General features: G+C 63.1%; 47 protein-coding genes (2 of these 47 only partly in view). 20 read left to right on the top strand and 27 right to left on the bottom strand.

Translation table 11 applies throughout. The annotated features are described in order from the left end of the window. Nucleotides 1-988, bottom strand: the 5' portion of a protein-coding gene (locus tag AC1DW2_RS04105) for a mechanosensitive ion channel family protein (protein WP_071916939.1). 329 nt of this gene lie to the left of the window's left edge; 988 of the gene's 1,317 nt are visible here — the first part of the coding sequence; the start codon lies at nt 986-988; its stop codon lies off the left edge, out of view. Between the two features lie 210 nt (nt 989-1,198). Between AC1DW2_RS04105 and AC1DW2_RS04100 the strand changes: the two genes are divergently transcribed. Continuing rightward, nucleotides 1,199-2,992: a potassium/proton antiporter gene (locus tag AC1DW2_RS04100; RefSeq protein ID WP_063980718.1), complete on the top strand. Its 1,794-nt coding sequence runs from the start codon at nt 1,199-1,201 to the stop codon at nt 2,990-2,992. A gap of 146 nt (nt 2,993-3,138) precedes the next feature. On the opposite strand, the gene modC is transcribed toward AC1DW2_RS04100, so the two are convergent. The 5 genes from modC to mepA form a co-directional block, all read right to left on the bottom strand. Beyond that, nucleotides 3,139-3,801 carry a molybdenum ABC transporter ATP-binding protein gene (modC, locus tag AC1DW2_RS04095; RefSeq protein ID WP_038934484.1) on the bottom strand — a complete coding sequence of 221 codons (663 nt, stop codon included), beginning with the start codon at nt 3,799-3,801 and terminating at the stop codon, nt 3,139-3,141. 2 nt (nt 3,802-3,803) lie between these two features. After that, nucleotides 3,804-4,499, bottom strand: coding sequence for a molybdate ABC transporter permease subunit (gene modB, locus AC1DW2_RS04090; protein ID WP_166075717.1), 696 nt, complete (start codon nt 4,497-4,499; stop codon nt 3,804-3,806). A gap of 13 nt (nt 4,500-4,512) precedes the next feature. After that, entirely contained in the window at nt 4,513-5,298 is a 786-nt protein-coding gene (gene modA / locus AC1DW2_RS04085; RefSeq protein ID WP_071916937.1) for a molybdate ABC transporter substrate-binding protein, read from the bottom strand. A gap of 193 nt (nt 5,299-5,491) precedes the next feature. Then, nucleotides 5,492-5,995 carry a hypothetical protein gene (locus AC1DW2_RS04080; RefSeq protein WP_441496861.1) on the bottom strand — a complete coding sequence of 168 codons (504 nt, stop codon included), beginning with the start codon at nt 5,993-5,995 and terminating at the stop codon, nt 5,492-5,494. A 340-nt stretch (nt 5,996-6,335) separates the two neighbouring features. Continuing rightward, on the bottom strand, nt 6,336-7,280 hold the full coding sequence (mepA, locus tag AC1DW2_RS04075) for a penicillin-insensitive murein endopeptidase (protein ID WP_441496862.1): 945 nt from the start codon (nt 7,278-7,280) through the stop codon (nt 6,336-6,338). A 468-nt stretch (nt 7,281-7,748) separates the two neighbouring features. On the opposite strand from mepA, the gene AC1DW2_RS04070 reads away from it, so the two are divergent. After that, the gene (locus AC1DW2_RS04070; RefSeq protein WP_477005290.1) at nt 7,749-9,914 is read left to right on the top strand and encodes a putative bifunctional diguanylate cyclase/phosphodiesterase; all 2,166 of its coding nucleotides are present in this window, start codon (nt 7,749-7,751) and stop codon (nt 9,912-9,914) included. A 200-nt stretch (nt 9,915-10,114) separates the two neighbouring features. On the opposite strand, the gene AC1DW2_RS04065 is transcribed toward AC1DW2_RS04070, so the two are convergent. The 4 genes from AC1DW2_RS04065 to AC1DW2_RS04050 all read right to left on the bottom strand — a co-directional run bounded on the left by AC1DW2_RS04065 (nt 10,115) and on the right by AC1DW2_RS04050 (nt 15,468). Continuing rightward, nucleotides 10,115-11,269 (bottom strand): acyl-CoA dehydrogenase family protein, encoded by a 1,155-nt coding sequence (locus tag AC1DW2_RS04065; RefSeq protein ID WP_441496864.1) that lies wholly within the window; start codon nt 11,267-11,269, stop codon nt 10,115-10,117. A gap of 11 nt (nt 11,270-11,280) precedes the next feature. Then, nucleotides 11,281-12,501, bottom strand: a complete 1,221-nt coding sequence (locus AC1DW2_RS04060; RefSeq protein WP_441496865.1) for an MFS transporter — start codon at nt 12,499-12,501, stop codon at nt 11,281-11,283. Between the two features lie 159 nt (nt 12,502-12,660). Further along, on the bottom strand, nt 12,661-13,770 hold the full coding sequence (locus tag AC1DW2_RS04055) for a winged helix-turn-helix domain-containing protein (RefSeq protein WP_441496866.1): 1,110 nt from the start codon (nt 13,768-13,770) through the stop codon (nt 12,661-12,663). Nucleotides 13,771-13,881: 111 nt separating this feature from the next. Next, nucleotides 13,882-15,468: a winged helix-turn-helix domain-containing tetratricopeptide repeat protein gene (locus AC1DW2_RS04050; protein ID WP_441496867.1), complete on the bottom strand. Its 1,587-nt coding sequence runs from the start codon at nt 15,466-15,468 to the stop codon at nt 13,882-13,884. Nucleotides 15,469-15,621: 153 nt separating this feature from the next. Between AC1DW2_RS04050 and AC1DW2_RS04045 the strand changes: the two genes are divergently transcribed. Genes AC1DW2_RS04045 through AC1DW2_RS04035 form a run of 3 tightly spaced genes read left to right on the top strand, consistent with a single transcriptional unit; the run spans nt 15,622 to nt 18,601 of the window. After that, the gene (locus tag AC1DW2_RS04045; RefSeq protein ID WP_477005289.1) at nt 15,622-16,539 is read left to right on the top strand and encodes a DUF1127 domain-containing protein; all 918 of its coding nucleotides are present in this window, start codon (nt 15,622-15,624) and stop codon (nt 16,537-16,539) included. A gap of 46 nt (nt 16,540-16,585) precedes the next feature. Next, nucleotides 16,586-17,560: a Bug family tripartite tricarboxylate transporter substrate binding protein gene (locus AC1DW2_RS04040; RefSeq protein WP_441496869.1), complete on the top strand. Its 975-nt coding sequence runs from the start codon at nt 16,586-16,588 to the stop codon at nt 17,558-17,560. Nucleotides 17,561-17,584: 24 nt separating this feature from the next. Then, complete coding sequence (locus tag AC1DW2_RS04035; protein WP_441496870.1) at nt 17,585-18,601, top strand: methyltransferase; 1,017 nt, start codon at nt 17,585-17,587, stop codon at nt 18,599-18,601. A gap of 59 nt (nt 18,602-18,660) precedes the next feature. On the opposite strand, the gene AC1DW2_RS04030 is transcribed toward AC1DW2_RS04035, so the two are convergent. Both AC1DW2_RS04030 and AC1DW2_RS04025 read right to left on the bottom strand, forming a co-directional pair. After that, nucleotides 18,661-18,951 (bottom strand): hypothetical protein, encoded by a 291-nt coding sequence (locus AC1DW2_RS04030; protein ID WP_477005288.1) that lies wholly within the window; start codon nt 18,949-18,951, stop codon nt 18,661-18,663. An 84-nt stretch (nt 18,952-19,035) separates the two neighbouring features. Next, complete coding sequence (locus AC1DW2_RS04025; RefSeq protein WP_014498566.1) at nt 19,036-19,245, bottom strand: hypothetical protein; 210 nt, start codon at nt 19,243-19,245, stop codon at nt 19,036-19,038. Nucleotides 19,246-19,544: 299 nt separating this feature from the next. On the opposite strand from AC1DW2_RS04025, the gene AC1DW2_RS04020 reads away from it, so the two are divergent. Then, a complete protein-coding gene (locus tag AC1DW2_RS04020) occupies nt 19,545-19,961 on the top strand; it encodes an SRPBCC family protein (protein ID WP_166076030.1) in 417 nt (138 codons plus the stop codon). 189 nt (nt 19,962-20,150) lie between these two features. Here the strand turns inward: AC1DW2_RS04020 and AC1DW2_RS04015 are convergent, their stop codons facing one another. After that, nucleotides 20,151-21,524 carry a 4Fe-4S dicluster domain-containing protein gene (locus AC1DW2_RS04015; protein WP_477005287.1) on the bottom strand — a complete coding sequence of 458 codons (1,374 nt, stop codon included), beginning with the start codon at nt 21,522-21,524 and terminating at the stop codon, nt 20,151-20,153. Nucleotides 21,525-21,954: 430 nt separating this feature from the next. Between AC1DW2_RS04015 and AC1DW2_RS04010 the strand changes: the two genes are divergently transcribed. The 5 genes from AC1DW2_RS04010 (at nt 21,955) to AC1DW2_RS03990 (ending at nt 29,623) form a co-directional block, all read left to right on the top strand. Beyond that, a complete protein-coding gene (locus AC1DW2_RS04010; RefSeq protein WP_477005286.1) occupies nt 21,955-23,586 on the top strand; it encodes a glycoside hydrolase family 17 protein in 1,632 nt (543 codons plus the stop codon). 407 nt (nt 23,587-23,993) lie between these two features. Continuing rightward, the gene (locus AC1DW2_RS04005; RefSeq protein WP_477005285.1) at nt 23,994-26,207 is read left to right on the top strand and encodes an nSTAND1 domain-containing NTPase; all 2,214 of its coding nucleotides are present in this window, start codon (nt 23,994-23,996) and stop codon (nt 26,205-26,207) included. A gap of 408 nt (nt 26,208-26,615) precedes the next feature. Beyond that, nucleotides 26,616-27,506, top strand: a complete 891-nt coding sequence (locus AC1DW2_RS04000; protein ID WP_441496874.1) for a hypothetical protein — start codon at nt 26,616-26,618, stop codon at nt 27,504-27,506. A 276-nt stretch (nt 27,507-27,782) separates the two neighbouring features. Then, nucleotides 27,783-28,628: a hypothetical protein gene (locus tag AC1DW2_RS03995; RefSeq protein ID WP_441496875.1), complete on the top strand. Its 846-nt coding sequence runs from the start codon at nt 27,783-27,785 to the stop codon at nt 28,626-28,628. A gap of 494 nt (nt 28,629-29,122) precedes the next feature. Continuing rightward, nucleotides 29,123-29,623 carry a hypothetical protein gene (locus AC1DW2_RS03990; RefSeq protein WP_441499249.1) on the top strand — a complete coding sequence of 167 codons (501 nt, stop codon included), beginning with the start codon at nt 29,123-29,125 and terminating at the stop codon, nt 29,621-29,623. A 175-nt stretch (nt 29,624-29,798) separates the two neighbouring features. Here the strand turns inward: AC1DW2_RS03990 and AC1DW2_RS03985 are convergent, their stop codons facing one another. Further along, the gene (locus AC1DW2_RS03985) at nt 29,799-30,803 is read right to left on the bottom strand and encodes an ABC transporter substrate-binding protein (protein WP_477005284.1); all 1,005 of its coding nucleotides are present in this window, start codon (nt 30,801-30,803) and stop codon (nt 29,799-29,801) included. 337 nt (nt 30,804-31,140) lie between these two features. On the opposite strand from AC1DW2_RS03985, the gene AC1DW2_RS03980 reads away from it, so the two are divergent. After that, nucleotides 31,141-32,721, top strand: coding sequence for a winged helix-turn-helix domain-containing protein (locus AC1DW2_RS03980; RefSeq protein ID WP_477005283.1), 1,581 nt, complete (start codon nt 31,141-31,143; stop codon nt 32,719-32,721). Between the two features lie 406 nt (nt 32,722-33,127). On the opposite strand, the gene lepA is transcribed toward AC1DW2_RS03980, so the two are convergent. After that, nucleotides 33,128-34,939 (bottom strand): translation elongation factor 4, encoded by a 1,812-nt coding sequence (gene lepA / locus AC1DW2_RS03975; protein ID WP_071916919.1) that lies wholly within the window; start codon nt 34,937-34,939, stop codon nt 33,128-33,130. A 126-nt stretch (nt 34,940-35,065) separates the two neighbouring features. On the opposite strand from lepA, the gene AC1DW2_RS03970 reads away from it, so the two are divergent. After that, nucleotides 35,066-36,691, top strand: a complete 1,626-nt coding sequence (locus AC1DW2_RS03970) for a glycosyltransferase family 39 protein (protein ID WP_441499259.1) — start codon at nt 35,066-35,068, stop codon at nt 36,689-36,691. A gap of 151 nt (nt 36,692-36,842) precedes the next feature. Here the strand turns inward: AC1DW2_RS03970 and AC1DW2_RS03965 are convergent, their stop codons facing one another. From AC1DW2_RS03965 to AC1DW2_RS03945, 5 genes are all read right to left on the bottom strand, one after another. Further along, nucleotides 36,843-37,169: an HPr family phosphocarrier protein gene (locus AC1DW2_RS03965; protein WP_063980739.1), complete on the bottom strand. Its 327-nt coding sequence runs from the start codon at nt 37,167-37,169 to the stop codon at nt 36,843-36,845. Next, a complete protein-coding gene (locus AC1DW2_RS03960) occupies nt 37,166-37,567 on the bottom strand; it encodes a PTS sugar transporter subunit IIA (protein ID WP_007597752.1) in 402 nt (133 codons plus the stop codon). Before AC1DW2_RS03960 ends, AC1DW2_RS03965 begins: the two co-directional genes overlap by 4 nt. Nucleotides 37,568-37,700: 133 nt before the next feature. Then, nucleotides 37,701-38,225, bottom strand: coding sequence for an HPr kinase/phosphorylase (locus tag AC1DW2_RS03955; RefSeq protein ID WP_071916918.1), 525 nt, complete (start codon nt 38,223-38,225; stop codon nt 37,701-37,703). After that, nucleotides 38,222-40,024 (bottom strand): stimulus-sensing domain-containing protein, encoded by a 1,803-nt coding sequence (locus AC1DW2_RS03950; protein ID WP_166076171.1) that lies wholly within the window; start codon nt 40,022-40,024, stop codon nt 38,222-38,224. The genes AC1DW2_RS03955 and AC1DW2_RS03950 overlap by 4 nt, the downstream gene beginning before the upstream one ends. A 117-nt stretch (nt 40,025-40,141) precedes the next feature. Beyond that, nucleotides 40,142-40,843 (bottom strand): response regulator transcription factor, encoded by a 702-nt coding sequence (locus AC1DW2_RS03945; protein WP_477005282.1) that lies wholly within the window; start codon nt 40,841-40,843, stop codon nt 40,142-40,144. 241 nt (nt 40,844-41,084) lie between these two features. Here AC1DW2_RS03945 and AC1DW2_RS03940 point away from each other — a divergent pair, with 241 nt between their 5' ends. The 3 genes from AC1DW2_RS03940 to AC1DW2_RS03930 all read left to right on the top strand — a co-directional run bounded on the left by AC1DW2_RS03940 (nt 41,085) and on the right by AC1DW2_RS03930 (nt 46,389). After that, nucleotides 41,085-41,819, top strand: a complete 735-nt coding sequence (locus tag AC1DW2_RS03940; protein ID WP_477005281.1) for a HugZ family pyridoxamine 5'-phosphate oxidase — start codon at nt 41,085-41,087, stop codon at nt 41,817-41,819. Between the two features lie 78 nt (nt 41,820-41,897). Beyond that, nucleotides 41,898-44,489, top strand: coding sequence for a CHAT domain-containing tetratricopeptide repeat protein (locus tag AC1DW2_RS03935; RefSeq protein WP_477005280.1), 2,592 nt, complete (start codon nt 41,898-41,900; stop codon nt 44,487-44,489). A gap of 283 nt (nt 44,490-44,772) precedes the next feature. After that, complete coding sequence (locus AC1DW2_RS03930; RefSeq protein WP_166345764.1) at nt 44,773-46,389, top strand: phosphoenolpyruvate carboxykinase; 1,617 nt, start codon at nt 44,773-44,775, stop codon at nt 46,387-46,389. Between the two features lie 217 nt (nt 46,390-46,606). Here the strand turns inward: AC1DW2_RS03930 and AC1DW2_RS03925 are convergent, their stop codons facing one another. The 3 genes from AC1DW2_RS03925 to AC1DW2_RS03915 form a co-directional block, all read right to left on the bottom strand. Further along, nucleotides 46,607-47,422, bottom strand: coding sequence for an acyl-CoA thioesterase (locus AC1DW2_RS03925; protein WP_028151653.1), 816 nt, complete (start codon nt 47,420-47,422; stop codon nt 46,607-46,609). Nucleotides 47,423-47,426: 4 nt separating this feature from the next. Beyond that, nucleotides 47,427-47,795: a hypothetical protein gene (locus tag AC1DW2_RS03920; RefSeq protein WP_245328526.1), complete on the bottom strand. Its 369-nt coding sequence runs from the start codon at nt 47,793-47,795 to the stop codon at nt 47,427-47,429. Between the two features lie 70 nt (nt 47,796-47,865). After that, nucleotides 47,866-50,382: a glycogen/starch/alpha-glucan phosphorylase gene (locus tag AC1DW2_RS03915; RefSeq protein ID WP_477005279.1), complete on the bottom strand. Its 2,517-nt coding sequence runs from the start codon at nt 50,380-50,382 to the stop codon at nt 47,866-47,868. Between the two features lie 205 nt (nt 50,383-50,587). Here AC1DW2_RS03915 and AC1DW2_RS03910 point away from each other — a divergent pair, with 205 nt between their 5' ends. Continuing rightward, nucleotides 50,588-50,821: a hypothetical protein gene (locus AC1DW2_RS03910; protein ID WP_354113370.1), complete on the top strand. Its 234-nt coding sequence runs from the start codon at nt 50,588-50,590 to the stop codon at nt 50,819-50,821. 27 nt (nt 50,822-50,848) lie between these two features. Here AC1DW2_RS03910 and AC1DW2_RS03905 read toward each other — a convergent pair whose 3' ends face one another. From AC1DW2_RS03905 to AC1DW2_RS03895, 3 genes are all read right to left on the bottom strand, one after another. Next, nucleotides 50,849-51,415: a PAN domain-containing protein gene (locus AC1DW2_RS03905; protein WP_071916912.1), complete on the bottom strand. Its 567-nt coding sequence runs from the start codon at nt 51,413-51,415 to the stop codon at nt 50,849-50,851. Nucleotides 51,416-51,527: 112 nt separating this feature from the next. Further along, nucleotides 51,528-52,898 (bottom strand): glutamate--cysteine ligase, encoded by a 1,371-nt coding sequence (locus tag AC1DW2_RS03900; RefSeq protein WP_028159989.1) that lies wholly within the window; start codon nt 52,896-52,898, stop codon nt 51,528-51,530. Between the two features lie 101 nt (nt 52,899-52,999). Then, entirely contained in the window at nt 53,000-53,494 is a 495-nt protein-coding gene (locus AC1DW2_RS03895; RefSeq protein WP_014498535.1) for a MarR family winged helix-turn-helix transcriptional regulator, read from the bottom strand. 127 nt (nt 53,495-53,621) lie between these two features. Between AC1DW2_RS03895 and gstA the strand changes: the two genes are divergently transcribed. The 3 genes from gstA (at nt 53,622) to AC1DW2_RS03880 (ending at nt 55,209) form a co-directional block, all read left to right on the top strand. Continuing rightward, nucleotides 53,622-54,236, top strand: a complete 615-nt coding sequence (gstA, locus tag AC1DW2_RS03890) for a glutathione transferase GstA (protein ID WP_028151648.1) — start codon at nt 53,622-53,624, stop codon at nt 54,234-54,236. Nucleotides 54,237-54,248: 12 nt separating this feature from the next. Continuing rightward, nucleotides 54,249-54,701 (top strand): hypothetical protein, encoded by a 453-nt coding sequence (locus AC1DW2_RS03885; RefSeq protein ID WP_441497477.1) that lies wholly within the window; start codon nt 54,249-54,251, stop codon nt 54,699-54,701. A 199-nt stretch (nt 54,702-54,900) separates the two neighbouring features. After that, complete coding sequence (locus AC1DW2_RS03880; protein ID WP_063980751.1) at nt 54,901-55,209, top strand: hypothetical protein; 309 nt, start codon at nt 54,901-54,903, stop codon at nt 55,207-55,209. A 450-nt stretch (nt 55,210-55,659) separates the two neighbouring features. Here the strand turns inward: AC1DW2_RS03880 and AC1DW2_RS03875 are convergent, their stop codons facing one another. After that, on the bottom strand, nt 55,660-57,671 hold the 3' portion of the coding sequence (locus AC1DW2_RS03875) for an FAD-dependent oxidoreductase (RefSeq protein ID WP_441497475.1). 202 nt of this gene lie beyond the right edge of the window; only the last 2,012 of its 2,214 coding nucleotides appear in the window; the start codon falls outside the window, past its right edge — the gene reads right to left on this strand; it ends in the stop codon at nt 55,660-55,662.

The raw sequence follows: 57,671 nt of genomic DNA, 5'->3' as shown, positions 1-57,671 counted from the left end.
GCGTGTTCTTGTCGGTATAGGTCCAGTTGACGACCTTCTGCGTCACCAGGTCCTCGTTCGGCACCAGGAATTCGCGGCCATCGCCGGCGGCGACGGAAATATAGCGCGTCTTCATCGCGCTGATGCGCCCGGTATTGTCGCCGATGGTGACAAGGTCGCCCGGCTTCACCGACTTGTCCGCAAGCAGGATGATGCCCGAGATGAAGTTGGCGACGATCTTCTGTAGGCCGATACCGATGCCGACGCCGACCGCGCCGGAGAACACCGCGAGCGCCGAGAGATCGATACCGACCGCGCCGAGCGCGATGACGATTGCGATGGCCAGCAGCCCGATCCGGATGATCTTGACCAGCAGCACCTGCACCGACGGGGTCAGATCGGTGGTCGAGTTGATCCGGCTCTCGGCGAAATTGCTGGCGATGTTGGTGGCCCAGAGCGCGATGAGCAGGAGCGCGCCGGCCTTGATCACCAGCAGCGGCGTCAGCCGCAGGCCGCCGAGCACGATCGCAAAGGAATCAAGCAGGTCGACCGTCGTGTCGAGCTGTCCGATGATGGACAGCGCCGCGACGAACCACGCCGAGATCGACACCAGCTTGACGATGAAGGCGTTGCGCAGCACCGAGGTCACGAGCCGGATCGCAAGCCAGGCCAGTCCCAGCTTGGCGGCGACCATCAGGAGATAGCTGCGGCTCGGCCAGGTCGCGTGATACATCACCACGCGGGAGAGGATCACCATCAGGGTGAACACCGCCGTCGAGGCGCTCGAGACCATCACCCGGGCGAAGTGCCGGAGCGGCAGCGGCCAGTGTATCGCCAACGATGTCATGTCGATGCGGTTGCGAACCCCGGCTTCCGCGGCATAGGCGATGCCGGCCGCGGCCAGGATCAGGCCGAATTGCAGGTAGAACCAGGGCGAGGAGATTTCCGCCCCGACGCTGCGCGCGGTGGTCTGCACGAACTCCATGAAGTCTTTGAGGTCCATGTCCATCGGTCTCGTCGGCAAGCAGGCGGGAGGATTTGATTCGAGGACGGCGCAGAATTCCACAAAGGGCGCCGCCGGGCCATCGATACACCGCTAAGTGAAGCGCGTTAAGGCCGCAAAATACGGGCAGATTGCCGCGAGCGGGAGAAAATGGGTTGGCGTGGGAGTCTGCCGACGATAAGGATGCAATCCCAGCGATTTTTACCCGGAAGGTGGATGGCTTCCCTCGACTCTGTCAGCCTCGCCATATTGCTCGGCGCCGTCCTCGTCATGGCCGGTATCCTGTCGAGCCTGCTTGCTCTGCGCTTCGGCGCGCCCTTGCTGCTCGTCTTCCTTGCCATCGGCATGCTCGCGGGGGATTCCGGCCCCGGGCAGCTTCAGTTCGACGACGTCCGCACCACCTATCTGGTCGGCTCGGTGGCACTCGCCCTGATCCTGTTCGACGGCGGTCTGAAGACGCGCTTTGCCAGCATCCGCACCGTGCTCGCGCCCTCCGTCGTGCTCGCGACCGTCGGGGTGCTTCTGACCGCGCTGATCACGGCGCCGTTCGCCAAATACGCGCTCGACCTCAACTGGACGGAATCGCTGCTGGTCGGTGCCGTCGTGGCCTCGACCGACGCGGCTGCGGTGTTCCTGCTGGTGCACACCCAGGGCCTGCGCCTGCGTCCGCGCGTCGGCGCGACGCTGGAGGCCGAATCCGGCACCAACGATCCCTTCGCGATCTTCCTCACCCTGATGCTGGTCGAATACATCTCGCTGGGATCGAGCTCGGCGGGCCATGTGGCGATGGAGTTCATCCAGGAGGCGGTGCTGGGCGCCGTCGTCGGCTTCCTCGGGGGTCGTCTCGTCGTCGTCGCGCTCAACCGGGTTGCGCTGCCGCAGGGATTGCATGCGCCGTTTGTCACGACCGCGGCGCTCGTGATCTTCGGCGGCTCGCAGATCATGCACGCCTCCGGATTCCTCGCGGTCTATCTCGCCGGCATCATCATCGGCAACCGCCCGACCCGCGCGCATAATTCGGTTGTGGCGTTCCTGGATGCCGCGACCTGGCTGGCGCAGATCGTGATGTTCGTGCTGCTGGGCCTGCTGGTTTCGCCGAGCCGGCTCGGCACGAGCGTGCTGCCGGCGGTCGGGGTTGCGTTCGTCCTGATGCTGGTCGCGCGGCCGATCGCGGTGTTCGTGTGCCTGGCGCCGTTCCGCTTCAACTGGCGCGAAAAGATCTTCATCGCCTGGACCGGCCTGCGCGGCGCGGTCGCGATCTTCCTGGCGTCGATCCCGATGCTGGTCGGCCTGTCGAAGGCCTATCTCTATTTCGACGTCGCCTTCGTCGTCGTCATCATCTCGCTACTGCTGCAAGGCTGGACGCTGGCGCCGGCAGCGCGCAAGCTGCACGTGGCGCTGCCGCGCGCCGAGCGTGGTCCACGCCGCGTCGAGCTGGATCTGCCCGGCCAGCTCGAGCAGCAACTCGTCGGCTATCCGGTGCGGCCCAAGAGCCTGTATTTCCGCCGCGGTCTGATCCCATCCTGGTCCAAGCCGACGCTCGTCATCCGCAATGAGAACATTTTGACCCCGACAGAAGCCGATCCGATCGCGCCCGGCGACTACATCTATCTGCTGGCCCCGCCGGAAAAGGCCGAGTCGCTCGACCGCTTCTTCGTCGACATGCAGCCGAGCTCGGCGCCGGATCCGCATTTGCTCGGCGACTTCATGGTCTCCGGCGAGCACACGCTGGCCGAGCTTGCCGAAATCTACGGCGTGAAGGTCGGCGAGGATGACGGCAAGCTGACCCTCGCCGACTATTTCGACGTCCATCTCGACCGCGCGCCGAAGGAGGGCGCCGAGCTGCCGCTGGACGAGATCGTGCTGGTTGCACGCAGCATCTCCGGCGGCCGCGTCAACGTCGTCGGCCTGCGTCTGCCGGAGGACGAGGAAACGCCCGCGCCGCTGACGCGCCGGCAGGCGCTGCGGCGCAAGCTCGCGGATTTGTGGACGTCGGTGGCGGGGGTTTAGCGCCGCGCTCTCCGTTTTCAGTTTGGCGGGACGGAGCGGCCGCAAGCTCGTCATTGCGAGCGCAGCGAAGCAATCCAGTCTGCCTCCGCGAAAAGACTCTGGATTGCTTCGCTACGCTCGCAATGACGGGGAGGGGCCTCAACCCCTCACGTCAGCACCTTCACCCCGCCGAACGATGTCACCCGCCCCTGCTTCAGCATCACGATCTGCGTCGCGAGCTGGCGCAGCTCGGCGACGTCGTGGCTGACATAGACCATGGGGACATTGGCCTCATCGCGCAACCGCACCAGGTAAGGCAGAATCTCGAGCTTGCGGCCCTCGTCGAGCGCGCCGAGCGGTTCGTCGAGCAGCAGCAGGCGCGGCCTCGACAGCAGCGCGCGCCCGAGCGCGACGCGCTGGCGTTCGCCGCCGGAGAGCTTTCCTGGACGGCGATCAAGGAGCGCGCCGATGTCGAGCAGCTCGATGATGCGCTTGTGCTGGGCAGGATCGGGCGTGAGGCCGTTCATCCGCCGGCCGTAGTCGAGATTTTGCGCGACGTTGAGATGAGGAAACAGCCGCGCGTCCTGGAATACGTAGCCGATGCGGCGGCGCCAGGTCGGGACATGGATGCCGGCGGCGGTATCGTCGACGGTCTCGCCGTCGATCACGATGGTGCCGCGGTCGGGCCGCAGCAGGCCTGCGATCATGTTGACCAGCGAGCTCTTGCCGGCGCCCGACGCGCCGAACAGGCCGATGACACGGCCTTCGCTGGTGAAGGTTGCGGAGAGCGAGAATTCGCCGAGCTGTTTTTCGATGTCGACGCGCAGCATGGTCAGTTCCCGTGCAGGCGTTTTGTGGCGCGGCGGGCGAACCATTCGGCGGCGATCAGCGCGCCGAGCGCGAGCACGATCGAGATGATCACCAGTCGTCCCGCGGCCGCGTCGCCATCGGGCGTCTGGATCAGCGAGTAGATTGCCGAGGAAATCGTCTGGGTTTCGCCGGGAATGTTGGAGACGAAGGTGATGGTCGCGCCGAACTCGCCGATCGCTTTGGCAAAGCCCAGCACCATGCCGGCGAGCACGCCGGGCAGCGCCAGGGGTAGCGTCACCGTGAAGAACACTTTCCAGGGCGCCGCTCCCAGCGTCTCGGCAGCCTGCTCGAGCCGGCGGTCGATCGCCTCGATCGACAGCCGCATCGGGCGCACCAGCAGCGGAAACGACATCAGGCCGCAGGCGAGCGCCGCCCCGGTCCAGCGAAACGCGAAGACGATACCGAGATAGTCGGCCAGAAATCCGCCGACGAGTCCCTTGCGACCAAAGGTGAGGAGCAGGAGATAGCCCGTAACGACAGGCGGCAGCACCAGCGGCAGATGCACGAGCGCATCGAGCACCGATTTGCCCCAGAAGTCATGGCGGGCAAGCAGCCATGCCAGCGCAATGCCGAATGGCGTTGCGACCAGCGTCGCGATGACGGCGACCCTGAGCGAGAGCAGGATCGCCGTCCATTCGGCGGGAGAGATCTCGAGCATCAAGTCGTAGATATCAAGTCGTCGGGCTGATCAGGAACTTGAAGCCGTATTTTTCCAGAATGGTCTTGGCTGCGGTCGAGCGCAGGAAGGCGAGATAGTCGTTGGTCTCGGCCTTCGCGGTGGTGGTCGCGGCGACGGGATAGATGATCGCCGGATGCGAGTCCGCCGGGAAGGTGCCGACGACCTTCACGCCGGGCTCGACCTTGGCATCGGTCGAATAGACGATGCCGAGATTGGCCTCACCACGTGCCACCAGCGTCAGCGCGGCGCGCACGCTCTCGGCCATGGCGAATTTCGGCTCCGCAGCCTGCCAGGCGCCCAGCTTCTCCAGCGCCGCCTTGGCGTATTTGCCGACCGGCACCGACTTGACATCGCCGGTCGCGATCTTGCCGTCGCCCGCGAGCTTGGCGAGGTCGAAACCCTGCGCGATCGTGACGTTGTCGATCTTGGAGTCCTTCGGCGCGATCAGGACGATGCTGTTGCCGAGCAGGTTGACGCGGGTCGGCTCGTTGATGGTCTTCTTCGAGATGGCGTAGTCCATCCAGTCGGTGTCGGCGGAGACGAACACGTCGGCCGGCGCGCCCTGCTCGATCTGCTTGGCGAGCACCGAGCTTGCGGCATAGCTGACGCTGAACTTGACGCCGGTCTTGGCGGTGTAGGCGGCGTCGATCTCGTCGAGCGCGTTCTTCATCGAAGCGGCGGCGAACACGGTGATGGTCTTGTCCTCGGCGGCGGCAGGCGAAAGGCTCGCGCTCGCGAGGAGGACGAAAGCGGTGAAAAGTCCGGCAATACGAATCATGGAGTGCGCTCCGTGCGAGTTCGCGCGCGCGAATGCCCGCGTAAATCTGGCGTTGGGTGGGTTGGCGTGCGACGGGCGGAAGCGCTGTTCCACGTGTCCCCGCAACGGCTTACGGCCGGCGGGGATATCGCAGGTGCGAAGATAGCAGGCTAAGCCTTCAGGTCAAAGGCGGCCGTTTGTCCAACCAAGCGACTTATTGTGCCGGCAGGATCGCGATCGACAGCGAATTGTCCTTGGCGCCGCTGATCTGGAGCACGAAAGGCTGCGCCGACAGCTCGTATTTCATGGTCTTGCGGATGCCGTCGCAATCGGTCGCGCCGCTGAAGGCCACGGGCTTGAGGAAATGCCCGTCCTGGACCACGTCCACCCAGGCCCCGCTGGACAGGCTGACGGTGTAGAGCCCGGCCTTCGGCGCCTTGATGCTGGTGAAGCCCGCGAAGGTGCCGTCCTTCGGCGCCCTTTCCGGCGGTGTCGGCAGCTTCGCGTCCGCGGGGGCAACCAGCCCCAGCGTGATGGCCGACGACGGCAGCGCCGCCTGTTCGCTTCCCGTGGCGAGCCTGGCACGGTCCGGCGCGGTGAGCGCGGCGCGCTCACGCTCGATCGGCCATTTGAACTTGTCGCAGCCGCTGGGCTCTTCGGCAGCCAGAGCGGTGGTCGCACCGAGCGAAAGCGCAGCGAGGAAGGTGAGGACGCGCATGTCAAATCTCATCGTTGGCCACGCGAAGATGCGGGGCTTGCGGTCATTGCTGAAAGGCGGGATGCGCGTCCCGACAGGGCCGCTCGGCTTACGGCAGAGCGGCAAGGCGATCCTAGCGCATTTCAGAGGATGGGAGCCAGTAATGACTCTGTCATGCCGGACAAGCGCAGCGAAGCGGAGCGAAGATCCGGGATCCATAGCCCCAGGGAGGAATTTGACGAAGACTCGGAGTTACCGCTTCGCTCAACCACCGCTCCCTGTGGTTATGGATCCCGGGGCTCGCTTCGCGCGCCCYGGGACGACAGCGGTGGGTGAGGCGGCAGCTTGCCCAGCCAGCCGCCTATTGCTTCGCATCCGCCGCGTGCAGCACCGCTTTGCAGGCCGCCGGCATCTGCGCCAGCGTCATCGGCGGCTTTGGCTTCGGCGGCTCCGGCGGAGGCTTCGGGTGCAGCACGGCGTCGCTGAACCAATAGGCGAGGTCGGACGGCTTGCAGCCTTCGTCCTCGGATTGCGACGACTGGCCTTCGCATTCGCTCGAGCCCGCCGGGCAGCGCATGCGGATGTGGAAGTGATAGTCGTGGCCCCACCACGGCCGGATCTTCGACAGCCATGAGCGGTCGCCCTTGGCCTCGCGGCACAGCGCCTTCTTGATCGCGGGATTGACGAAGATGCGCTGCACTGCCGGCTCCTGCGCTGCGTCGCGCAGCACCAGCACATGAGCAGGCGTGAACACCTTGGGGTCGATGTCGAGCCGGTCCTGGCGCACCATCATCACCGCCGACATGTCCTCGCGCTCCTCGCGTGACAAACGACGGTCCGGCATCGGCGTCAGCCAGATGTCGGCATCCAGGCCAATTTGATGGCTGGCATGGCCTGACAGTGCCGGCCCGCCGCGCGGCTGGGCGATGTCGCCGACCAGAATGCCCGGCCATCCCGCGTCCTTATGCGCCCTGGCCGCGAGCCGCTTGATCAGCGCGATTATGTCGGGATGACCGTAATTGCGGTTACGCGACAGCCGCATCACCTGCCAATTGTCGCCGTTGAGCGGCATCTGCATGGCGCCGCCGATACAGCCCTTGGTGTAGGAGCCGATGACATGAGCCGTTCCCTTCGACGGCAGCAGCTTTCGCGCGAACAGCTCCTTGGCGCCGATGCTGGGATCGTTTGGGTTGGCGAGCGGCGGTAGCGGTTTTGGGTTAACGCTGCCCTTGTCCTGGGCCAGCGCGGCGCCGGCGGTCAGGAACGTCATGACAAGCAGGAGAGGAGCGAGGCGGCGGGGACTCATGCTGTCATCCTTATAACGCAACGCGGTGTCAGGGTTAAGAAACAGTCCTTCGGCCGAAATATTGTCCGAAAGTCGCAGTTCCCTACGCGCGGCCGGCCGATTCTTAACGACGCGATAACCCTCTCGTGCATTGACCAAAATTCGTGCGTGGGAGGCGTGCTCCCAGCCCTCTGTATGCATTCGCGCGCGATCTCGGAAATGATTCAAGGCAGCGCGCAATTTTGCGCCATCGCGTTCTCCGATGACGACGATGTGATGGGCTTGGCGCGCCCGGCGGCGCTGCCGCGCCGCGCAAAGCGGCAATGAGGGCTGCTTTTCTGCGGCCACCAGACTGTGCGACCGACCGACAAGCCACCCAAGATTACTTTTTTTTCAGACACTTGCCCCAAAACTTGCGGCCACTGGGCGCGACTGGGACGTATCAAGTTGAGTTTGGGGTTTCGAAAAACAAAAAAGCGAAAGGGAGGCGTGCTCGCCCGGGCTCGCCGACAGCCGCGCAAGCCGCGCTTCGCGCGCGCGCCTCAATCCGTTTCCGAACGCGACGAACTCCTGCGCCGCCGCGCCGAGGCGGAGGCCGCGATTGCCGAGGCCCGCAAATCCCATGAGCGCCTGCGCCAGGCCATCGACATCCTGCCGCAAGGCATCGTGTTTCTCGATGCCGAAGGCCGTTACGTGCTCTGGAACAGGAAATACGCCGAGATCTACAGCAAGACCGCCGATCTGTTCGAGGAAGGCGCGCGCCTCGAGGATACGCTGCGCATCGGCGTCGCGCGCGGCGACTATCCCGAGGCTGCCGGCCACGAGGACGAATGGATCGCCGAGCGGCTGCAAAAGCTCTATCAGCCCGGCGCGCGCCACGAGCAGATGCTCGCGGACGGCCGCGTCATCCTGATCGACGAGCGGCTGACCGACGACGGCGGCGTGGTCGGCCTGCGCGTCGACATCACCGAGCTGAAGCAGCGCGAGGCCTCATTCCGCCTGCTGTTCGACGGCAATCCCGTCCCGATGATCGTCTGTGCGCTCGACGACGAGCGCATCCTCGGCGTCAACGATGCCGCGATTTCCCATTACGGCTATAGCCGTGCCGAGTTCGAGAAGCTGAAGATCCGCTCGTTGCAGGCTTTCGACAGCGAGCCGCCCTGGACCACCGATCGCTCCAGCGAGGAGCAGGCCGCACGCACCTGGAAGCACGTCAAGGCCAACGGCGCGCTGATCGACCTTGCGATCTATTCGCGCGAACTGACCTATGCCGATCGGCCCGCGGTGCTGCTCGCGCTGATGGACATCACCGAACGCAAGCGCGCCGAGGCGCGGCTCGCCTTCATGGCCCAGCATGACGGGCTGACCGGCTTGCCGAACCGCAACCTGCTGCGCCAGCAGGTGGACGAGATGCTGCTGCATATGCGGCGCAGCTCCGACAAGGTCGCGCTGCTGATGCTGGGGCTGGACAATTTCAAGGCGGTGAACGACACGCTGGGACACGCGGTCGGCGACAAGCTGCTGCGCGGCGTCGCCAAGCGGCTGCGCTCGACCTTGCGCGAGGAGGACGCGCTGGCGCGGCTGAACTCCGACGAGTTCGCGATCGTGCAGAGCGGGCTGACGCGTCCCGAGGATGCGGTGATGCTGGCCAAGCGCCTGCTGGAAGCCATCGCCGATCCCTATCTGCTCGACGGCCATTCCGTGGTGATCGGCGCCTCCATCGGCATCGCGATGGCGCCCGGCGACGGCGATGATTCCGAAAAACTGCTCAAGAGCGCCGACATGGCACTGTCGCGCGCCAAGGCCGATGCCCGCGGCACGTTTGCGTTCTTCGAGGCCGCGCTCGACGCCAAGGCGCAGAGCCGCCGCAAGATCGAGGTCGAGCTGCGCGACGCGATCCAGAACGACGTGCTGCGCCCTTATTACCAGCCGCTGATCGACCTCCAGAGCGGCCGCATCACCGGCTTCGAGGCGCTGGTGCGCTGGCCGCATGCCGAGCGCGGCATGGTCTCGCCGGCCGAGTTCATTCCGGTCGCCGAGGAAACAGGATTGATCAATCCGCTCGGCGGCCTGATGCTGCGCCGCGCGTGCCTGGATGCCGCGACCTGGCCCGACGATGTCCGCGTCGCCGTCAACCTGTCGCCGCTCCAGTTCCGCAGCGGCAATCTGCTCTCGGTGGTGACGGACGCGCTGAAACATTCCGGCCTGCCGGCGCGGCGGCTGGAGCTCGAGATCACCGAGACGTTGCTGCTCGAAAAGAGCGCGCAGGTGCTGGCGACGCTGCATGCGCTGCGCGCGCTTGGCGTCCGCATCTCCATGGATGATTTCGGCACCGGCTATTCCAGCCTCAGCTATTTGCGCAGCTTCCCCTTCGACAAGATCAAGATCGACCAGTCCTTCGTGCGCGATCTCGGCGCCAACCGCGAGGCCCAGGCGATCATCCGCTCCATCGTTAGCCTCGGCAAAGGCCTTGGCGTCACCATCACCGCCGAGGGCGTCGAGACCGAAGCCGAGCTGAGCTGCCTCCGCGCTGAGGGCTGCGACGAGGGCCAGGGCTTTCTGTTCAGCAAGGCCCGGCCGAATGCCGAGATCATCAGCCTGCTCGCCGCCCAGCGCGGCATCGATGGTGGCGAGAAGGCTGCGATGGTGGCGTAAGGCGCGCTGCCCCTTACCTCGCCCCGCTTGCGGGGAGAGGTCGGATCGCTCTTGCGATCCGGGTGAGGGAGTACAGGTCCCTCGACGATCTCAGGTGTGTAGAAGAGAGGCCCCTCACCCCAACCCTCTCAGCGCGAGCGAAGCTCGTCGCGGCCCCGTAAGAACGGGGCGAGGGAGCGCAGCGTCATTGCGGCTGTAGTTCAGCGTCCCTCCGCCAAAATCGCCTTCCCTACATCCTCATAATGCGTATCCCGTGCCTGGATCTGCTGCGCGATCGCGTGCATGTCGCGAAAGCGCCGCTCGAAGGGATTGCTGCGGAACACCGCGGTCGCGCCGGCCATGTGATAGGCGGCGTCGACTACCTTGGCCGATTGATGGATGGTCCAGGTCGCGGCGAGGCGAACGGCGCTACGATGCGCCGGGCTGAATTGGCCGGTCGCGCAGAGGTCGTGCCACATCGCATTCGCCGTCGCATAGAGATAGGTGCGCGCGGCGCGTAAGTCGCCCTCGGTGCGGCCAATCAGGCCCTGGACCGCCTGGTTGTCGCGCATGGCGCTCGCTGCCAGCGACTGGTGCTTTGCCCGCGACAAAGCGATGGCCGCATCCAGCGTCGCGCGCGCGACGCCCAGCGAGACCGCGGCAAAGCCGAGGCTGAAGGTCGATCCGGTGCCGATCCTGTAGAGCGGACCCGTCTCACGCAGCGCGGACGGCACGTCACGGAACGCCGTGAAACGCTCGGGGATGAAGAGGTCGCTCACTTCATAGGAATCCGTGCCGGTGCCGGCGAGCCCGATCGCCTGCCAGACGTCGTGCAGCACCGCGCTCGCAACCGGAAACAGGATGGTGCGAACCTCTGGCGAGCCGTCAGCATTTTTGCGCGGCGTCCCGTCGGCTCCGACGATGCGGACATGCGCCCCCAGCCAGCTCGCCTGCCGCGAGCCCGAGGCAAAATCCCAGCGCGCTGTGACGCGATAGCCGCCCTCGACGCTGCGCGCCTCATGCGCGATCGCGCCCCAGGCAAGGATGCCGGGCGGCGTTTTGAAGATCTCGTGCGCGGTGCCGGGATCGAGCGAAGCCGCGATCATAGCGCAGACGCTGCATTGGCCGAGACACCAGGCCGTCGAGGCATCCGCCTTCGCGATCTCTTCCTGCATCTGCATGAAGATCTCGATGGGGGCCTCGGCGCCGCCGAGACTTTGCGGCAGCAGCGCGCGATAAAGCCCGTTCTCGATCAAAGCCGAGACGACGGCCGGCGTCAGCCGACGGGAGCGCTCGATCTCGTCCGCTTCGTGCGCAATCAGTGGCGCGATTGCCCGGGCACGTTCAACGAGATCGAAGCCTTGCGGCCTGTTCATGCGTCACCTCGTCAGGCCGCGGCGCGGCCAAGGTCGAGCGATTGCTTGCGTCTTGTCGGGAAGCTCAGCGCCACTGCGACGGCGGCAAGCCCGATCGCGAAGGAGCCGGCGTGCAGCCATGTGTAGCGCTGGAAATTGTCGAATACGAGTCCGCCAGCCCAGGGCCCGAGCGCCATGCCGAGGCTTGCAAAGGCCGATACCGCGCCGAACACGGTGCCCATGATGCGCGCGCCGAAGTACTCGCGGACCAGCACGGCATAGAGCGGCATCACGCCGCCATAGGCGAGGCCGAACACGACCGAGAGCGCGTAGAATTCGCCGAGCTGCGCCACCGCGAGATAGGTCGCGATGCACATCGCCTGCACGAACAGGCCGCCGACCAGCACGGGCTTTGCGCCGATGCGATCGGCTGCCGCGCCGAGCAGCAGACGTCCGCCGAGTCCGGAGACGCCGGCGACGCCGTAGACCGTCACCGCCGTGAGCGGGGCGATGCCGCAGACCATCGCATAGGACACCATGTGAAAGATCGGACCGGAGTGCGCCGCGCAGCAGGCGAAATGCGCCGCTGCGAGCGCGATGAATTGCGGCGTGCGCAGCGCCTGCGCCGTGGTCAGCTCGATCTCCGGTGCCGTGTCGGTGCTTGCCGGGCCAGTCGCTTGCGGCGCCGGCCGCACCAGGAAGCAGGCCGGGATCAGCAGCGCCCACGCAGCGATGCCGATCACGAGCATCGCGGTGCGCCAGTCATAGGCCGTGATCAGCCAGCTTGCGGTCGGCGCAATCGTCACCGGCGACACGCCCATGCCGGCAGAGACCAGCGCCACCGCGAGGCTGCGGTTCTTTTCGATCCAGGCGCTCGCGAGCGCCATCATCGGCGCGTAGAAGCTGCCGGCAGCGACGCCGATCAGCACGCCGAAGAACAGCTGGAATTGCCACAGGCTGGTCGCCTGGCTCGCGGTCACGAGACCGAGGCCCAGCAGCAGGCTTCCGGCGAGCACCACGATGCGGGTGCCAAATCGATCCGACAGCGTGCCCCAGAAGAAAGCGGCAACGCCCATGCAGAGGAAATCCAGCGTCGCCGCCGCCGACACGCCCGCGCGCGACCAGCCCATCGCTTCGGAGATCGGCTGCAGGAAGACCGCAAGCGACAGCATCGTGCCGAAGCCGACACAGGTCATCAGCGCTCCCGCGGCGACAACGACCCAGCCATAGTCGAACCCTGACGGCTTGCTCATGCGTTTCCTCTGCGCTTTTGCTCTTGTTGATGGTGCGCGCGGGGATGGTGGCCCATCTATCGGCGGAGGGCAAGGTTACGCGCAATGCGCGGGTACAGAGCTCGTTACCTTGCAGCGCCTTGAGCATCGGCACGCGCGATGGGCCGCCGCAACGTCGACTTAGGATGTGTCTTGTGCCGCAGTTTCGCTGCCCCCGCGTGCCCGTTGCCCCGGCCACCCGTAAGCCGAGATCAGGCTCATGTCGGCCTCAAAATCCGTGCCGGTCATATTGAGGGAGCGGCTGCACTGTTGAAGGGCTTCTTCATATTGACGGAGGTGCAAGTGTGCGACGCAGAGCAGCCGCGCTGCGATGGTATCTTGCAAGACGGCCAGGTTTGCGAGGTCGCCGTCGAACCGATCCGACCAGATGTCGCGGGCGGTCTGAAGGTCGGTCAGAGATACGTTGACCCGCACCTGGTCTCCGTTGCGTCTCACCGCGCCCCGCACGGCCCAGCGGACGCGGAGATCCGTCCCGAGCTGCTGCAAATCGATCACCTTCTTCTTGTAGGTCAAGGCGGTGTCGCGTCCAACAACGAGAGTGGCGGGCGTTCGCGCGAGATCGGTGGTCAAGCCTGTCGAGATCGAGTCGGCAAAGGAGTCCTGCGCCGGACCGTCGTTGAGGCTGGCGAAGGGCAACACGACGAGAGAGAGGCGAGGCGCGATCTCGGGCCTGACTGTCGGCTGTGGCTGGATATTTTGAGCTTCCCGTTGTGCGTCGGTACGGACCGTCTTCCAGGCATTCCAGTATCCGGCAACGCCGCCGGCAATTGCGCCGATGGCGGCGACCGACGCCAGCACGCTGCCGACGAGCTTCAAACGGCCCCTGAGGTCCTCCAGCCAGCCGGCGGATCGCCGTTCGCCAACAGCGTTTGCAGAGGCCACCGGGATCGTAACTGCTGCCGTGGTTCCTGGTTGCCGATCCTCATCGTGCACGGCGCCCACGAAACGAAAGCCCTTGCGTGGAAATGTCTTGATAAGACGTTGTTGCTGGCCGGAGTCACCGATCGCGCGTCGGACGGCGTTCAGCCGGGTCGTCAGCGCCGCATCGGATACGATCCGGCCATTCCAAATCGCGTTGACGAGATCGTCCTTGCTGACGACGCGATCCCTGCTGCGGATCAGATGTTCGAGCAGATCGAGAACCTGGGGTGTGGTGGGCACCACATCGAGCCCGCGCCGCAATTCGCGCCGCTCGGTGTCCAACGCACAGTCCTCGAAGAAATAGCGCATGGCACCATTCTCCAAGCCTGCCCTCTATTCTCCGAGGGCGCGGGAGCAATAATCCGTGGAGAATAGGCCTTCGCTAGCGAAAATGTAAGCCGCGAACATTGGTCCACCCCGTCAGGGGGTGCCAACGTCGTGCTTTTCCGGAAGGCCCGCTGCGCAGAGACCCTTCTCGAAGATCGCGAAGTCATCTGCCCGGCGAAACGGTGCCAGATTCTCGAGATTGGCACGAAGATCTGGATTGCATTCAAGGGCTTGCAGGAGGGATCGTTGCGCTCGTTCATGCCGCCCGGCGAATGCGTTGCTGGCTGCGGCAATGCAGGTCACGAGCAGGAAACTCGTCTGACCACGCAATGCGGTCTCGGCGCATGATACTGCCGCGTCATAGCGGCCCGCCAGAAAATGCGCATATGCCATGGCTCCCTGCGCGTCGTAGTACATGGGCAGATCGAGTGGGCTCAATCTCACGGCATGTGCGGAGTGCTCGAGGGCGAGATCCGGCTCTCCCCTCCAAACTCTCAGCCACGCACTGGTGGCCCAGGCTTGCGCGAAGTTCGGGTTGTCAGCCAAAGCTCGATCCACGAAAGCAGCCGCGTCGTCGAACTCATGGGCTATGAAGGCGAGCGCATATCCACCCACGGACAGTGCAACCGGATCATTTGCCCCCAGTTCTACGGCCTTCCGGGCCAGCCGGGTGGCTTCCGCAATTTCCTTCGCCGGATCGCTGATCCAGCCGTTCGCCTTGCGCCGGGTATAGCACCAGGCGGCCATGGCATAGCCACAAGCCAGTCGAGGGTCGAGTTCGGTCGCCTTGCAAAAGAGCTGCAGCGCCTCGGTGTTTGCGTTGTTGGACCAACGGGATTTCGCCAGCCCGCGCAGATAATGATCATACGCATCCAGATTTTCGGGCGGCTTTCGCCTTGCCCGCTTGATCTCCTCACGCTGCAGCCTCGGGGCGATTGCGCCTATGACACTGGACGTCAGATTGTCCTGCAGATCGAACATGTCCTCGATCGGGCCCTCAAAGCGGTCTGCCCAGAGATGCGTTCCAGTTTCGGCATCGATCAGCTGTCCCGCGATTCGAATGCGATTTCCGGCCTTGCGCACGCTGCCTTCGAGTACATAGCGTACACCCAGCTCGCGGCCGACCTGCTTTACGTCGACGACCCGGCCCTTATACGCAAAGCTCGAATTGCGTGCGATCACGAACAGCCAGCGAAAATGAGCGAGGGCCATCGTGATTTCCTCCACGATGCCGTCTGCGAAATACTCCTGTTCGGGATCGGAGCTGAGGCTGACGAAAGGGAGTACGGCAATCGAGGGCTTATCCGGTAGCGGGAGGGTCGCTGTTCTCGCTTCTGACCGGTGAGGGACGGCTGAAGGGTCCGGCTCCCGCACTTCCCGAACGGCTCCGACGAAACGGAAGCCCTTGCGCGGGATCGTCTTGATCAGGCGCTGCGCTTCCCCGCAATCGCCGACTGCCGTGCGGACGCCATTGATGCGGGTCGCAAGCGCGGCCTCCGATACGATGCGCCCCTTCCAGATCGCGTTCATGAGGTCGTCTTTGCTGACGACACGCTCCCTGTTGCCGATCAAGTAGTCGAGAATGTCGAAGACCTGTGGCGCAACGGAAACAGCATCGGCCCCGCGATGCAGCTCGCGCCGATCCGTGTCGAGCACGTATTCATCGAAGAGATAGCGCAAGTTGCCACTCCCGTCGTTGGATGAAGCCGCCTCTGCACCTGCTGGGGCGTAAAGTAAGGCGCCGGTCAGGAAAATGTAAGCTGCACGTCAAGCGTGCCCGGCGAAGTCCTGACATCCTGCCCTCGGTAAAGGTATCGCCAAGGGATATCGCCGATGAGTACCATCAACGGCGTTGCACAGGTGCGACGGACTGCCACACCCGTGCAGCAAGTGACCAGCCTTTTCCTGCGGGTCTGGAGCGCATGGCAGAAGCGCCGAAGACGACTGAAGGTACAAACCGCTCTCTGTGCCCTCAGCGATCGGGAGCTGATTGATCTCGGCGCGACGCGCGCCGAGATTGACTACATTGCCTTGCAGCAAGGCCGCGCAAGGCCCGATCGTCCGGCACCCTGGCGCATTGGTAGTGCGCTTGCGATCCTGTCGCTCGTCAACCTGTTCAGCTTGATTTCCTTAGATCGCGCCGAGGCTCAATGCACTGCGCAGGATGGTTTGCGGAGGCAGCTGGCGGTCAAGGTCGACCCACCGGCTCCCAGATCGGAGATTCCGATCAGCTCCGCTGCAGATGTCCTGGCGTGGAAGACGATCCGGATAGGAACATTCACGGACACGTTCGCTCTTCGCAGCGCGATGAGCGCAATGGGCTGCGGCGTCGGGAACGCGGCCGATGAGATACTCGCTCGACCGGCCTTTACCCTAAGCCGCAAGAAGGCGGAGGTTGAGCTTGTTGCCGTGTCGGTTGCCGAGCTCGGCTTTCAAGGCGAGGCTTCGCTGCGGGAAATCTATGCGCGTGCACAACAGCTCGGTCTTGCTCTGGCGCCCGCCGAAATCGCGGCGCAGCTGAGACTCCAGTATTTGGACCAGCCGATCGGTGAGTTTCTCACCATCGGGATGGAGCCTATCGGGACGTGGGCGGGTGAAGCGGTCGTCCTGACGGTGGCGAATGGCGGAGCAGGCCTCATCCTGATCGGCCAGGACGGCCGTGAGGACGCGCAGATATCTGCGATATCCCGTTTTGTGTTCGTGCGACCCGGCTCATCCATGGCTCCAGAGACCGCAGCGATGGCCAGGTAGCATGCTGCGATCTCATTTGGTCTGGGCTCGATCAGGGCAACGGGTGATGATCACGCGTCGTGATGTGTTGTCGGCGGCCGCCGCCGCGTTCGCCGCTGCGCATATTTCACCGCGGGCGCTCGCACAGCCGATCGCGAGAACCGCGCATATCCTGACGGGCTTCACGCCCGGGCTGCAGGATGGGTTGGCGCGGCTCGTGGCCGGCCAGATGAGCGGCTATGCCGAAACCATCGTGGTCGAGACCCGGCCGGGCGCGGCCGGTCGCATCGCGGTGGAGGCGGTGAAGAGCGCCGACGCCGACGGATCGGTCATGCTGTTCGCGCCGCTCGGCTTCATGATGTTCTTTCCGCACGTCTACAAGACACTGAGATACCATCCGCGGGATTTCATACCTGTGTCGACCGTCGCCTCGACCCCGACATTGCTGACGGTCGGTCCCAGCGTGCCGGCCGACGTCAAGACGCTGGCGGACTTCGTGGCCTGGTGCCGCGCCAATCCGAAGCACGCCACCTTTGGTTCGCCGGGCGCCGGAACCTCGCTGCATTTTCTTGGCACGACGCTGGGCCGCACCGCCGGCTTCGATTTTCTTCACGTGCCCTATCAGGGCGGTGGCGCGATTCAGGATCTGGTCAAGGGCGTGATTGCCGCGACCGTCATGCCGATCGGCAGCTCGCTCGGACTCGTCCAATCCGGCGATCTTCGCGCGCTGGCGACCACCGGACCGCGCCGCAGCCTGTTTGTTCCGGCGGTACCGACGATGCGGGAGGCCGGATATCCGTCGCTCGAGGACCTCACATGGTTTGCGTTCTTCGTTCCGGCCAGGACGCCGGCGCCGATCGTCGATAAGCTCAACATCGCGATCCAGGCGGCCTTGCGCACCGACGAGGTCAAGGCCGGTATGGCAAAGCTGGCCGTCGAGCCCGACGCGATCGCCATGGAAGACTTCGGTCGGCTGATCGCATCCGAATCCGACCGGTGGAAGGCGATCGTGCAGGCAACGGGGTTCGTCCCGACCGATTGAAGCGGCATTGACAGGAGGCAACACATGAGCGGGCCGGCATCCGTGCATGATCTCGTGCAGTCGCATCGCATCACCGCGGTGATCTATGCGGCGGCGAAGCTCAATCTCGCCGAGGCCATCGGCGATGAGGCGAAATCGGTGGCCGAGCTCGCCCGGCTGGTGTCCGCCGACGAAAATGCGCTGCGCCGATTGCTCGTTGGCCTGACGACACTTGGCCTGTGCAGGCAGGCAGGCCGGGACCGGTTTGCCATGACCGAGCTCGGCCGGCAGCTCGACGAGACCGCCGATCCCTCCTTCAAGGACTGGGTTCTCTTCGAGGGCGAGATGCTCGCGCAATCCTGGATCGGACTGGTCGAATCCGTTCGCTCCGGGAAGAGCGCGGGTGAGCTGCGCGGCGATGGCGACGATCGTTATGCCGCGACGAGCAATGCGCCGGAATTCACCCGCCGCTTCAACGCTGCGATGGTCAGCCTGACGCGGAGCATCGTTCCAAGGATCGTTGCGGCGCACGACTTCGCGACCGCGCGCGTCGTCATGGATCTCGGCGGCGGCACCGGCGAATTGATCGGCGGCGTGCTCCAGCACAACCCGCATCTTGAGGGCATCGCCTTCGATCTCGCGCGCTGCGAGGCGGGAGCGCGGGCGCATTTTGACCGGCTTGGCATCGCCAATCGCTGCCGGTTCGTCGCCGGAAGTTTCTTCGAGAAGGTCCTGGGCGGCGCCGACACGATCCTGATGAAGAGCATCCTGCACAATTGGAGAGACGATCGTTGCGAGGTCATTCTGCGCAACTGCCGGGACGCGCTGCCGGCCAGCGGAACGTTGATCGTGATCGAGCGGATCATGCCGGAGCCTGCGACGACCGAGACCCAGGACCGCTCCTGCGCCATGAGCGACCTCAATATGCTGAGGGGACCTGGCGGCCGCGAGCGGACGGAAGCCGAGTACCGCAGGCTTGGCGTCCTGGCCGGCTTCGCCTTCGTCGGCACCAGCGGTGTCGGCTCGTTCAGCCTGGTCGAATTCCGAAAGGTCGGACACTGACTGCCGTCCGTTGGGGCGGCAGTCGAGTCTCATCCCATCAGGCCCTGGCGCTGGTTCGATCAGCAGCCCCGGCAGACGCCGGAGATCTTGCGATCCACGTTGGCATCCTCCTGGTCGAGGAAATCCAGCGATCCCAAACTCGCCGAGGGCACGTCGGAGGCGTGGGGCTGGCGGTGACCGACCGGGGCCGTCCACGGCCTGGTGGTCGTTTCCTTTCCGGGCCGCGACGGTTGGAAAGGTTGCGCCGAAGCTGCGCCCATCGTCGATACGATCGTGACCACAATCAGCATCTTTGAGGTAATCATAGGTGTCTCCAAATGCATCCCGCCCTGCATGTGCGGTTCAGACATTTAGATTTGCATCGAAGACCCGCTATTCCCTGTCATCGCGGAGGCGTGATACCGCCGTGGTCCGGCCTTCCGGAACGACGTTTGTCAGGCCGGCGCTTTCCTGCCGATCAGACCGAAGACGATCATGACGAGGCTGATGCCGCCGACAGCGCCCGAGACCTCTCCGACCGTGCGCATCAGGGCGGCAGGATCATTGGACCACGGCGTCATGTCCCGCATCGAGAGGAAGAACAGGACGGCGAGCACCAGCAGCACCGAGCCTACGGCAATCAATCGCCAGTTTCGCTTTCGCATGACAGACATTCCCCCGTATCGCCCACGGATGGGCGGGGCCGCTTAGGACGCAGGGAGATAGTGTCGTCGAGCCCGGGTCGGGTTCAATGGCCGCGAGCCGGATCGAACAAATGTGACCCTCATCCCCAATTTGTTCGCGGCCGCTGGTGGGTGGCCAACAGACGTTTTGACATTTTTGTGTTTTCAACGCTTTGACGGCTCGACCTTGTCGGCATGGACCAGTCTCGATCGTCCTTGGATGGACCCCGCACACGTCAGTGATGCCGTCACCTAGAAAATCGAACCAGGAGCTTATGTTCATGAGGATCACCGTTGAAACCACCGTAGCAGCCCCGATCGATCAGGTCTGGCGTGCCTATACGACACCTGCTGACATCATGGAGTGGAACGCCGCGTCCGACGATTGGCATACGACCAAGGCTACGGTCGACCTGCGGGAAGGCGGGGTCTTCTCGTCGCGCATGGAAGCCAAGGACGGCAGCATGGGCTTTGACTTCGCCGGGACTTACACGACGATCGTCGAACACAAGCTGATCGAATATTCATTCGGCGATCGCAAGGCCGAAGTCGAGTTCGTGCCCGGGACGAAGGGCGTCGTCGTCCGCGTTGTCTTCGATAGCGAACCGACACACTCGGTTGAGCAGCAGCAGGGCGGCTGGCAGGCCATCCTCGACAACTTCGCACGCCACGTGCAGGCGAAGCAGAAGACGTCGTGAAGCCGTGCGGGAGCAGGAGATGTCCCTGACGGGCGCCGTCGGCTTTCCGCGCGGAGCACCTGACGGAAATTGATCAGTCGAGGAATAGCCGGCTTGGTGGGCCGCCGCGTCGGTTGCCCCCTTCAGCCGGCGACCTCCGGTTTGCACCGGGCTCACCCGCGCGGTGGGCCAACAGGTGACGTCAAGCTGCTACGACGGCTCCACTCCCCCCGCGCGCGTCTCCGGGGGCGCGCCACGCTTCAGGGGAAGCGGCTGGTCGCCAAGCAACACCTTCACCACCACGTCACGCGCATTGCGGGGATCAAGCGAGTGCTTTGCGATCAGGTCGCTACAGTCGGCGACGATCTGGTCGGCGTCCTGCATGATCTTGAGCTCTTTGTAGCGATCGTGCCGATGCAGGCCCATGCTTTCGCCAACCACTTCAAGGATATTCATGATACGGAATGGCCAGTCGCGCTCGTGCGCGCACAGTTCGCGATGATCGGAATGATAGACCGCGACCAGTGCATCGACACTTGCATCGCGCGCCGCCTCAAGCTCCATGAGTTGCAATTCGCGCTTGTACTTTGGAAGCGCGCCGACATCCACGCTCTGCAAACCCACCGCCGGCTGGTTCAGATCGACGAGTTCGATACCGGGTACCGCCGTCAAGATCTCAGCTGCGGATTCCACGACGCCGGCCACGCCGGGATGCCTGTGCAGCGCGACCCGCATTTCGACCCTGCGCTGAAGGTGCGGCTTGAGCTGCCCCAGCCGGTCGCCGAGAAAGCGCATGAATGGGCTCATCTCGAACGGGCGCGACCCGTGCTGTCGCTCCACCGTTGGCAGGATGGTCTCCGTGTACTGGACGTAGCACGACGGGCACCAGGAGATCACCTGCCCCGAGTTCGAGTGCGACAGCTTTTCCATCGTACTCGATCCCATACGACCGGCCATCTCTGCGTCGCCGGACTTGAGCTGGAGAATGCCGCAACAATGGCTCGGTCCGCCCATCACCTGGTAACTGACGCCGAGCGCGTCCATGATATCGAGGGCAAGCAAGGCGATGTGCGGCGTCTTGAGCACATTGCAGCCGGTGTAAAACACGAAATCCGGCGTCTCAACGGGCGTGGCGACCGACGCCGATCTCTGACCCAGTCGTTCGAGCACGTCCGCATCGAGTTGCAGGCGCGAAAGCATGTTCACGCCACGACTGCCGTCGCGGTACCTCTCGACACCCCGCCGGCGCCGTTCGGCAAGCTCATTGTCCGACTTCGCGATGCCAAGCCGCGCCATGCTCAGCAGGAAACGCGGATTGACGCCATAGCTGCACGCCTTGATGCATGCCCCGCTCCGCATGCAGGACTGCGCCCATTTGCGCGACACTTCCGGGCCTTTGCCGGTACGCACCAGCTCGAGAATGCCGCCGATGATGTCTTCGGACTTTGTCGTCCGCGAGATGCCGGCCGGCTCGACACTCGGACAGGCCTCGACGCATTTCCCGCATCGCGTACAGGCGTCGAGCATGTCTTCGGCATATTCGGCCAGGGACGTCTCGAATGGGACCTCGTTCATCGGCTGCATGACCAACTCCCAGGCCTGCTGGCGGATCAGCTACGTGCGGCATACGACAGCGCCAGAACCTAACCCACAATTGGCGAGCTGTACACGAGCAGGCCGCAATCGCGTCTGCTACGCGCTGGGTGAGCCCGCTGCTGGCGTGCCCTTACTACCGGACCACCCGTGACCGATCTGGACTTCGCATTCGGGCCAACAGGCGTTCGTTAGCCGGCACGGCGACCGTCAGAGCAAGGCCGCTCTGCTGCCGGTCCCCGAAGGCCATCTCGGGAAATGGGGAGGATTATTTCTACCCGCCCCGCGGTAGCCCTTAAGGCCTTTGTTGGACGTTGACTCGCCTCTTGCGGCACGGACGATCCGGCACCAGCTTTCACAGGTCAAGTAGGGACCGGCGGACGATGATCTCTGTTGTTGTCGGGTCACGACAACATGCCGGTTGACCGACGATCTCTACGTTGGAGGGTCAACTATTTCGCCCCGCACGCCTCTGGCGCTTCTCATCATATCCCTGGGTGCGATCGCCGCGGTGTGGTGGTGGCTGGCCACACCGATCAACCTGGTGCGCGCACCGATCGATCCGAATGCCAAGCTGCAATGCATATCCTACGCGCCCTTCCGCAACAACCAAACGTCGGAGTCGCCGACACCGGTGCCGCGGGACCAGATCGCGGAAGATCTCGCCCAGCTTGCCAAAATAACCGAATGTATTCGTACCTATGCGACTGATCTTGGTCTCGATCAGATCCCCGAACTTGCGTCCAGGGTGGGGCTGAAAGTCATTCAGGGAATTTGGCTCGATAGGGACCGGCAGAAGAGCGCGACGCAGATATCCACGGGCATACGGCTCGCCCGGCAATATCCGGAAACCATCACCGCACTCGTGGTCGGCAATGAGGTTCTGTTGCATCGGAAGATGACACCTTCCGATCTTGCTGCCTTGATCCGCTCGGTCAAGGCACAGGTGCCGGTCCCCGTCACCTATTCCGACGTCTGGGAGTACTGGCTGCGCTATAGGGAACTCGGTGACGCCGTCGATTTCGTCACCCTTCATATCCTGCCATATTGGGAAAATGTCCCGGTCGCGGCGAAATCCGCCGCTGCTCACGTCGACGCCGTCCGAAAGCAGGTGGCGTCGGCGTTTCCGGGTAAGGAAATCCTGATTGGAGAAACAGGTTGGCCGAGCGAAGGGCGGATGCGCGAGTCGGCGCTACCATCGCGCACCAATCAGGCGCGGGTGATCTCGGAGGTCCTCGATCTTGCCCGGCGCGAGAATTTCCGCGTCAACCTGTTCGAGGCGTATGATGAATTGTGGAAGCATGAGTTCGAGGGCACCGTCGGCGGATCGTGGGGCTTATTCGATTCCACGCAGCGCACGCTGAAATATCCGCCCGGCATCCCCGTCAGCAATTATCCGCTCTGGAAACTGCAAATGAGCAGCGGAATGACGCTGGCGATCCTGGTGTTCGGCGCTGCATGGCTGACCTCGCGCCGGAAGCCCTCGCAGCCCCGGCTCGTCTCATGGTTTGCGGTCGGAATATCGGCAACCACCGCCGGAGTCCTGTTTGGGGTAGCCGCTCAAAAGATGTTCTATGAAAGCTACGGCGCGGGCAGCTGGCTGCTGTGGGGCGCACTTCTGGCGGCGGCAACTGCCTCGCCGCTGTTCGGCGCCAACGCCCTGATGTCCGGGCGCGCACCGCCCACATTTCTGGAATTGCTGGGTCCGGAGCACTACCGGACCCCATCGGGACTGGCGATCATGCACGGATTGATCTTGATCGTAATCATCGTGATCGGCACGGAGACCGCGCTGGGCCTCATGTTTGATCCGCGCGAAAAGGATTTTCCTTTTGCGGCCCTCACTATGGCGGCGGTCCCTTTTGCGGCGATGACGCTGCTCAATCGCCCGAAGAAGGGAATCCGCCCCATGGCGGAAGCGATGTTTGCCGTCGTATTCCTGGTGGCAGCCATCTATGCGACGCTTAGCGAAGGACCGGACAATTGGCAGTCGCTGTGGACTTGTGCTGCCTATATGCTGCTTGCGGTTACGCTGTGGCGGGCGCGCGCTTGAGTAAACCTGGCCAGCCGACTTCCGTTGTGGGTCAATCGCGTCACTATGGCCGCGTGCCGATCTCTTCCGGTCTACCTCTGTGAACGGAAATCGTCAGACTGCACCGGCACGTCTCACACGGGCCACAACCGGAATACTGTTGACCTGCCATCATCAAGTGTGACCCTCTTCACACACCTTCCAGCAGAGCGACGTTAACATGACATTGAGTCGTCCCGTTGAGGAGCAGATGACGACTCGATCTTCAATAAGACGGCGATAGTTTAACGCGCTCGCCAGCAGCGCGACAATGGCGTCCGGGCAAGATCAGGTTCGGAATGACGCCTTCCATGGGATGTCGGTCTAGCTCTCAGCGACGGCTTTGCGTTTTTCAAACTCAAGCAGAAAATCTTCGAGAGTTGAAAAGCATGATCTCAGAGAACACCCAAAAGCAGCTTCTGCTCATCTCCGGGATTCTCACCGCAGCGGGTGGCCTCATCGGTGCGGCAGCTGAGATCATCAAAAAGACGATCGGGCTGCCGCTTTGGGCGGCTGTCGCCCTTTACGTCGCAATTTTTCTTCTTGGCATCTGGATGCTAGCTAAATGGCGCACACGCCATTCTCGCCTTTTAAAGCCCGATGCGCTTATGCTTGATCGCGACAGCTCCGAACATCTCGTCGGCCGTGCAGATGACATCAATAATCTTCTCCGGCGATGCCTCGCCAAGCAGATCACCTTTCTGGAAGGCGAGTCGGGCTCTGGCAAATCAGCACTCGTGCGGGCTGGGCTCCTGCCAAAACTCAAGGATCACAGATCTGTCCAGCCGCTTCTGCTGGACGATTGGTGGGTCGATGATTGGGAGTGGAGCCCGTTTAAGGCCCTGAAGAGCGCCTTGATTGCAAGTGGTACCGTCGGCTCCGATGCCAAGGCCAACCCAACTCACGGCTCGTCAGGATCGTGCGGACGACGCTTGCCCGCGCTTGTGGACGTGGAACAGGAGCTTGTCCGGCTCAATGACAAGGAAATGCGCACCCCACTAATTATCTTCGATCAGTTCGACGACTATCAAGCGCGTAACAGGGAACGCTTTCTGCCCAATAACGTATGGCTCGATCCTGCTACATTGCGACAGAGCAATCCCTTCTGGGGCATGGTCGCAGGACTCTTAGAACAGGACAAGCTGCGTTGCCTGTTTGTCACGCGGAGCGATACTGCCGCTGGTCTCAGCTCTGTTGAGTTTTTCGGATCTGTCCAGGCTTTGCGCCTAGATCGCGTGCGCTCTCCCTATATTGCCGAACTGCTCACTCGCCTCACCGAAGGCACTCCTGCGGCGCCGGTGATTGCCGATCCGGACGCAGGCTGGACCAAGCTGCGCGACCGCATCATACGCGACATTTCCGAGCAAGACGTCATACTGCCCCAGCAGCTCAAGATCATGCTCGGCGGCATCCAAGGCCTAAAACCACTCAACGTTAAGCAATATGAGCGGGTTGGTGGAGTGGCGGGAATCGAGGCGTTCTATGTCGAGCAGCAAGTCAATGGAGCCGCGCGGAAAGTCAGGATGGCCCCCAGTCAGGTCCGGGCAGTGCTTGTGGACCTGATTGATCCCTTAAACATGACCAAAACGCGGTCTCGCGGCAGCGAGGATCTTCTTGCTGTCCTTGCGAAATCGAGCGGGCAGCCCGTCGCTCGCGCCGAGCTCGACAACGCCCTGGACGAACTGGAGCGGGGGGAAGTGCTTCGCAGCCCTAGCGATCCGGGGAGTGGTCACACTGTCTACCGGCTGGACCATGATTATCTGGTTCGCGGTGTGTCGGCTGCCGAGCGGCGGGCGAACCGCTGGCACTATCTTCTTGAGGACAGGGCCAAGGCGTTTCAGGAATCCGGCACGCTTTGGAAAAAGTGGAAGGCCCTCCTGCCTGTGGGGATGCAATGCCGCCTAGCATGGGCGCGGATGAAAGGCCGGTTCCGCTACGGCAACAGCCGAGGTTATGCCGCCTTGAGTCTCGCTCGCCTCCCAGCTCGGCTGTTCAGCGTAGGCGGGTCATTTGTTCTAGTTCTAGGTCTTCTGAGCTTTTTGATTTTTTGGAATATGGAAAGTAGAGCGCGGGAAGCCACCGCCACCTTCTTTAAAGAAATCCACAGCACAACAGACCGCGATCTAATTCAAGCTCGGACGGAAATGTTTATGCAGAATGTAAGAGCGCTGCAATTGTTCAAGCACGGCGAGATGCAGGCGATCGCGGGCCGGATAATTGACACGATGAATAGCACCACGAATGCGGATCAGATGATTGCCCTGAAAGGCGCACTTGTTGCCGTCGCATCGGAACTAAAGCCGGAGGAGGCGCAGACACTCGCTAGCTCCGTCATCCAGAAGATCCAGAACACGGCGGACACGGCTCACATAAGCACCCTGACGCAGGCATTTGCGGCGATTTCAGTTCTCCTGAGGCCAGACAACGCGAGGGCACTCGCTGAGCCAGTCCGCCAGGCGATCAAGGGCGAGGGCGATCCCAAGCGACGCCATGCCCTGGGATCGGCCCTTTCGGCCATCTCATCCCAACTAAAGCCGGAGGAAGTTGGGGCGCTGGATGGTTCGATCGTCGAGGCGATCCAGGGAGGGCAGGCTTTGCGTTAGTAGCCCTCTGCCAATGAGCGGCGGTCCACCCCGAAACCGGGAGAATCCGCGAATCAATCAAACGAGGCCATCCTGACTGGGTTAAGAGATCGATCGGGCTCAAGCGTCGGCAGGAGGTCCGGAATGGGTCAAAATGCGAAGGACTCAGAGCGAGAAAAGTCAGTCCGCTCTACCCCACCAAGCGGACCTCAATGAAAGGTGTCGCCACTTTGCTGATCGGCCAGCAGCAGACATTGATCAGAGACGAAAACCCAACTTCACCAACGTCGTTGGGGGGTGGATTTCAGTATGCCGGAGCGCAAGCGTGAACTAGCCCACATTGGGGAGACCCGCGCGCGTGCTAAACGGCACTGTGCGCGCCAACTAACTTCGGTTCGGCAAGAACTGGACGTTTTCGCGGAGTAGGCCATGGACAAGGATCGTCGAAACGCACTTTCCACGGAATACGGCGAGGTCTGCAGCAACTTTCGGACGCTGACCGACATCCGGTTCAAGTTGCTGGGTCTACTGCCGATCGCGACCGCCGTAGCCATTGCGCTCAAAGTCGACCACATTGATGGCCGGAGCTTTGTGTTCTCGTTGTTTGGCCTGATCGCAACGATCGGGCTCGTGACCTACAATACGAGAAATGACGAGTTGTATGATGAACTCGTGAGACGTGCCGCATACATTGAACGAAGCCTTGGTCTCGCGGATGGAGCATTTGCCAACCGCCCGCGCGCGTCGCTCAAGTTTCGTCTTTTCGGCATCCCATGGAAAGTCGACCACCGAGTAGGTATCGGCACGATTTACCTTGCGTCCATCGCTGTTTGGCTTTTCCTGGTCTTGGCGTCGTTGTCGGCTTGGCTGGCTCCGGAGGCCTCGGTATTGGCTACGCTGGCTGCTTTTGGGCTCGCAGTCATTGCGACCTGGTGGGCGAGGACGTGGATCAAGCGTAAGAAGAAAGAGGTCGATGAGGAAAAGAGATCCTTGGCCATCGAGGCCGTTCAAAAGGCGTTCTCAACCGATTTGTCGCGAGGCACGGCGGACGGGGGGCTGATAGATTTGTGCTTCAAGCTCGCGGACGAGAAGACGCGCGAAATCATCGCCAAACGGGCTCAGTTCTATGCCGGAATCGATCGCGACTCCTCAATCTACTACCCGCCGGGCGTCTCAAAGGAACAGGCTGCATGTCACTTGGTGGCGCTACTCACGGATTTGCCACCGCGGTGGCTGTTCGATTGCGCCACAAATCGAAGAGGAGACATGCCAGAGAAAAGTCCCGTATTGTTCCCGCCCCGCGCTGACGAGGTAAGGTGATAGCGCATTGATTTTCCGCTTTGGGTCAGAAGCACCAGCCTGGACCTTAGCCGACGACTTCCGGTCTAGCGCCAGCTTCGGAAGTTCTCTCGCGGCGCGAAGGGCCAAGGGGCGACATTGTCCGCGAGCGGCTGGCGCCAGAACAAATGTGAGATAGTTCATATCCGGCGCGTCGCCGACGTGTTGCCATTCCGATGTTACGGCGAAACTTCATTTCTTTCGCCACCGTGGCCGGTGCGTATCGCGCTACGGTTCGGACCGTGCGGGAGGCGTTGAATGGTCAATATCAAAGTTCCTCTTAATCCAGTGCAGAAACGCGGCTTGTGGCCGCCCAAAGGCGGGCGCGAATATCCGGTCTTAGATACGGACGACTGGTGGAAAATTGCGGCGCGCGAGCACATAGATGCGTGGGCGTTAATCGAATTCAATTTCCAAACGCACGTTCCTGAGGAGGTGAATTGGTATTTGCGAGAGCTCGTGGGTTGCCGCCACAGCCGTGACGGGGGGCGCAATTACGCGTTTATCGGGGCTGACCCGAAGCTGCGCAAAATCTATCTTCCCGCTGTGCCGCCTCCGCCCCCACCTGCACCCATACCCTGGCCCGACAAACTCAAGAAGCTCCAGTACGAGGTGGAGCATTCGAACGATCCACAAAAGGAACGGTTCCTGTGCATGCTCAAGGCGATGGAGAACCGCCGTGATGATCGCGTGATCTTTTGGTCCACCATAGCCCCGGGCCCCGAGTGGGTTGCTCCGCTTGGCGTTGAGGGAAGAGGGATTGGGAAAGCGTTGATCGATTCGCAGTGGCTCTATAAAAATATAAAGACTGTGCGGGATGTGGACCTTCTTCCGTATGGCAACGGACTACCGAGAAGCGATACTTTCGTGATCAGCTTCCACAAGTATCTGTTTGAAACGGCTTCGCCTTCCGTCGGCATACTGCGCGCGGCGAACGCAGAAATTGTCAAGACGCATGTCATGTTGGATCGTTGGGCGAACCAAAGCATGGGTGGAAGTGCGTCGATGCCGACGTGTTATCGCGCAATCAAAGAATTTATTCGCTTACAGGAGCAAAGTGATTACCCGTCTGTGATCAACTGCATCGTGACAACTGGCACGTAACCAGGTCCCTGGGCGGATGACTGCACCAATCCCCACCGCTTCAACGATTGCGGAGTCATCTGCTTCGGCGGCGTTGAGTCCACCGACACGCACCTCGCACCCGCAATTCACCACGTCAACACCCAATTGAGACATCCCATAAGCGGACTCTGTGGCACTGGCAATTGGGCTGGCCTTGGGGCTTGTTAGTGCAGCTGACACGTGTGACGGCGTTTCTTTCCTTTGTAGTTATCGTCCCGGTCTTTCTCATCCTGGCGCTAGGCCTTCTGAAACAAGCGCGCGCTCGATGAACAGGGCTTGGTATGTCTGCTTGGGTCAAAATGCGAAGAACGCAGAGTGAGCAAAGTCAGTCCGCTCTACTCCACCAAGCGGACCTCAATGAAAGGTGTCGCCACTTCGCAGATGGGCCAGAAGCGGACATTCCCGTTCGTAGCCTGAGTGTGCTAGCCTGAGGCACCATGCCCACACCTGCCGAAGCAGTAAGAAGCTACATCTTGGCCAAGGACGGCAACCGACCGTTCTTGATGAGGCAGGCGTTCTCTGAAGACATCGCACTCGAAATGGTGGTCAAGACCGACGCCATTTCGTTCCCCAACACGGCTTCTGGCTTGAACGCCGTGGAAGAAATTTTGGTGCGTCGTTTTGGTGTCGAATACGAGAACATCTACACCTTCTGCCTATCCCAGCCTCCCGAGGCTGACCGAACGCGCTTTCAGTGCCATTGGTTGGTGGGGATGTCCGCTAAGGCCGGCGGGCAGCCGCTGCGAGTTGGATGCGGACGTTACGACTGGCATTTCAATGAGCACGGAAAAGTGGTGAGGCTGGTGATCACCATTGAAGTCATGAAAGTCTTATCGGGCGCCGAACTCGATGGCGTGATGCGCTGGCTATCTTCGCTTCCCTATCCGTGGTGCAGTCCGTCTCAGGCTCTTCTGTCAGTTCCTGCGCAGAATGACCTGCGCGAGGTTGAAGCCTACTTGAAGCAGGCTCAATAATCTCGAACTACGATTGGCCAATAGGGTTGACGTCCCGAAGTTGAAGCTCGCCGTGTGTCGCCTTCGGATCAATCGCGTCACGATGGCCGCGTGCCGCTCCCTTCCGGTCTGCCCCTGTGAACGGAAATCGTCAGACTGCGCGGGCATGTCACCCGCGGGCCATAACCGGACCTGTTCACTCGATGACCTTGTCGGCACTGGCCGAGAGTGCAGGAGAGACGGAAAGGCCCAGCTGCCTGGCCGTCTTCAAGTTGATGGACAGATCGAATTTGGTCACTTGGTAGAATGGAATATCGCCAGCTTTTGCTCCGCGGAAAATTGCGTCGATGTTGTTGGCCGCGCGCTTATACAATTCGACTAGATCAAAGGAGTAGGCCATTAGGCCCCCGGCTTCGACGGATTCGGTGAACGCGAAAATCGCCGGAAGTCTCGCGTCGGTCAGCAACTTGGCGATCAAAGCGCTGTTTTGAAAAGTTTCAGGGGAGTCGACCACCATGACTGCATTTGCGCCTTCGCCGGAAAGGCTCTCTACCGCTGCCCGCCAGTCATTTTCTTGAGCACCAACATCCAGTAGCGACGCCGCGATAGGTAGGCCAGCCTCCTGGGCCGCTGCGGGGATAGGCGAACCCTCGACGAGCCCGCTGTATTGGATGTGAAGAGCGAGCAAGCCAAGTTTTGATATTGAAGGAAAGATTTCGCGCAGCAGTGCAATCCGCTTTCCATGAATTGATGGACCGGCGTCGATGCTGGCTCCCGTAAAATTTCCGCCCGGGCGAGCCAGACTTTCGGCAATCCCCAGTCGAACGGGGTCGGCAGTTATCGTTACGATTGGAATACGCGATGTCAGTTTTTTGAAGATGAGTGCGCCAGGACCACCGAGGAGAATGACGTCCGGGTTGCTGCTAACGATTTCCGTCGCCAAGGCCTCGAGGCCGGACGTGTTTTGCTCTCGTCCATAACTTTCGACTTTGAGGTTTTGTCCCTCGATCTGTCCCAACCGTCGCAGCTCGGCGAAGAGGGCTCGAGGATATTTTTTCCCGCTAAGCTCGTGCCAGTCCGCGCTCGGCTCTGACGGGACGAAAATAGCAAGACGTTTCTTCTTGGCGCTCTCCGCCGCCGCAGCCAGCCGCGGCAATGCTACCGCACCACAAACGGCACCGAGAAAAGCACGCCGCCGCATGTTCGCCCCCTAGCCAGAGTCTAKGTCAACGCATCTTAGCGTCTAAAAGGCCATACTGAAAATCAAAGGTGGCTCTGCGATGTCCGGGTTGGGTCAAAAGCGTCGGTTTGGCGCTCAGGGGCAAACTTCCGCTCTGCCGCCATCACCCGACATAGCTGCACCGCGTCAACGGAAGCGATGGGGCACGAGCGGAAGTGCCTAGCCGCTCCATATCGGCCGCCGTCGGTCATCCCTGAACGAACAGCTTACTTTTCTCTCGTCTCCGGCTATTCTTGGTGTCGTTCCGCGATGAGCGCGTTCGCGATGAAATGTGGTCTATCGGGCGGAGAAGACGGCGTTGCGCTATCTCTTCGAGGACTACGTATTGGACACGGACCAGCGCGAGCTGCGCTGCGGAGCCGAGCTGATTGCGACTGCGCCACAGACGTTTGACTTGCTCCTATACCTCATTTGCAACAGGGAACGGGTTGTCAGCAAGGACGATCTTCTCGGTGCGGTCTGGAGTGGTCGTATCGTCTCGGATGCCGCGCTCACGACGCGCATGAATGCAGCTCGCGGCGCAATTGGCGACACGGGCGAGAAACAGCGCCTGATAAAGACGATGCCCCGCAAGGGTTTCCGCTTTGTTGGCACAGTGCAGGAGGCGCAAAGGCCCATAACCGTCCCCTTTGGCCATGTGGCGCAGAACAATGATGCAGCGCAGAGGTCGCTTTCACCACCTCGTCTTTCCATCGTCGTGTTGCCCTTCGCGAACCTCAGCAGCGCCCCCGAGCAGGACTACTTTGTCGATGGTGTGACCGGGAGCCTCACCACGGATTTATCGCGCATCAGCGGCTCATTTGTCATCGGCCAACACACCGCGTTCACCTACAAAGGCAAATCGGTCGATGTCAGGCAGATTGGTCGTGAGTTGAATGTTCGCTACGCGCTCGAAGGCTCGGTGCAGCGTTGCGACGATCGTCTCCGGGTGAATGTTCAATTGATCGATGCGACGACGGGCAATCATTTGTGGGCCGACCGCTTCGACAAGCCCTTCGCCGATCTGCTCGATATGCAGGACGAAATCGTAGCCAGGATTGCGCGGACTCTAGACGTCCAACTCGTTGTCGCAGAGTCGCGGCGCGCGGCAAGAACGCTGAATCCCGATGCTGCCGATCTCTATTTCCAGGGCCGCTATTCCTGGAACAAAGGATTGACACCCGAATATTTGGCAGAAGCTCGCCTTTTTTTTGAACAAGCCTTGGCGATTGATCCCAACAATATCGACGCCTTGAGCTGGACGGCGACGGTCGAGGCCGCACTTGGAGTGTTGTTCCTAACCGACCATCCCCACGAACATCTGACAGCGGCAGAGACAAAAGTGCTGAGGGCGCTGTGCCTCGCTCCGGACCATGCCTGGGCTCATTTCACCTTAGCCGTCGTACTCATCTGTACGAATCGCGTGGCCCGAGGCATGGCTGAGTGCGAGCGAGCCTTGGCCCTGGACCGCAATTTGGCTGACGCTCACGAGATGCTGGGCGTCGCCAAAAATTATATGGGTTGCGCTGCGGATACGGAGTCCCACATCAATGAAGCGCTGCGGCTGTCCCCTCGCGATATCTCCGCCTTTCGATGGATGAATACGGCGGCCTTTGCCAAGCTGCTGATCGCTGCCGACGCTGAAGCAGCGGTCTGGTTTGCTCGAGGAATCGAAGCCAATCGAAACTATCCGCTCTTGCATTTCGGATACGCTGCAGCGCTCGCACTTCTTGGAAGGCTGGACGAGGCGCAAGTCGCGGCGAAAACGGGACTTTCGCTCGATCCAGCGTTTACCATCCGTCGCGTCAAAGGCGTTTCAGTGAGCGGCGAGGCGACGTTCGTCGCAGGAATCAAGCGCTTTGTTAAGGGAATGCACATTGCCGGAGTACCGGAGGGATGATGTCGGCGGCCAGTTGACTGCTGAGTTGGCAAGAGCGCCGATCGAACTCCGCTTAGGGTCAAAAGCAGTCTTCGAGGACAAACGCCTGGCAGGTCGGTTGACGGGCCAGTAGCCGACGCAAGCCGTCACCGACGTGGCGCCTGGATATCGAATTCAGAGGTTGCCAATCGGTCGGCGGCAGAGAAGGTGCGTCCTGATGGACGCCTGCTGCACACCCGCTGCCATGATATCATCATGCCCCTGTTTTGCCCGACGGGTCAAATCGATTTCGTAAAATCGAAAAAGCCCAATGCCGACAAGGGCCCGGCTACGGTGCATGGGGTTGTTTTCGCGAATTTTGTTTTCGGCCCCGATATCCGGGCCGGACCCCAATCTCGTCAGGTCCGGAGTGGCCCGAGCACTCGCCTCAGCTATCCACCTTCAGCGCGGCAATGAAGGCTTCCTGCGGGATGTCGACCTTGCCGAACTGCCGCATCTTCTTCTTGCCTTCCTTCTGCTTCTCCAGAAGTTTCCGCTTACGCGTGATGTCGCCGCCGTAGCACTTCGCGGTGACGTCCTTGCGCAGGGCGCGCACCGTCTCGCGCGCGATCACCTTGCCGCCGATCGCCGCCTGGATCGGGATCTGGAACATGTGCGGCGGGATCAGCTCCTTCATCTTCTCGACCATCGCGCGGCCGCGCCCCTCCGCGCGGGTGCGATGCACCAGCATCGACAGCGCGTCGACCGGCTCGTTGTTGACCAGGATCTGCATCTTGACGAGATCGGCCACCTTGTAGTCGGTCAGGTGATAGTCGAACGAGGCGTAGCCTTTCGAGACCGATTTCAGGCGGTCGTAGAAGTCGAACACGACTTCGTTGAGCGGCAGATCGTACTTCACCATGGCGCGGGAGCCGACATAGGTCAGCTCCTTCTGCGCGCCGCGGCGGTCCTGGCACAGCTTCAACACGCTGCCGAGATATTCGTCGGGAGTGAGGATGGTGGCCTCGATCCAGGGCTCCTCGATATCGGCGATCTTGACCACGTCGGGCATGTCGACGGGATTGTGGATCGAGATCTCCTGGCCGTCGGTCAGGTGCATCTTGTAGATCACGCTTGGCGCGGTCGCGATCAGGTTGAGGTCGAACTCGCGCGAAAGCCGCTCCTGGATAATCTCGAGGTGCAATAGCCCGAGGAAGCCGCAGCGGAAGCCGAAGCCCAGCGCAGCCGAGGTTTCCATCTCGTAGGAGAAGCTCGCGTCGTTGAGGCGCAGCTTGCCCATCGCCCCGCGCAGCGTTTCGAAGTCATTGGCGTCGGCCGGGAACAGGCCGCAGAACACCACCGGGATCGCCGGCTTGAAGCCCGGCAGCATTTCGGTGACCGGCTTCCGGTCGTCGGTGATGGTGTCGCCGACGCGGGTGTCGGCGACTTCCTTGATCGCCGCGGTGATGAAGCCTATCTCGCCGGGGCCGAGCTCGTCGACCTGCTCCATCTTCGGGGTGAAGAAGCCGACGCGCTCGACGTCATACGCCGCGCCTGTGCCCATCATGCGGATGCGCTGGTTCTTCTTCATGACGCCGTCGACCACGCGGATCAGCACGACCACGCCGAGATAGACGTCGTACCAGCTGTCGACCAAGAGGGCCTTCAAGGTCGCGTCGCGGTCGCCCTTCGGCGGCGGCAGGCGGGTGACGATGGCTTCCAGCACGTCGGGGACGCCGAGGCCGGTCTTGGCCGAGATCATCACGGCGTCGGAGGCATCGATGCCGATGACGTCCTCGATCTGCTGCTTGATCTTCTCGGGTTCGGCCGCGGGAAGGTCGACCTTGTTCAGGACCGGGACGATCTCGTGGTTGTTGTCGAGCGCCTGATAGACGTTGGCGAGCGTCTGCGCTTCGACGCCCTGGCTGGCGTCGACCACCAGCAGGGAACCCTCGCAGGCCGCCAGCGACCGCGAGACTTCGTAGGCGAAGTCGACATGGCCGGGCGTGTCCATCAGGTTGAAGATGTAATCCTTGCCGTCCTTGGCGTGGTAGGCGAGGCGCACCGTCTGCGCCTTGATGGTGATGCCGCGCTCGCGCTCGATGTCCATGGAATCGAGCACCTGCTCCTTGCCCGCCATTTCACGGTCAGTGAGGCCGCCGGTCATCTGGATCAGGCGGTCGGCCAGCGTCGACTTGCCATGGTCGATATGGGCGACGATGGAGAAGTTGCGGATGTTCGAAATGGGGACGGTCGTCATGGGCGCGGGATACCACTCACATCCCCGTGCGGCAACCATATTGCTGTATTTTCAGGGCCTTTCTTCACGCCAAGCTGATTCCACGAGGGCCCAAAACGCGCTACGCAACGGCCCATGTCCAGGCTCATGTCCACGACCTCGATCCCCTCCGCCCGAACACGCGTAAAAGCCCGGGTGAGCCTTAACCGCTTCCGGGCCTGGCTGGTTGCCTGCGCGATCCGGCCCGAAGCGCGGCTCTGGCTGGTGATCCAGCTCGCCATCCTGCATGCGGTGCTCTGGACCTTCATCCTGATCAATCTCAAGGCAGCGCAGGACGTTCACATGGACGTCGCAGAAGCCTATGGCTGGGGCCAGGAGTTCCTGTGGGGCTACGGCAAGCACCCGCCGCTGTCGGGCTGGGTCGCCGGCCTCTGGTTCAAGGTGTTCCCGGCGGCGGACTGGGCGACCTATGCGCTGGCGATGGCGACCGTCGGCGTCGGCATGGTGATCTGCTGGCTGCTGAGCTTGCGCGTCGTGGACGCGCGGCGCGCGTTCCTGGTCGTGGTGATGGTCGCGCTCTACCCGATCTTCAATTTCAAGGGTTTCAAGTACAACCCCGACCTGCTCCAGCTCGTCACGCTGCCGCTGCTCGTGCTCGCCTATCTCAACGCCTTCGAGAAGCGGACCTGGCAGTCCGGTATCTGGTTCGGGCTCGCCGGCGCGCTGGCGCTGATGACCAAATACTGGGTGCTGACCATGATCGGTGCCATCGGCCTTGCCGCGCTGATCCATCCCGACCGGCTGCGATTCCTGCTGTCGCCGGCGCCGTGGGTCGCGATCGTGACCATGGTGGTGGCGATGATCCCGCACATCGTCTGGCTTGCGGGCGTGCATTTCGTGCCGCTGACCTATGCCGGCGATACCTACAGCCTCGATGACAGCCGCCAGGTCCATCAGCTCGTGGCGGGCTACGCCCTGCATAATTTGGCGCTGCTGGCGTTGCCGGTGGCGCTGGCCGCTCTCGCAATGGCGCTGGTGCCGCATTGGTTCACGCTGCTGCTGCGCGCACCGTTACGCATCGTCACGCGCGCCTGGGGGCGTGGCGCCAATCCCGGCGTCAATGTTGCGCAGGCGTTGAACGTCTGGATCATCCAGATCATCGTCGCGGTCGGCCCGCCGCTCGGCGCGCTGGCCTTCAGCATCTACATGAAGACCGATTGGGGCATCTCGCTGTTCTTCCTGGTGCCCTTGGCGCTGGTCGCGATCCCGGCGCTGCGGGTGCAGAGTGCGGCCCTGTTCAACATCGCCGTGATCTGGCTCGTGCTCAGCGTCGCCACGCTCGCCGCCTCGCCCTGGATCGCCGCGCGCGAGATGGCGGCCAATGCCAGCAATACGGCGACCTACGGCGCGCGCTCGGAGTTGGCGCATGAATTGACGCAGGCCTGGCACACGCGTTTCGGCTCGCGCTGGGCGGTCGTCGCCGGCACCATGGAGTCGATCCAGCCGATGGTGTTCTACAGCCCCGATCATCCGGCCGCGTTGATGCCGCTCGAAGCCTGGGATTCCGGGCTGACGTCGCGCGAGGATGCCAAGAAGTATGGTTTCATCGGCGTGTTCGATCCAACCGATGGCCGCCTGCCGGCGTTCGAGAAATGGGTCTCGGAGATCGCGCCGAACGCCGAGCGCATCGTGATGACGACGCGCCGCTTCACCCACGGCAAGGCCGGCCCGTCGATGAGCTGGAATATCTACATCGCGCCGCCGGCGAAGTGACCGAGCTGTCGTAGGGTGGGCAAAGCGACTTGTCCGCCATAGCTCGAAGAGCGACGGCGGAAGCGTGCCCACCACTTCTATGGCGATTGTCGCGAGATGGTGGGCACGGCGCTACGCGCCTTTGCCCACCCTACGGCACCGAGCGCGTGGCTCAGATCCCTTCCTCGTTGAACTTGCTCTCAACGAGCTCGGTAATCGCCGCAAGCGCAGCCTGGGCATCGTCACCGGCGGCGGCGACCGTGATCGTCGTGCCCGGTCCTGCGGCCAGCATCATCAGGCCCATGATCGAGGTGCCGCCGACGGTCTCGCCGCCGCGCGTCACCCACACCTGCGCGTTGAAGCGCTCCACCGCCTGGACGAATTTCGCCGAGGCGCGGGCGTGCAGGCCGCGCTTGTTGATGATCAGGAGGTCTTTGGAAATGGCTCCCGCCGGCACGCCTGTCCCGGCCTGGTTTCCGAGCGGCGCGTCGTCGCTCATTTGCCGGCGAGCACGCGGCTGGCAATGGTGACGTATTTGCGACCCGCTTCCTGGGCCATCGCGATCGCGTCGGGCAGCGGACGCTCCTCGCGCACCTTGGCAAGCTTCACCAGCATGGGAAGGTTGATGCCCGCGAGCACCTCGACCTTCGGCCGGCTCATGCAGGATATTGCAAGGTTCGACGGCGTGCCGCCGAACATGTCGGTGAGAATCGCGACGCCGTCGCCGGAATCGACGCGGTTGACCGCCTCGATGATGTCGCTTCGGCAGAGATCGGAATCATCTTCGGCACCGATCGTGATCGCTTCGATTTGCTTTTGTGGGCCCATGACATGCTCAAGCGCTGCCTTGAATTCGTCGGCAAGGCGCCCGTGGGTCACAAGTACTAGACCAATCATCGGAAAACTCCTCGCGGGCGCTTTTGGTGCACCGCACGAACGCGCCACTTTGACCATCCAGAGCCCCCGCGCAAGAGGGGATGTTGCGTATCTCCCTGAAACTAGACGGATGGATGAGGGGAGCTGCGCCGGTCTATTCGGTCGCGATAGTGGGGTTCATATGGTTACCATTTCCCTTCAAACAATCGCCTGAAGGGTTAACGGAAGATGAACTCTTGGTAGTGGTCAAGGCCGCAACAACCAAAGGGAGGGGCGAATAGTCGCGCCCGACGGGGATTCGCGGTATTTCGACACCGAAAATGCTAGTTTTCAGCGATTCCGCCGCAGGCAGCCGTTCTGCGTCGGCGGCGTCCAGATCGACCACGAGGCCGACGGTCGCATGCTCCACGAAGTCGCAGCGGCGGATTCCCAGTCCCCGAATCTCGATCAGGCCGGCCAGCAGCGGCGCGGGGCGGACTTCAATTTCATCGCCGACTGTCGCCAGATGGACACGGTCATCGCCGACCAGAACGGCCCTTTCGACCACGCCGGCGCGTCCCGCCATGATCAAATCGAAGGCAAGGCGCGACTTGCCGGAGCCTGAGGGCCCGCGGATCAGCACCGCCAGAGTCCCGACCTTGACTGCGGAGGCGTGAACGCTGGGGCCACCGCCGCTCATAGCGCCGGCAGCCTCACCACGAAACGCGCGCCGACAACCGTAGGCGCTCCGTCCTCGTCCGCCGGGCCCGGGCGGTTCTCGGCCCAGATGCGTCCGCCATGGGCATCGACGATCTGCTTGGAGATCGACAGGCCGAGGCCGGAGTTCTGGCCAAAGCCCTGGTGCGGACGGTCGGTGTAGAAGCGCTCGAAGATGCGCTCCAGCGCGTCGTCGCGGATGCCGGGACCGTCGTCGTCGACCACGATCTCGATCTCGGAGCGGACACGGCGGCAGGTGAGGCGCACCTTGCTGCCGGGCTCGGAGAACGACTGCGCGTTGGAGAGCAGGTTGGAGACCACCTGCCCGAGCCGTGAATCGTGGCCCGTCACGGAGAACGCGTCGGTCGCGCCGCGGCCTTCGAAGCGCGTTTCGACCGCGACGTCATGGCCGAGCTTGGTTTCATTGGCGACGGATACGAGCGTCGTCAGCAGGCGGCGCAGGTCGACTCGGACCGCATCCTGGCGCTGCAATTCGGCGTCGAGGCGGCTGGCGTCGGAGATGTCGGAGATGAGGCGGTCGAGCCGCTTGACGTCATGCTCGATCACCTCGAGCAGGCGCGCGCGGCTGGTCTCGTTGCGCGCCAGCGGCAGCGTCTCGACCGCGGAGCGAAGCGAGGTCAGCGGGTTCTTCAGTTCATGCGCGACATCGGCGGCGAACATCTCGATCGCCTCGATGCGGCTGTAGAGCGCGCTGGTCATGTCGCGCAGCGCGCCGGACAGGTGACCGATTTCGTCGCGGCGCCGGGTGAAGTCGGGAATCTCGATGCGCGCCTTGATGCGGCGGCGGACGCGCTCGGCGCTGTCGGCGAGCCGGCGCACCGGGCCTGCGATCGTGCTGGCGAGCAGCAGCGACAGCATGATCATGACCGCGGCAGCGACGCCGCCGACCTTCAGGATCGCCAGGCGCTCGGCGGTGACCATCTGGTCGATGTCGTCGCCCTGCGTCGACAGCATCAGGGCGCCGTGGATGGCGCGCGAGCGCAGCACGGGGACTGCGACCGAAACGATCACCTCGCCGCGCGAATTGACCCGCACCATCGAACGCTTCTGGCCCTGGAGCGCGTCGCTCACTTCCGAATAGCCATTGCCGTTCTCGCGCCCGAGCTCGCGATACAGCGGCAGGTCACCGCGGTTGATCCAGAGGCGCACCGAGGTCAGGCCGCGCTCGATCACGCCGGGCTTCTGCGATGGCGGCGGCAACGGGAAGATCAGCACGTTCTCGAGGTCGCGGCTGTCGAGCAGCACCGTCCCGTTGGGGTCGAATATCCGCGCCCGCGTCTTGGTCGGCGAGATCAGCGTGCGCAGCACGGGGGCCACGCGCTCCGGGCTGATCGGGAAGTTCAGCGCCGAATAATCGTCGGATTCGCCGTAGCTGTCGCCGAGCTTCAGATCGAGCAGGCGGTCAGGATCGACCGTGATCGCGTTGGTCTGCACGGTCGCCGACGCTCCGATGGCACCGGCGATGATCTCGGCCTGCACCAGCAGACTCTGCGCACGCGCGTCGATCAGGCCGGCGCGGAACTGCGAGAGATAGAGAATGCTCGCGACCAGCGCGACGAGGCCGGCGAGGTTGAGCGAGACGATGCGGCGGGTCAGGCTCGAGAAGGAGAGCGCGAAGAAATACTGACCGGCACGCGTCAGCCAGGAGAACGGCCGCCAACCTTGCGCGGCCGGCTTGTCGTCGGCGACGTGCTCCGGTACGCCGTCGGATGCGATATCCCCGGCATTCTGGTTCTCGTCAGGCTGCGTTCGGTCAAGCAATGCTTACGCCCGCGTTAGGACATCTCGTGCGAAGGGTCCCCGCATCCTAGAGCCATCCCGGTCCCGATGGAACGAGAACCGGCGATGCTCTCAGTCTTTCGTGAAGGCGCGTGAGCCTCAGGCTTCCTTGAAGCGGTAGCCGACGCCGTAGAGCGTCTCGATCATCTCGAACTCGTTGTCGGTCACCTTGAACTTCTTGCGCAGCCGCTTGATGTGGCTGTCGATGGTGCGGTCGTCGACATAGACCTGGTCGTCATAGGCGGCGTCCATCAGCGCGTTGCGGCTCTTCACCACGCCGGGCCGGGTTGCCAGCGCCTGGAGGATCAGGAATTCGGTGACGGTCAGCGTCACCGGCTCGTTCTTCCAGGTGCAGGTGTGCCGTTCGGGGTCCATGCGCAGCAGGCCGCGGTCGAGCGCCTTGGCATYGTTCTCCTTCGGCGCGACGGTCGGGTCCTTCGGCGCMGAGCGGCGCAGCACRGCCTTGACGCGCTCGACCAGCAGGCGCTGCGAGAASGGTTTGCGGATGAAGTCGTCGGCGCCCATCTTGAGGCCGAACAGTTCGTCGATCTCTTCGTCCTTGGAGGTCAGGAAGATCACCGGCAGGTCGGATTTCTGCCGCAGCCGGCGCAGCGTTTCCATGCCGTCCATGCGCGGCATCTTGATGTCGAGGATGGCAAGATCGGGCTGGGTGGTGCGGAAGCCGTCGAGCGCGGAGGCGCCGTCGGTGTAAGTCATGATGCGATAGCCTTCGGCCTCCAGCGCGATCGAGACGGATGTGAGAATGTTGCGGTCGTCGTCGACCAAAGCGATTGTGGGCATGAGCCTCTGCTTTCTGCTTTCCGTTTGGGTCGTGGCTTGAAACGGCGAGCAATTCACTGATGCGCCGCATACACGGGTGCCGAATTCGGCGGTCGAACCTTGTCACCGAGCAATGCAAGCTGGGCTGAAGTGTGACCAAGTTCCACGAAGCGCAGCAGATTCGCCGCGTTTCGACCCTTAACCTGACCCCCGTTTACCCGAAAAAAGACCTCCCTTGCAACCACCTGACCCGAGAAAGCCGATGCACCCGACCCTTGATTTCGACCCCGGAAAGCTCGCCAAATCGCTGCTCAGGCGCTCGCGCCAGGGCGCGCTGGCAACGCTGATGGCCGGCAGCGGCGATCCCTATTGCTCCCTCGTCAATCTGGCGAGCCACCCCGACGGCTCGCCGATCCTGCTGATCTCGGGCCTGGCCGTGCACACCAGGAACATCCTGGCGGATCACCGGGTCTCCCTGATGCTGGACGAGCGCGCGGCCGGCGATCCGCTGGAGGGCGCCCGAATCATGCTGTCCGGTCGGGCGGAACAGGCCGATGCCGACAAGGATCTACTCCAGCGGCGGTATCTCAATGCCCATCCATCGGCCGAAGCCTTTGTTTCGTTTAAGGATTTCTCCTTCTTCAGAATTCGGCCCACGGGAACCCATCTGGTCGCCGRCTTCGGCCGCATCGTCGATCTCAAGCCCAAGCAGTTCCTGACGGACCTAACAGGTGCCGAGGATCTGCTGGCGGCAGAGGAGGGGGCGGTCGCGCACATGAATGCCGACCACCGCGACGCCATGGGCCTCTATGCAACAAAACTCCTCGGCGCGGCGGAGGGCGACTGGCGCTGCACCGGCTGCGACCCCGAAGGCCTCGACATGCAGGATGGCCAGACTGCGCTAAGGCTGGACTTCCCGGAGCGGGTGACTGACGGCACGGCGCTGCGCAAGATGCTGGTCCGCCTCGCTGGCGAAGCGCGCGCGAAGGTGGACTAGCGCGCAACAAATTGAACGCCGCCCCCCATCGCTGCGACCCAAGACCGTAATGGTTCGAAGTCGGCAGCGAGAGGGTTCATGACACGCCGTCGTTTGACGCTGGTTGCGGGTTTGGCGCTCGCGATCACCGCATCGCTTGCCACGCCCAGCTTTGCCCAGAAGGGTCTCGCCGCGGAGAGCGCGCGGATCAACGCACTCCGAAGTGCAGGTAAATATTCGGAGGCGCTGCCGCTGGCGCAGGCCATGGTGGCGTCTCTCGAGAAGACCACCAACAATCGTGATCTCGCGGGCGCGCTCAACAACCTCGCGCAGATCTACGCCGACCAGGGTCACGACGACCAGGCCGAGCCGCTCTACAAGCGCGCCATTGCACTGATGGAGAAGGGGACCGGTCTCGACAGTGTCGAGATCGCACCGGTGCTGAACAACCTCGCCGCGCTCTATCAGAGGCAGAGCCGCCTTGCAGAGGCCGAGCCGCTGTTCAAGCGTGCGCTCGCCGTGCGCGAGAAGGCGCTGTCGCGCGAGCATCCCGACGTCGGTCAGTCCCTCAACAATCTCGCCACATACTATGTCAAGCAGCAGCGTCAGGCCGAAGCCGAGCCGTTGTTTCAGCGCGCGCTCGCGATCTACCAGAAGGCCGGTGGCCCCGAGCATCCGGCGGTCGCGACGCTCCTGAACAATCTCGGCCAGCTCGATCGCGACCTCAACCGCGATGCGGATGCCGAGGCGCCGATCCGGCGCTCGCTCGCGATCCGCGAAAAGGTGCTGGGACCGGACCATCCCGACGTCGCGCGCTCGCTGAACAATCTCGCCGGTCTCTACGAGCACCAGCAGCGCTATGCCGATGCGAAGCCGCTCTATCGCCGTGCGCTGTCGATCCGCGAACGTGCGCTCGGTCCCGATCATCCGGACGTTACGACCTCGACCAGCAATCTCGCCTATTTCCTCTACGTCTCCGGGCGGAATGCCGATGCGCTGCCGCTCGCGGAAAAGACGCTTGCGACCAATCGCGCGCAACTGCGCGTCGTGCTGCCGGTTCTGTTCGCCGCGCGGCAGCAATATCTGCTGCCTGACGACAGGGCGCTGGACGAGGCGCTCGCCGCGATCCAGCGCGGCACGCAATCCTCCGCCGCGTCCGCCGTGAACAAGCTGGCCGTGCGCCTTGCTGCCGGCAGCGACCGGCTGGCCGAGCTCGTGCGCCGGGACCAGGATCTTGCGGCCGAGTCCGAGGCGCTCGACAAGGCGATCATCGCCGCGGTGTCGAAGCAACCGGCCCAGCGCGACGTCGCGGCCGAGCAGCGCAGCCGGGTGCGGATCGCGACGATAGCGAACGAGCGCACGGGCTTGCAGAAGACGCTCGCGGTCGAGTTTCCCGATTATGCGTCGCTCTCCAACCCCCTGCCGCTGGCGGTCAAGGATATCCAGCCCTTGCTGTCGCCCGACGAGGCGATGGTGCTCTACTCCGTCGTCGACAAGCAGAGCTATGTCGTCGCGATCACGCGCGAAGGCGTCGACTGGAAGGAGATTCCGCTCGGCGCGGACGCGCTGACGCAGAAGGTGACTGCCTTCCGCAAGGGGCTCGATGTCGGCAAGGCGCGTGATGCCTCCGGCAAATCAGGGTTGTTCGACCTCGGGCTCGCCAACGAGCTTTATGTCGCGCTTCTCGGCCCGGTCGAAGGGCTGACGAAGGACAAGCGCAACCTGCTGGTGGTGCCGTCGGCCGCGCTGACGGCGTTGCCGTTTCATCTGCTCGTCACGGAAACGCCGCAAGCTGCGATCCCGGACACGCTCGAAGGCTATCGCAGCGCCGCCTGGCTGTTGCGGCGTCAGGCGGTGTCGGTGCTGCCCTCGGTGGTCAGCCTGAAATCGCTGCGTGCCGTCGCGCGCCGGGAGCAGGGCGTGAAGCCGATGACCGGCTTTGGCGATCCCGTGTTCAATCCCGCGCTGGAAGGGCCGGCCGATCGTCGCGCGGCAAGCGGCAAGGTCGCTGCACGCAACATTGCAACAATTGCCTATAGCGATTTTTGGCGCGGTGCCGGCGTCGATCGCGCGCGGCTTGCGCAGGCGCTGCCGCAACTGCCGGATACCGCGGACGAGTTGAACGCGGTAGCAAAGGATGTCGGCGCGGCCGAGGCCGACATCCATCTCGGCCGCGATGCCAGCGAAACGACGCTGAAGCGTGCAGCGCTTGCTCAATACAGCATCATCTACTTTGCCACCCACGGTCTCGTGGCCGGCGATATCAAGGGATTGGGCGAGCCCTCGCTTGCACTCTCCATTCCCGATCGGCCGACGGAGCTGGATGACGGCTTGCTCACGGCAAGTGAAGTCGCTCAGCTCAAGCTTAACGCGGATTGGGTTGTGCTGTCGGCCTGCAACACCATCGCCGGCGACAAGCCCGGCGCCGAGGCCCTGTCGGGGCTGGCGCGCTCGTTCTTCTACGCGGGTGCACGTGCGCTGCTGGTCTCGCATTGGGCCGTGGATTCGGAAGCTGCCACCCGCTTGACCACGTCGACTTTCGAACTGCTCAAGAACGAACCAAAAATCGGCCGTGCCGAAGCCTTGCGCCGCGCGATGTTAACGTACGTCGATGACACCTCGTCACCGCGCAACGCCTATCCCGCGATGTGGGGGCCGTTCGCGCTCATCGGCGAAGGCGAGGTACGATAGGACGGTCCTGCGATTGTGCGTCGCAATAACCACAGGAAACGCGGAATTGCGCATTTGGTTGCGCGATCATTCGTATTTTTTTGATACGCTCGCTCAGAGCTGACATGCGCGGCATTTGGCGCGGTCCTTGAATAAACCAAATCCTGCGAGATCGGCTTGGCAACGCCAGCGTTCACCATTATTACGTCGTTCAACCGAGGCCGGACGGCCTATAATTCACGGTGACTGCGATGGCGCCAAAGCTTGATCGCGCTGAGTGTCGCGGGTTCTAGGAGGATTTTTCGTGCAAGAGACGGGCGTGCGCAACGGTGCCTTCGGTGCCGACAAATTCGGCTTAAAGAATCTCAAACGGGTTCACTGGAACCTCGGCGCGCCGCAACTCTATCAATACTCACTTTCTGCGGGCGAGGCGGTGCTGTCGGCAGACGGTTCGCTTTGCGCCGACACCGGTGAGTTCACCGGCCGCAGCCCGAAGGACAAGTTCACGGTGCGTGACGCCACCACCGACAAGAAGATGTGGTGGGCCGGCAACCAGTCGATCACCGCCGAGCAGTTCGAGACGCTCTACCAGGACTTCCTCAAGCACGCTGAAGGCAAGAGCCTGTTCGCGCAGGACCTCTATGGCGGCGCCGATCCGGCCTACCGGATCAAGACCCGCGTGTTCACCGAGCTCGCCTGGCACTCGCTGTTCATCCGTACGCTGTTGATCCGCCCCGAGGCGGTCGAGCTGCCGAGCTTCACGCCGGAGCTCACCATCATCGACATGCCAAGCTTCCGCGCCGATCCGAAACGCCACGGCTGCAAGTCGGAGAATGTCGTCGCGATCGATTTCGCCCGCAAGATCGTCCTGATCGGCGGGTCTTATTATGCCGGCGAGATGAAGAAGTCGGTCTTCACCACGCTGAACTACTACCTGCCCGAGCGCGGCGTGATGCCGATGCACTGCTCGGCCAATGTCGGCGCCAATGGCGACACCGCGATCTTCTTCGGGCTATCAGGCACCGGCAAGACCACGCTRTCGGCCGATCCGAACCGCACGCTGATCGGCGACGACGAGCACGGCTGGGGCCCGAACGGCGTGTTCAACTTCGAAGGCGGCTGCTATGCCAAGTGCATCAAGCTGTCGCAGGAGGCCGAGCCTCAGATCTACGCCGCCTCGACCCGCTTCGGCGCGGTGCTCGAAAACTGCGTGCTCGACGAAGACACCCGCGTTGTCGATTTCGACGACGGCTCCAAGACCGAGAACACGCGCTCGGCCTATCCGCTCGACTTCATCCCGAACGCTTCGCGCACCGGCCGCGCGCCGCAGCCGAAGAACGTGGTGATGCTGGCCGCCGACGCCTTCGGCGTGCTGCCGCCGATCGCAAAGCTTTCGCCGGCGCAGGCGATGTATCACTTCCTCTCCGGCTACACCGCCAAGGTTGCCGGTACCGAGCGCGGTCTCGGCAACGAGCCGCAGCCGGAATTCTCCACCTGCTTCGGTTCGCCCTTCCTGCCGCTCGACCCCAGCGTCTATGGCAACATGCTGCGCGACCTCATCGCCCAGCACAATGTCGATTGCTGGCTGGTCAACACCGGCTGGACCGGCGGCAAGTATGGCACAGGCTCGCGCATGCCGATCAAGGTGACGCGCGCGCTGCTCACCGCCGCGCTCGACGGCTCGCTTCGCAACGTCGAATTCCGCACCGACAAATATTTCGGCTTCGCGGTCCCGACCGCGCTGCCGGGCGTGCCGGCCGAGATCCTCAATCCGGTCAACACCTGGAAGGACAAGGACGAGTTCGACAAGACCGCCCGCGCGCTGGTCGGCATGTTCCAGAAGAACTTTGCCAAGTTCGAAGCCCAGGTCGACGCCGAAGTGCGCGCAGCCGCGCCGGACGTGAAGCTCGCGGCGGAGTAATCGCTCGCTCTGTCTTCAAGGCAAAAGGGCGGCCGCGAGGCCGCCCTTTTTGTTTCTTCCTCCTCCCCTTGTGGGAGAAGGTGGCGCGAAGCGCCGGATGAGGGGTTGTATCCGCGCGTTCAACTGCAAGAGAAGCGCTCGCGGAGAGATACCCCWCACCCGTCTCGTCGCTTCGCGACGAGCCACCCTCTCCCACAAGGGGAGAGGGGAAGAGCACCTACGCCTTGAAATACGCAATCTGCGTCGTGGTCGCGAGCAGCCTGCCGTTCGGCGACCACAGCTCGGCGTTCTGATCGGCGTAGCTCTTGTGCATGATCTTCGAATCGGCCGTCGCGAGCACGCGCGTGATGTCCTCGGCGGCGAGCTCTTCGCTGTCGGTGTGAAAATACGTCGTCAGCGACACCGTGCCGAACGGCACCAGCTCGCGCCGGGCGTGGAAGATGCGGCCGAAGAAGGCGTCCGACATCGACATCAGCGACAGCATGTCGAGCTTGCGCGGCGTGCGGTCGCCGATCCAGAGCTTGGAATAGGTGCCAGCGAGCTCGGCCTGCGGCGGGCCGATCCGCATCTCGCCCTCGACGAAGCGGAATTCATACTGGTTGGCCCAGGACGCCGAGATCTTGGGGAAGGGCAGCGTTGCCTCGAACGCCGTGGCGTCCGGATATTGCGCCACCCTGTGCTCCCAGGACGGCCGGCGCTCGGCGAACACCGCGGTGGCGAGCGTCGCGACCTCGCCGCCGCCCTGCGACAGTTCGACGCTCCAGTGCTGGCTGGAGCGATTGGCCTTCACCAGCCGCACGTCCAAGTCAAACGGGCCCTTGGCGATCGGCGCGCAGTAATTGACGGTCAGCGCCAGCGGATCGCCGGCGCGCTGCGGATGGTCGATCAGCGCGCGCAGGATGGTCGCGGCCGTGGCGCCGCCGAACGGGCCGACAAAGGCCCAGTAATCGTCGCTGGTGTGCCCCTGCCAGCTGGAGTCGCCGGCGGTGATGCGGGTGGCGTCGTCGAACGGGTGCGGGAGCTTGGCGTGCATGGGATTAGACCTCTACTGAGCTTCCGTCCCAACGACGAAACTCCATAGTCTCATCACCAGGGCCATATTGCTGCGAACTCAACACATCGTCTGCCGGATCATCTGTGACCCAGGCATCCGCGACGGAGCCTCCTATGCGCTTCAGCGCAATGATACTCTTGCCGCTGATCAGATCGGCGACGAAGTCGCCGATGGCAGCTTCCTCGTCCTTGCCTGAAAGACTGGCAAGGATGCTGCCGTGCGTGTGCCAGGAGAATCCATCGAACCCCAGGGTCCAGTCCCCGTCGGGACATATGACCAGCAATCGAAGCTGCCCATCCGGGCTCGTATACTCGCCGACAGGCACGATCGACTCCGGCCAGAAAAAGCTCAAGCCGTAATATGATGCCTATCCTGCCAAATCAATAACCTCGCAGGTAACGCCGATTTCACGTTGCGGAAAATCAGCCCGCGACGTCGCGCAGATCCGGCAGCAACGGCGTGGTCGGATTGACCGGCACGTTCCAGATCTCCTCGGCATATTCGCGGATGGTGCGGTCCGAGGAGAACCAGGCCATGCGCGCGACATTGAGGATGGAGGCGCGCGTCCAGGCCGGCGCCACCTGCCAGCGTGCGTCGACGCTGCGCTGCGCTTCGTAATAGGAATCGAAATCGGCGCTGACCATGTAATGGTCGAGATAGCGCAGCGCGTGCGCGATGGATTCGAAGCGGCCGGGATCGCCGGGCGAGAACTCGCCGGTGCCGATCGCGTTGATGGCGCGCTGGAGCTTTGGCGAATTGCGGATCACGTCGGAGGCATCCAGCCCCTGCTTGCGGCGGATCATCACGTCGCCGGCCTCCATGCCGAAGATCGCGATGTTCTCCGCGCCGACATGGTCGCGGATCTCGATGTTGGCGCCGTCGAGCGTGCCGATGGTGAGAGCGCCGTTCAGTGACAGCTTCATGTTGCCGGTGCCGGAGGCCTCCATGCCGGCGGTCGAGATCTGCTCGGACAAATCGGCCGCGGGAATGATCACCTCCGCAAGGCTGACATTGTAGTCGGGCAGGAAGACGACCTTGAGCTTGCCGCCGATCGCGGGATCGTTGTTGACGACGTCCGCGACGTCGTTGACCAGCTTGATGATCAATTTTGCGTAGCGGTAGCTCGCCGCCGCCTTGCCGGCGAAGATCTTCACCCGCGGCACCCAGTTGCCGTTGGGATCGTCCTTCATCGCCTGGTACAGCGCCACCGTCTCGATGATGTTGAGGAGCTGGCGCTTGTATTCGTGAATGCGCTTGATCTGCACGTCGAACAGCGCGGTCGGATCGACCTTGATGCCGAGCCGCTCGCCGATCAGGCGCGCCAGCGCGGTCTTGTTGTGAAGCTTGACGATGCGGAACTTCTTCTGGAATTCGACGTCGCTGGCGCGGGCTTCGATCAGGCTGAGCTGGGTTGGATCGTCGAGCACGGCTTCGCCGCAGGTCTCGCGCAGCAGGTCGGTCAGCTTCGGATTCGCCAGCATCAGCCAGCGGCGGAAGGTGATGCCGTTGGTCTTGTTGGTGATGCGGCCGGGATAGAGATGGTTGAGATCGTGGAACACGGTCTCGCGCATCAGGTCCGAATGCATCGCCGAGACGCCGTTGATGCGGTGCGAGCCGACGAAGGCGAGCTGGCCCATGCGCACGCGGCGTCCGCTCCTCTCGTCGATCAGCGAAACCGAGGCACGGAAATCGATGTCGCCGGGCGCGCGCGCTTCGGCCAGCGCGAGATGCTGCACGTTGATGCGGTAGATGATCTCGAGATGGCGCGGCAACAGCTGCTCGAACAGTTCGACCGGCCAGGTCTCCAACGCCTCGGGCAAGAGCGTGTGGTTGGTGTAGGACAGCGTCGCGACCGTGATCTTCCAGGCCTCGTCCCAGCGGAAATTGTGCAGGTCGACCAGGATGCGCATCAGCTCGGTGACGGCGAGGCTCGGATGCGTGTCGTTGAGCTGGACCGCGACCTTCATCGCGAGGCTGCGAAGCTGGCCGTCGGAGGTCAGGTGGCGATTGACCAGGTCCTGCAGCGAGGCGGAGACGAAGAAATACTCCTGGCGCAGCCGCAGCTCGCGGCCCGCCGGGCTCTCGTCGTTCGGATAGAGGAACTTGCAGATCGCTTCCGCGCGCGACTGCTCGGCGCTGGCGCTGACATAGTCGCCCTTGTTGAAGGCGTCGAGCTTCAACGGATCGGGCGAGCGTGCCGACCACAGGCGGAGCGCGTTGACGTGCTGGCCGCGCCAGCCGACGATCGGCGTGTCATAGGCGATCGCCTGCACGGTCTCGGCCGGATGCCAGATCGCGCGGTCGCGGCCCTTGTCGTCGACATGCTCGACGCCACCGCCGAAATGGACGTGATAGATCACCTCGGGCCGCTGCAATTCCCAGGGATTGCCGAAGCTCAGCCATTCGTCCGGATATTCCTGCTGCCAGCCCTGATTGATGATCTGGCGGAACAGACCGTAATCGTAGCGGATGCCGTAGCCGATCGCGGGGATCGAGAGCGTAGCCATGCTCTCCATGAAGCAGGCGGCGAGCCGCCCCAGGCCGCCATTGCCGAGCGCGGCATCCGGCTCGCATTTGCGGAGCTCAGGCAGCGACACGCCGAGATCGCCGAGCGCGACCTCGAAGATCTTGAGCAGCCCCATGTTGTTCAGCGCGTCGGTGAAGAGGCGGCCGATCAGGAATTCGAGCGAGAGATAATAGACGCGCTTGCGTCCCGCATCGTAGCTGTGCTTCTCGGCCGTGAGCCAGCGATGCACGATGCGGTCGCGCAGCGCGAGYGCTGCGGCCTGGTACCAGTCGTGCTTGGTGGCCATGCCCGCATCCTTGCCGATGGCAAGGCGCAGCTTCGCCAGGATCGCGCCCTTGACGTCAGCCAGCGCGAGCTCGTCGATGGGCTGGCTGGAGGCCGGCAAACTTGGCTGGAACGATTGATCTTGCAAGGCCGTCACTTCCTGGTCGCGAGAACACCACTAACTCTACGCGTCTTGCCCCTGCACCGGAACCATCGCTGGCGCGGCCGTGCACTGCGCTGGCGTAAATTTATGCAAGGAACGGGCCGATTTGGGAACCCGGAAGCGTACGGAGAGATGCGGATTCGGTGCTAGATTGAGGGCCGATTCAGCCATCAGTGTGGAGGAAACGTCCATGAGACTGCTGATCGAAATCGCCGCCGCGGCCTTCCTCGTCGTCTGCATCACCGCGTCCAGCGCCGCCTTCGCCGCCGGCAAGACCGGCCGCAGTGCCGATGGCCTGAGCTGCGGCTTCAGCGTTCCGGAAAATGCGTCTCCCGCGGTGCGCTGCGCCGCCATCAAGCGCCAATGCGGCGGCAAGTTCTACGCGAATGCGTGCGGGGACAGGCTGGTGTCGGCGGCGAATTGAGGAGCGGGTCGCCGGATTCGCAGCGCGCTATCTGACCACGCCCGACGTGAAGCCCGCCTTGCGGCGCGGCGGCTTGATTTCCTTTTTCAGGAAGCAGCGCGCTTCACGCCCGGTGTAGCCGGGACGGGAATAGGTGAAGGCGCGGCACTTGTTGTCCGCGATGCAGGCGGCCTTGCAGGCCTCTTCGCCTTCGCCGTCCTTGATCTCGAAATTGCGCAAGTCGCCGCCGGGGCGGTCGATCGACGTTTCAACGCCTTCGATCCGCGGCTCGATCACGCCGGCGCCACGCACACCGGAGATGCAGCAGCTGCCCGGGACACGCGGCGGCACCGTGTTCTTGAGCCAGCACACTGCCGAGCCGCCTTCGACGTCGGGATAGTTGAAGCTCCAGGAGCGGCAGCGGCGGTCACGCTCACACTGCAGCGCGCAATCCTCGGGGTCACCTGACGTCACCGGCGAGCTGAAATAGTCGCCGCCGGGCCGGTCGAACGCCGTCTGGGCGCGCGCAGGCGCGCTCGCAAACACGAGCGCAAGCAACGTGGCGCAGGCCACGACGCTTGCCATGACGGCCCCACGCAGGCGGCCCTTCCCCATTGGAACAGCTTTCGAGTTATTGACGGCGCTCAGGTTTTTTCAGCCGGTCATTTGATCGCCGCAAACCTGTATGGGCGATGAACGGCTCAGGTCCTGGTCGTCGGCCTCTGGCCTAGAACGCGTATTCCGCGTAGGCCGGTTCCACGGAGCCGTTCCAGGCGCCGTTGAACTTCTCCAGCATCTCCTCGGCCGGGGTCCGGCCGGAATCGATAATGCGATCGAGCGGCTCCAGGTGCCGGGTTTCGTCGCGGCCGAGCTGGTCGATCTGGCCGCGTCGGCGCAGGCCGGCATGGGCCAGAACGAGGCATTCCTTGGCGATCTCGAACAGATAGCGGTCCTTGATCCGCGCCTTGAAGCCGAACCGCGGCACGTCGTCGCGCAGAGCCTGGCGCTCATGTGCGGTCCAGTGCTTCACGAGGTCCCACGCGGCATCGAGCGACACATCGTCGTAGAGCAGCCCGGCCCAGAACGCCGACAGCGCCGGCAGGCGGCCCCACGGGCCACCATCGGAGCCGCGCATCTCGAGATAGCGCTTGAGGCGCACCTCCGGGAAGATCGTCGAAAGATGGTTGGCCCAGTCCGACAGCGTCGGACGTTCGCCGGGCAGATTGTTGTTGCGGCCGTCGAAAAAGGCGCGGAACGAGGAGCCCGAGACGTCGATGTAATCCTCGTCGCGCTTGACGAAATACATGGGCACGTCGAGCGCGTAGTCGACATAGCGCTCGAAACCCATGCCGTCCTCGAATGCCCACGGCATCATGCCCGAACGCGCATTGTCGGTGTCGCGCCAGATCTCGGAGCGGAACGACAGGAAGCCGTTCGGCTTGCCCTCGGTGAACGGCGAATTGGCAAACAGCGCGGTCGCGACCGGCTGCAGCGCGAGCGAGACGCGCAGCTTCTTGACCATGTCGGCTTCGGAGGAGAAGTCGAGATTGGTCTGCACCGTGCAGGTCCGGTACATCATGTCGAGGCCGTATTGGCCGACCTTCGGCATGTAGTTGGTCATGATCTTGTAGCGGCCCTTGGGCATCACCGGGATGTCGGCGCGCGACCAGGACGGCGTCATGCCGAGCCCGAGGAAGCCGATGCCGAGCGGGGTCGCGATCTCGCGCACCTGCGCCAGATGCGCCATCAGCTCGCTCTGGGTCTGGTGCACGTTCTCGACCGGCGCGCCGGAGAGCTCGAACTGTCCGCCGGGCTCGAGCGAGATCGCGCCGCCGCCGGTGACGTCGTAGAGGCCGATGATGTTGCCCTTCTCCATGATCGGCTCCCAGCCGAGCAGGAGCTTCATGCCTTCGAGCAGCGCGCCGATGCCCCGCGCGCCCTCGTAAGGCACCGGACGGTGGCCTTCGAGCGTGAACGGTGTCTTCTCGTGCTCGGTGCCCATGCGGAATTCGGACGGGTCCTTGCAGCCGGCCTCGAACCACGCGACGAGCTCGTCGCGCGACTGCAGCGGCGTCATATCGATCTGGTCTCGCGCCATATCAAACTCTAATCAAAAAGGGCGCTTCGATCGAAGGCGCGCGGGTGATGGGGTGGTCCGCGAACCCAGGGGGTGCACGGACGAGCTGGTGTGCCGCACGATCATCGCGACGGCGTGGTTTCGTTGACGTGGACGGGCGGCAGTTTCATCTCGCCGCACGAGCAGCCGAGACGGTCGAGCAGACCGCTGAGCTTGACGGCATCCGCGTCGGACAGTTTCGAGCCGACATACTTTTCGATCGCGGCCGAATAGGCGCCCCACATCCGCTTCTGCAACTCGCGGCCGGCTTCCGTGATCTCCACGAACTGGCCGCGCTTGTCGATCTTGCATTCGCGCCGGGAGGCGAGTCCCTCGTCGACCAGGCGGTCGATCAGGCGCGAGGTGGAGTATTGCGGGATCAGCATTTGCCGCTCGAGTTCCACCGGCCGCAGCTCACCCGAGGGCGCCCGCGACAATTCGAGCAGCGCGTCGTACCAGGCCAGCGGCGGGAACCCCGCCTTCTTCAAGTCCTGCTCGACGCAATCGAGCACGCGGCTCTGCACCCGCATCAGGCGGATCCAGGCCGAAGTTGCCTCGGTCGATGGTTTGCGTTTCATGGTCCCGCTCAAGCTCGTCGTTCCGTCTCTTACCTCACTCAATGCACCTGCATCAATCTTGACTATTGGATGCAAATGCATGTAGGCGTTCCTTCGCCCCAACCAAGCGTCAAGAGAAAGAAATTCCATGAAACTCTATTACTCGCCCGGCGCCTGCTCCTTGTCCCCCCACATCGCGCTCCTGGAAGCCGGCCTGCCCTATGAGCTGGTCAAGGTCGATATCCGGGCCAAGAAGCTCGAAAATGGTGAGGATTATCTGAAGCTGAACCCGAAGGGCCAGGTCCCTGCGCTGGGCCTCGACAGCGGCGAGATCGTGACCGAAGGCCCGGTCATTGTCCAGATGATCGCCGACCAGGCTTCGGCCAAGGCGCTGGCGCCAGCTCACGGCAGCTCCGAGCGCTACAAGCTGCTCGAATGGCTGAACTTCCTCACCTCGGAGGTGCACAAGAGCTTCGGACCGCTGTTCGCGCCGGCGCTGAACGACGAGGCCAAGGCCTTCTTCAAGGACCGCGTCATGGGCAAGCTGACATACATCGACAGCCAGCTCGCCGGCCGCGACTACCTCATGGGAAAGCAGTTCACGGTGGCCGACGGCTATCTCTTTACGATGCTGACCTGGGGCGATCGGATGAAGTTCGACCTCTCGGCCATGCCGAACCTGACCGCCTACAAGGCTCGCGTCGCGGCGCGGCCGCAGGTCCAGGAGGCGCTGAAGAAGGAAGGCCTTGCGCAGGCGAAGTAAGCGCATCGCAAGATGCAACAATCGAAAGGCCGGATCGACGATCCGGCCTTTTTCGTTGTGAACCATTCGATCGGCGGCCACGTCGAAATCGCGGAGCACCTCCATGGGACAGCCGCCGCGATGAACATGATCGTCCTTATGACCGCCGCGGGCGCGCCGCTGGCGATGCTTGGCTTGTCGACGCCGGACCTGCCGCAGCGCAATTGCATCCTCATGATCCATCCGCAGGTCACCTCGGCCGTGTTCGAGAGCAAGGAAGGAAAAATCGTCTTTCCCGATCGGCCGACCGAATATCCGTGCAGCTATGCCAGGAAGAAGGGCGGAACGGACATCGCCTTCACCAACCAGAATGGCTGGCGCTTCGAGGTCCGCATTGGCCGCGGCGATGAAGGCAGCTGGAGAGCGAGTCTTGCCGACGAAGCGGTCTCGGGCCGGGCGTTCTCGCCGCTCGGAGACCGCAAATAAAAGGGGCCGGATCGTCGATCCGGCCCCTTTTTATTCTGTCCCGGGCAGGTGGGCGCGAACCCATCTCGCCGGATCATCGTACCTATCATTAGACTTATGAACTACTGTTCGCCGAATGTAAGTAGTGCTGTCTTGTCAGTACCCGTAAAGCGCGCGAGCTTGGCGGAATTGTTAGAGGATTATTTCATCGGAGTTGAACTTGACGATTGCCTTGGTCCTGATCGTCGCAAGTGCATTGGTGGGAATAGCGACAGGTTATGTTTTCAGGATCTGGGCGCTGATATTGATTGCGCCGGCGATCGCGGTTTTCTCGGCAATCATTCTTCGCGCTTACGGATTCGGCATGATGGCGGGTGTGACCGTCATCGCCATCTGTCTTGCCGTCTGCCAGCTCGCCTACTTCGCGGCGGCCTACCTGCTGCACGCGCGGGCGGTCTCAGCCCATGACGAAGTCGACGGCGAGCCAGGCGAGGGAAGCCAGCATAAAATCCGCCGCCAGCACAAGTAGCGCCAAAGCGGCCCAAAGCATCGGCCCCTTGCGGCGCAGGCGCGCCGGCTTCTGTTGCGGCGAGAGGCGGCCAGTTGTGGGTCCAACAGCATATTTCGCGGTAAGATCGCGACCGAGCGCGGTCTTCCGCAGCACCAAAGAGTTCATCAAGGATACTTTCTTATTTTGTCTTCAACCTGCCGATGGCTCGGCAAGTGTCCCAACCGGATTCGGAACCCTGCCCCGGAGCAAGACTAGTGCCAGGGCCGAGCAAAAGAACGGCGCCGCTTCGACACGCCTATGACAATTGCGCGACACCACGGCAGCGGGGGACTCTGACACGGGTCCTACGCGAATTCTGTGATTGGTTCCACAAGCCGGGAACAAATCTGACGCAACCGTGATGACGTCTCCCCAAACAAAAAGGCCGGATCAACGATCCGGCCTTCTTTCTCAAATGATCTTGGGTGATCAGGCCGCGGCCTTCTTCGGCGCGAAGCGGCCGTAGAAGGTTTCTCCCTTCGCGGCCATCTCCTCGAGAAGCTTCGGCGGGGTGAAGCGCGAGCCGTACTTCGCCTCCAGCTTGTGGCAGAGCTCGACGAATTTCTTCGTTCCCATGAAGTCGATGTAGGACAGCGTGCCGCCGGTGAACGGCGCGAAGCCGAAGCCGAGGATCGAGCCGACATCCGCCTCGCGCGGGTCGGTGATGACGTGGTCCTCGACCGTGCGCGCGGCTTCCACCGCCTGCACCACCAGGAAACGCTGCTTCAGCTCCTCGATGTCGAGCGTGTCAGGGTCGAGCTGCTTCGGCTGCAGCGCCGAGAGGCCCGGCCACAGGCTCTTCTGACCCTTGCCCTTCTCGGGGTAGTCGTAGAAGCCCTTGCTGTTCTTGCGGCCGAGACGGCCCTGTTTCTCGACCATCTCCACCATCAGCTTCTTCTGATCGGGGTTGATGGCGTTCGGGCCGAGATCGGCTTCCGTCGCCTTCATGATCTTGAGCCCGAGGTCGAGTGCGACTTCGTCCGAGAGCGAGAGGGGACCGACCGGCATGCCGGCCATCTTGGCGCAGTTCTCGATCATCGCCGGCGGCACGCCTTCCAGGAACATCTCGTTGCCTTCGGCGACATAGCGGCCGACGCAGCGATTGGCGAAGAAGCCGCGGCTGTCGTTGACGACGATCGGCGTCTTGCCGATCTGCCGGACGTAGTCGAGCGCGGTCGCCAGAGCGAGATCGCCGGTGTTCTTGCCCTTGATGATCTCGACCAGCATCATCTTCTCGACCGGCGAGAAGAAGTGGATGCCGACGAACTTGCCCTGGTCCTTGAAGCCCTCGGCCAGCGAGGTGATCGGCAGCGTCGAGGTGTTCGACGCGAAGATCACGTCCGGCTTCATATGCTCCTGCGCCTTCGCGAAGGTATCAGCCTTGACCTTGCGATCCTCGAACACCGCTTCGATGACGAGGTCGACGTCCTTGAGTGCAGCATAATCGGCAGTCGGCGTAATGCGCGCGAGCAGCGCGTCGGCGTCGCCGGGCTTGGCGCGGCCCTTCTTGATCTGCTCCTCGATCACCTTCTGCGCATGCGCCTTGCCCTTGTCGGCACTCTCCTGGTCGCGGTCGATCAGGACGACGTCGAGGCCGGCGCGGGCCGAGACGTAGCCGACGCTCGCGCCCATGAAGCCGGCGCCGATCACCGCGATCTTCTTCACCTTGGTCGGGGCTACGTCCTTCGGACGGCGCGCGCCCTTGTTGAGCTCCTGCATCGACAGAAACAGGCTGCGGATCATCGCAGCCGCTTCCTTCGAACGCAGCACCGAGGTGAAGTAGCGCGACTCGACGCGTAGCGCCGCGTCGATCGGCAACTGCAGGCCTTCATAGACGCAGCTCATGATCGCGCGCGCGGCCGGATAATTGTCGTAGGTCTCGCGGCGATAGATCGCGTTGCCCGCCGGGAACATCATCATGCCGGCCTTGGAGAACACCGGACCGCCCGGCAGCTTGAAGCCCTTCTCGTCCCAGGGCGCGACGGCCTTGCCGCCGCCCTTGATCCAGTCCTTCGCCGCCTTGATGAGGTCGGCGGTCGGAACGATGGCGTGAATCAGATTGAGCTGCTTCGCCTTCTCGACGGTGACCGGATCGCCCTTGAGCAAAATCGTCATCGCGTCCTGCGGCGGCACCAGGCGCGGCACGCGCTGCGTGCCGCCGGCGCCGGGGAACAGGCCAACCTTGACCTCGGGCAGGCCGAGGCGCGTCTTGGGATTTTCCGCCGCCACGCGATAGTGGCAGCACAGCGTGATCTCGAAACCGCCGCCGAGCGCGAGGCCGTTGATCGCGGCGGCCCACGGCTTGCCGGAGGTCTCGATCGAACGCAGCACCTGCGAGAAGCGCCGGCTCTGGTCGAACAGCATCTGGTTTGCGGCGGTCTCGTCCTGCTCCTTCAAGACCTTGGCGTAGGCCTGGTTCATGCCCTCGAGCATCGACAGGT

The sequence above is a fragment of the Bradyrhizobium sp. P3_C3 genome (assembly GCF_056402655.1).
This window is presented reverse-complemented; position numbering and strand designations above follow the sequence as displayed.

Bases quoted from the DNA above. Each gene is read 5' to 3' on its own strand.
- AC1DW2_RS04100 (WP_063980718.1), top strand. From the start codon at position 1,199: ATGGCTTCCCTCGACTCTGTCAGCCTCGCCATATTGCTCGGCGCCGTC.
- modC (WP_038934484.1), bottom strand. From the start codon at position 3,801: ATGCTGCGCGTCGACATCGAAAAACAGCTCGGCGAATTCTCGCTCTCC.
- modB (WP_166075717.1), bottom strand. From the start codon at position 4,499: ATGCTCGAGATCTCTCCCGCCGAATGGACGGCGATCCTGCTCTCGCTC.
- modA (WP_071916937.1), bottom strand. From the start codon at position 5,298: ATGATTCGTATTGCCGGACTTTTCACCGCTTTCGTCCTCCTCGCGAGC.
- AC1DW2_RS04080 (WP_441496861.1), bottom strand. From the start codon at position 5,995: ATGCGCGTCCTCACCTTCCTCGCTGCGCTTTCGCTCGGTGCGACCACC.
- mepA (WP_441496862.1), bottom strand. From the start codon at position 7,280: ATGAGTCCCCGCCGCCTCGCTCCTCTCCTGCTTGTCATGACGTTCCTG.
- AC1DW2_RS04065 (WP_441496864.1), bottom strand. From the start codon at position 11,269: ATGAACAGGCCGCAAGGCTTCGATCTCGTTGAACGTGCCCGGGCAATC.
- AC1DW2_RS04060 (WP_441496865.1), bottom strand. From the start codon at position 12,501: ATGAGCAAGCCGTCAGGGTTCGACTATGGCTGGGTCGTTGTCGCCGCG.
- AC1DW2_RS04055 (WP_441496866.1), bottom strand. From the start codon at position 13,770: ATGCGCTATTTCTTCGAGGACTGTGCGTTGGACACCGAGCGGCGCGAA.
- AC1DW2_RS04045 (WP_477005289.1), top strand. From the start codon at position 15,622: ATGAGTACCATCAACGGCGTTGCACAGGTGCGACGGACTGCCACACCC.
- AC1DW2_RS04040 (WP_441496869.1), top strand. From the start codon at position 16,586: ATGATCACGCGTCGTGATGTGTTGTCGGCGGCCGCCGCCGCGTTCGCC.
- AC1DW2_RS04035 (WP_441496870.1), top strand. From the start codon at position 17,585: ATGAGCGGGCCGGCATCCGTGCATGATCTCGTGCAGTCGCATCGCATC.
- AC1DW2_RS04030 (WP_477005288.1), bottom strand. From the start codon at position 18,951: ATGTCTGAACCGCACATGCAGGGCGGGATGCATTTGGAGACACCTATG.
- AC1DW2_RS04025 (WP_014498566.1), bottom strand. From the start codon at position 19,245: ATGCGAAAGCGAAACTGGCGATTGATTGCCGTAGGCTCGGTGCTGCTG.
- AC1DW2_RS04020 (WP_166076030.1), top strand. From the start codon at position 19,545: ATGAGGATCACCGTTGAAACCACCGTAGCAGCCCCGATCGATCAGGTC.
- AC1DW2_RS04015 (WP_477005287.1), bottom strand. From the start codon at position 21,524: ATGCAGCCGATGAACGAGGTCCCATTCGAGACGTCCCTGGCCGAATAT.
- AC1DW2_RS04005 (WP_477005285.1), top strand. From the start codon at position 23,994: ATGATCTCAGAGAACACCCAAAAGCAGCTTCTGCTCATCTCCGGGATT.
- AC1DW2_RS04000 (WP_441496874.1), top strand. From the start codon at position 26,616: ATGGACAAGGATCGTCGAAACGCACTTTCCACGGAATACGGCGAGGTC.
- AC1DW2_RS03995 (WP_441496875.1), top strand. From the start codon at position 27,783: ATGGTCAATATCAAAGTTCCTCTTAATCCAGTGCAGAAACGCGGCTTG.
- AC1DW2_RS03985 (WP_477005284.1), bottom strand. From the start codon at position 30,803: ATGCGGCGGCGTGCTTTTCTCGGTGCCGTTTGTGGTGCGGTAGCATTG.
- lepA (WP_071916919.1), bottom strand. From the start codon at position 34,939: ATGACGACCGTCCCCATTTCGAACATCCGCAACTTCTCCATCGTCGCC.
- AC1DW2_RS03970 (WP_441499259.1), top strand. From the start codon at position 35,066: ATGTCCACGACCTCGATCCCCTCCGCCCGAACACGCGTAAAAGCCCGG.
- AC1DW2_RS03965 (WP_063980739.1), bottom strand. From the start codon at position 37,169: ATGAGCGACGACGCGCCGCTCGGAAACCAGGCCGGGACAGGCGTGCCG.
- AC1DW2_RS03960 (WP_007597752.1), bottom strand. From the start codon at position 37,567: ATGATTGGTCTAGTACTTGTGACCCACGGGCGCCTTGCCGACGAATTC.
- AC1DW2_RS03955 (WP_071916918.1), bottom strand. From the start codon at position 38,225: ATGAGCGGCGGTGGCCCCAGCGTTCACGCCTCCGCAGTCAAGGTCGGG.
- AC1DW2_RS03935 (WP_477005280.1), top strand. From the start codon at position 41,898: ATGACACGCCGTCGTTTGACGCTGGTTGCGGGTTTGGCGCTCGCGATC.
- AC1DW2_RS03925 (WP_028151653.1), bottom strand. From the start codon at position 47,422: ATGCACGCCAAGCTCCCGCACCCGTTCGACGACGCCACCCGCATCACC.
- AC1DW2_RS03910 (WP_354113370.1), top strand. From the start codon at position 50,588: ATGAGACTGCTGATCGAAATCGCCGCCGCGGCCTTCCTCGTCGTCTGC.
- AC1DW2_RS03905 (WP_071916912.1), bottom strand. From the start codon at position 51,415: ATGGGGAAGGGCCGCCTGCGTGGGGCCGTCATGGCAAGCGTCGTGGCC.
- AC1DW2_RS03900 (WP_028159989.1), bottom strand. From the start codon at position 52,898: ATGGCGCGAGACCAGATCGATATGACGCCGCTGCAGTCGCGCGACGAG.
- AC1DW2_RS03895 (WP_014498535.1), bottom strand. From the start codon at position 53,494: ATGAAACGCAAACCATCGACCGAGGCAACTTCGGCCTGGATCCGCCTG.
- gstA (WP_028151648.1), top strand. From the start codon at position 53,622: ATGAAACTCTATTACTCGCCCGGCGCCTGCTCCTTGTCCCCCCACATC.
- AC1DW2_RS03885 (WP_441497477.1), top strand. From the start codon at position 54,249: ATGCAACAATCGAAAGGCCGGATCGACGATCCGGCCTTTTTCGTTGTG.